The organism is Streptomyces varsoviensis, assembly GCF_000718635.1.
Lineage (GTDB): Bacteria > Actinomycetota > Actinomycetes > Streptomycetales > Streptomycetaceae > Streptomyces > Streptomyces varsoviensis.
In genome coordinates, this window is sequence record NZ_JOBF01000011.1 from 113731 (window position 1) to 170289 (window position 56559).

Sequence of the window (56559 nt, forward strand, 5' to 3'; positions counted from 1 at the left end):
CGAACGTCTTCGCCTCCACGTCGACGAGGCGGGTGCGGAGCCCGGCCAGCAGCGGGGCCGCGGCCGTCGAGTAGAAGGAGTTGGCGGGCACCAGCACCTCGCCGATGCCGCGCTCGGCCAGCGCCCGCAGCCCGCAGACGAGCGCGGCGGTGCCGGACGCGAGCGCCACGGCGTGCCGGGCCCCGGTGTACGCGGCCATCTCCCGCTCGAACGCCGCCACTTCCTCGCCCTGCGCGAGCTGCCCGGTCTCCAGGGCGGTGCGGATGGAGCCGAGGATGGTCCCGATGTCCGCCGCGGAGAAGTCCGGCCGTACGGGCACCACTTCGCGTTCCGTCATCGGGTCGCCGCCTTCGCGCCCGGGGCGGCGTGACCGGCCGCGGCGAGTTGCAGGGCCAGGCCCTCGTCGATGCCGATGCGCGGGGTCCAGCCCAGTTGGCGCCGGGCCTTCTCGGTGGAGACGAAGCGCTGCGCGTAGACGAGTTCGCCGCGCCGGGTCGGCTCCTCGCGGTGGGTGATGGGCACCCCGCCGAACAGGGCGGACACCTTCTGGGCCAGCTCCAGGGTGGTGATGATCTCCGGTCCCTCCAGGTTGTAGACCTGGCCCGCCGCCTCGGGCGCGGTCGCCCGGTAGAACGCGTCGGCGAGGTCGTGGGCGTGCAGGAAGGCGCGGCGCTCGGAGCCGTCGCCGAAGACGGTGAGCGGGCCGCCCTCGGCCGCGGCCCGCAGGAACGCGGAGACGACCAGACCGGGCCACATGCCGGGGCCGTAGACGGGGCTGTAGCGCAGCACCGTGGACTGGAGGCCGTGCAGCCGGGCGAAGTCCCGGGCCAGCAGCTCCTTGGCGATCATCGAGGTGGTGTAGAAGTGGCCGGCGCCGGTCGGCAGGAACGGCTCGTCCTCGTCGATGGCCTCGGTCCGCATCGCGTTGTAGACCCAGCAGCTCCCCGCGATCACGACGCGGGAGACGCCGGAGGCAGCCGAGGCGGCCAGGATGGCGGCGGTCCCGGTGACGTTGGCGTCCATGGCCGTCACGGGGTCGGCCAGCACGGCGCGCGCGTCGGCGACGCCCGCCAGGTGCATCACGGCGTCCGGCCGCCAGGAGGAGAACAGCTCGTGCAGTTCGTCCCTGGCCGTCACGTCGAGCGCCGTGCCGGGGAACGGGTCGTCGGGGGTCCACCGGTTGTCGAGGACCATCACGTCATGGCCGGACGACTCGAAGCGACGGGCGACGTGCCGGCCGATGAAGCCGGAACCGCCGGTTACCAGGCAACGCATCAGGACCTCTTCCGGGCGCGGGGGGCGTGCGGGGCGGGTACGGGCACGGCGGCTGCCGCGCGGTCGCGCAGCCGCTCCTGCCAGGCGTCGGCGCTCTCGACGGCGCAGCCGTCGTCGGCGTCCGGCCGCTCTTCCAGCAGGGTCAGGAAACGGTGGTCGGTCAGCTCCTCGGTGCTGTGCTTCTGGAGGTCGCGGAAGTCGCGGCGGGTGCGCTGCTGGTGCGGCATGCGCCGGCCGACGCTGCCCATGCAGTTGCGGCAGGCGGCCAGCGGCTCGGTGTCCTGGAGGTAGGCCAGCAGCCGTTCGGGGAAGTCCGGCTCGTCGGTGACGCGCAGGCCGTCCGTCCACAGCGGCTTGGCGCCGTCGAGGACCTGGGGCAGGAACACGGACTGCGGGCACTTGAAGAAGTGCCCCTCGTACAGCGTGTGGCAGCGCCAGACGTGCGCGATCTGGCAGGTCGCGAAGATCCGCCGGACCAGCGCCGCGTCGTCGGTGCCGTGCTCCGCGTACGAGTAGCGGAAGTGCGAGTAGTGCGAGATGTTCAGCAGCACGCCGTGCTCGTCCGCGTACGCCCGTACCCGCGCCATCTTCTCGTCGTCCAGCTCCCGGTCCGGGTAGACGGAGATCTCGATCTCGTCGACCGCGGCGTAGAAGTCCTCGCGCATCCGCGGCAGGAGGATGCCGTTGGTGCAGACCGTGATGTGCGGCGCGAGGCCGGAGGCGCGCACCTGGTGCAGGATCGGCACGAGTCGGGGGTGGAGCAGCGGTTCGCCGCCGAGCACCTTGACGAACTTCGCCGCGAACGACCGGGCCAGCAGGTGGAGGTCGCGGGCGGCGGTGTCGGGGTCGATGAAGGACCGGCGGAAGACCGGTGAGAGGTGGCTGCACGAGGCGCAGCCGAGGTTGCAGTGGTGCGCGACGTTCAGCTCGCAGCCTTCCGGACTTACGACCTTCCCGTTCGCGATGTGATAGGTCATCAGTTCCTCATTCTCGCCAGGAGAACGTCGAGTCGAAGGAGAGGGAGAAGTTGTTGGAGTAGCCGCCGAGGTAGTAGCGCAGCGTCGGCAGCCCCGTACAGGAGACGGGCTCGCGGCGGGCCCGCAGATCCATCGCCAGCTTGTCGTCCTCGCCGATCCGCTCGGCCTCGTCCCGCGCGTCGAAGGAGTCCCGGAACGGGACCTCCAGCAGCAGCTCCCGCGCGAGCAGCCACTCCCCGGTATCCACCTCGATCACCGGGTCGGGCACGCCCAGCGGGTCGAGCCGGTCGCGCCGTACACAGGAACCCGGCTCCACCACGCCCTTCGCCCGCAGCCGCGCGTACTCCGCGCGCCCCTCCGCCTCGTCCTCGGACCACGGCGAGCGCTCTTCGAGATACGGCGTGCCATCGGCGTTGACCATCTGGGACTGGGAGTGCACGGCCCGGTGGCCCGTACGGGCGGCACACTCCAGCAGCGACGCGAGATGGTCCGCCTCCCACTCGTTGTCGTCGTCGAGGAACGCGATCCAGGGGCTCCGGCAGATCCGCACGGCCATATTGCGCAGCCGCGAGGAGCGGCCGGGACCGGACACGTCGCGCGGCCCGCGGCCGGCCAGCAGCCAGCGCACATTGGCCGGCGGCTCGGGCAGCTCGCGCAGCGAGCGGTAGGTGTCCAGGCAGTCGTCGATCACGATCAGATGCTCGAAGCCGCCCGGCGGACGCTGCCCCTGCGCGCTGCGCACCGCGCGGGCCAGCAGCCCGGGCCGGGTGCGGGTGATCGTCACGACGGTGATCGGCACCGCCGCCGGCCGCTCGGGGGCTCCGGTGGCGCTCACAGCGGCAGCCGCCCGGTCCGGGAGCCCTCGTCGGTCAGCCGGAACGTCAGCTCCCGCAGCCCCGCCTCGCCCAGCGACCGGCGTACGTCACCGTGCCGGGCCGGCGGGCACACCAGCAGCAGGAAGCCGCCGCCGCCCGAACCGAGCAGCTTCGCGCCCCGCGCGCCCGCCTCCATCGCCCGGTCGTGCAGGGCCTGGAGGTGCGGGCTGCTGATCCGCGAGCCGAGCCGCGCCTTGAGCGACCAGTGCTCGTTGACCAGCCCCGCCACGGCGTCCATATCGCCCGCGACCAGCGCGTCGACCATGCCGTGGGTGAGGGAGCGGATGGCGTGCAGCCTGCGCAGGGACGCATCGTGACCGCTGAGCGTGCGCTGGTTCTGCTCGGCGAGGATGTCGCCCGCGTCCCGGCTGATCCCGGAGTGGAAGAGCATCAGATGCTCCTCCAGGGCGGACCGGGAGGCGGCCGGCAGGTCGAGCCGGTCCGGCGCCACCCGCCCCGACGGATGGAACCGCAGCAGCCGGACGCCGCCGAACGCGGCCATGTAGTGGTCCTGCTTGCCGACCGCGCGCCCGAGGTCGTCGATCTCCACCGCGCTCGCCGCCTCGGCGAGGGCCTGCCGCGACAGCGCGCCGGGCGCCGCCGCGTGCAGCAGCGAGACGGCGAACGCGGCGGACCCGCCGAGCCCGCTGCCGCTGGGCACGTCGCTGAACGAGGCGACCTGGTAGCCGCTGCGCAGCCCGGCGCGGAGCAGACACGCCCGCGTCATGGGGTTGGGGTGCTGGTGGGCGCCGTCGCACAGGTCGTAGCTGTCGGTCGCGGCCCGCACCCGGCCGTCGAACTCGCGCGGGAAGAGGGTCACGCCGACGTACCGGTCGATGGCGCAGCTCAGCACCAGCCCGCCGTGGCGCGAGGAGTAGCTGGGCAGATCGGTGCCGCCGCCGGCCAGCGAGACGCGCAGCGGGGAGCGGGCCGTGACGATGGCGGGCCCCGTCGGCGGAGCCGGGGAGGCGTCGCGGGTGTCGGGCGGGGGCGGGGTCAGGGGCGTGGGCAGCGGCCAGCGGATATCGGTCATGAGGCGGCGTGCCCCTCGGCTCCCCGCGCCGCCGCCGGGCACTGCGCGCCCCGCCGCAGCAGGTCGTGGACGGCGTCGGCGACATGGGCGTGCGGTACGGGCGTGAGGTAGTGCTCGTCCGCGCCCAGCGGCTTGCCGAGCGCCCCCAGCAGCACCATCGCCACCTCGTCGCCGCCGCACGAGCGGTAGCCGCGCTTGTTGTCGTACGCGACGTGGTGCAGCACCGTCGTCGGCGCGATGCCCGCCGCCAGGCACCGGCAGACGCCCGCCCGGTCGACCAGCTCCTCGTGGACGGCCACGTCCGCCGCGTCGAGCAGCCCCATCCGGTGCGCCACGTCGGCCGCCGCCACCATGCCCAGCGCCACCGCCTCGCCGTGCTTGAGCGCCGCCTCCTTGGCGCCGTGCGCCGTGCTGGCCAGCTCCAGCGCGTGGCCGATGGTGTGCCCGTACTCCAGGAGCAGCCCGGAGTACTTCTCGTACGGGTCCGCCAGCAGCAGCCGGCCCTTGACGGCGAGGCTGAGGTCGAAGATCTCGCCGAGGTCGGCCGGGGTGTAGTCCGCCCGGCGGCGCAGCAGCCGGCGCAGCCGGGGGATCTGCGCGGGGTCGATCGCCAGGGCGTTCTTGACGGTCTCGCAGGTACCGGAGCGCAGATCGCGCGGTGAGCCCAGGGCGACCACCGCGAGGTCCACGAGGATCAGTTCGGGCGGGTGGTAGAGGCCGACCATGTTCTTGGCGTGCGAGGTGTTGACGGCCTGCTTGACCGAGATGACCGAGTCGCAGGCGGCGATCACGGTCGTCGGCACGTGCACCAGCCGCACCCCGCGGAAGAGCAGCCCGGCCAGCAGCCCCGCGATATTGCCGGGGATGCCGCCGCCGGCCGCCACCACCACGGTCCGGCGCGTCGCCCCGAAGTCCAGCGCCAGGTCGACGAAGCGGGACAGCGTCGCCAGGTTCTTGTGCTCCTCGCCCGGCGGGTGGGACAGCAGCAGCGTGGGCGCCACGGCGTCGAGGGCGCCGGCCAGCTTCCCGGCGACGACGTCCGCCACGTTGTCGTCGGTGACCACGATGAAGCGGTCGGCCCGCAGCGAGCCGAGCGTCTCGGCCATCTCGTCCTGCACGTCCTCGCCGAGCAGGACGCGCACCCGTTTGTCCGCCACGTCGAAATGGCGCTCGCGCAATCGTCGCCCGCCCGCCGCGGTGGCGGTGTCCGCGGGGGAGGGGGCTGCCGGTGAAGGGGCCTGAAGATCCATCGTCATCACTTTCGGAGAGAGTCGATGCGCTGCTTCGCGATGTCGATCGCCTCGGCGGAGAAGTCGTTGCACGACCACTCGCGCCCGGCCGACTCGGCGGCCAGCGCCGTCGAGCCGATCCCGCAGAACGGGTCGACGACGCGCTCGCCCTCCTCGGTGAGCAGGCGGATGAAGTACAGCGGCGCCGCGACCGGGAACCGGTCCGCGTCGGCCCGGCTCAGCCGCTCGGGCACCCCGTCGAGATACGGGTAGTCGGCCGCGGAGTCCCCCATGGTGAGGAAGTTGCCGAACGGCTGTGTCAGATAGTTCTGGAACCCGCGCACCCGCCGGGTGTCCACCGGCACGTCCGGGGTCCGGGCCAGCCAGAACCACGTGGTGACGCAGTCGTGCAGACGGATGCGGCCCTCGGTGACCCACTCGTCCCGCGCGTCGAGGAGTTCGGGGTTGTACCAGTAGAACTCCTGGAGGAGGTGCCAGTCGCCGCGGGCGAGCAGCCGGCTGATCGCGGCGAGGTTCTGCACGGTGCGCACCGGCCGGTCCCGCGCCCAACTGCACCCGGTCTCGATCACCACGCTGCCGTCCGGCCGCAGCACCCGGGCGAACTCGGCCATGTAGCCGTCCAGCCAGTCGCCGAACGCCGGGTTGGTCGGGTCGTCCGACGACGGCTCGTAGGGGCCGGTGAACCAGGGGGACGTCACCACCAGCCGCGCGCCGGCGGCCGGCAGGGACCGCAGGAAGGCGGTCGCGTCCCCCTGGGTCAGGGTTCCGGCGGCGGTGGCCGCCACTGTACGGACGGTGGAGCCGGTCTCGGTACGAGCGCTCATCAAGGGCCTCTCGCTCGGCGGCGGGGGATCGGGGCGACGACGGACGGGGCGCCCGCGTCGGGACGGGGCGTCTGCGGGCAGGGCGCCCGCGTCGGGGCGGGGGCGTCGGAGGGCGGGGCGTGCGTCGGGACGGTGCGTCGGCGGGTGGGCCGCCCGCGTCAGGGCGGGGCGTCTGTGCGAGGACGCGCTGGTCAGGACAACGGCGACTGGGCGCGGGCCTTCTCCAGCGCGGTGACGACGAGCTCCATGCGCTCCGGCGGCGCGAGGAAGAGGCGGTGCGGCAGGACCACCGCGTTCTCCCCGGCGAACTCGGCCGCGGGCAGCTCGAACCGAGCGGGGTCCAGCGTGCGCGCACCGCCCGGCCGCTTCGCCCAGCCGGAACGCAGCGGCTGGTAGAGGACGTTGCGATGGAGCGCGGAGTCGATGGGCTCGACGTGCAGGCCGAGCGCCTGGGAGAGCGCGGCGGCCACCGCCTCCTTGGCGCCCGCGCCGAAGACCGCCGGATCGAGCCGGACGCAGAACTGGTAGGCGGCGTCCGCGGTGAGGGCGGCCGGCCGCGTCAGCGGACGCGCCCCGTCGAAGCCCCCGAGCAGCTCCTCCAGCCGCCGCATCGCGACGCGCCTGCGGTCGTTCTCCGCGTCCAGCCGGGCCAGCCCCTCCAACGCCACGGCGGCGTTGAACTCGCTCATGCAGTAGTTGTAGCCCTGCACCCCCGGCAGCTCCGCCAGCTCCAACTCGCCCACGGGGGCGTCCCGGTGGCCCCGCCCGTCCGCCCGCTTGCGGAACAGCCGGTCGTGGACCTCCGGGTCGGAGGTGACGGCGACGCCGCCCTCGCCGCAGGTCAGCAGCTTGGTCTGCTGGAGGCTGAAGGCGGCGGCGTCGCCGATCGCGCCGAGCCGGCGGTCCCGCCACATCGCGCCGTGGACGTGTGAGCAGTCCTCCAGCAGGGCGATCCGGTGCCGCCGCGCCAGGACGGTCATCGCGTCGAGGTCCACCGCGGACCCGTACAGATGCACCGCCATGATCGCCTTGGTGCGCGGGGTGACGGCCGCCGCGGCGGCCTCCACCGACATGCACAGGGTGTCCGGCTCGATGTCCACGAGGACGGGCACCGCGCCGACGCGCAGCACGGAGGACGCGCAGGCGACCCAGGTCAGACCGGGTACGAGCACCTCGTCGCCGGCCCCGACGCCCAGCGACTCCAGCGCGATGGTGAGCGCCGCCGAGCCGTTGCAGGTGGGAACCGCGTACGGCACCTTCATGAAGTCGGCGAACGCGGCGGCGAAGGCGGCCTCATACGATTCCTCGCCCGTATAGGCGCCGCTCACCGCCCAGCGGCCCGACCGGAGCGCGGCGAGCAGGTTCTGCTCGGTCTGCGGGGAGTGCGTCGGCCACTGGGGCCAGGGGAGAGCGTCGGTCATCGTGACCCTCCGATGAGGTGTCGGTCAGTCAGCGGATGGGCGGCATGGGGCAGTTGGGCTTGGGGGGGTGTGCGGCGCGTACGTGCTCGGGCAGGGTGGCGTGCCTGGTGCGCCGGTTCGCGGGGGAGCGGGCGCCGCGGCGATGGGGGTGGCGCGCGGGGCGTGCGGGGCCGGGCTGGGGGAGTGCGTCTGAGGGACGTACTGGCATCCATGAGAGCGGTTGATCCGCCGTGTGAGCGTACGCCGACTGCTGATGCCCCTGTCAACCATGGTGAACGGTGATGGCTCATTGCCGCCCCATGCCGTCCGCTGTAGTTGTGGCGCAGGGGGCGGAGGAGCCGTGGTGAGCGTGTGCACACGGGAAGGCGCCGACCCGGAACGTACCGGACGGGACGCTCCCGGTTGGCCGATTTCCCGCCAAGGCGGCTGCCGGGACGCCCTGTTGTCAGCTCTGACGGATGAGGGTTGACTGTAGAGCGGCGCCGCCTCCCGGCGGCGTCCGCGAACGGGGGCGCGCGGAACGGGCGGCCACGCCCGTGGGACCGCCGCAGTCAGGGGCGAGGACATGACCAGAGGCGAGTCGGCGGCACCGGGCCACTCCGGCAGGCCGATCCTGCGCAAACTCGACCAACGGCTGAACGAACTGATCGCCGCGGTCTACCCGGAGGAGCGCAAGCGGCCCGGCTACGCCCGGCTCGCCAAGGAGATCAGCGAGCGGACCGGCGGCGCGATCTCGGGCACCTACCTCTGGGAGCTCGCCACCGGTCGCAAGCGCAACGTCACCCTGGAACAGCTCGACGTCCTCGCCGAGTTCTTCGGCGTACCCCCCGGCTACTTCCTCGACGACGACGTCGCCGAGCGCGTCAACGCCCAGTTGGCCCTCGCCGCGGCGCTGCGCGACACCCGGGTGCGCAACCTGGCGCTGCGGGCCGAGGGGCTCTCGCCCGCCAGCCTCGACGCGCTGCTGACGATGGTGAACGAGGCGCGCAAATTCCAGAACCTGTCGACCGATGAGGACCCCGATCATCCCACCACCACCGAGCGCTGACCGGGGCCGGCCGCCGCCGGCCGCACGAGGTTCGCCGACGCCACCGAACCCGTCCGAGCCTCTGCCCGTCCCAGGGGGCCGTCCGCCGACAGGCGCGATCCACGCGCCTCGAACATGGTCGTAGGAGCACCGCATGCACCCTCGCGACATCCGGTTACGTCGCCGCTGCAACTCCGCGCTGGCCCGGCTCGACCCGCCGCGGCCGTTCTCCGTGACAGCGCTCTGTGACCAACTGGCCGAGCAGCGGCGACGCCCCATCCACCTGCACCCGCTGCCCGCCCACGCGGCCGCGGCGGGCACGTGCGGCATGTGGCTGGCGACCGAGACGGCGGACCACATCTTCTTCGAGCAGCGGACCGGACGGCTGCACCAGGAACACATCGTCCTGCACGAACTCGGCCACGTCCTGCTGGACCACTACGCGCTCGGCCCGGACGGCGACGCCGCGGCCGGCCTGCTGCCCGACCTCGACCCCCAGCTCGTCCACCGCCTCCTGCGCCGCACCAACTACACCACCCCCCAGGAGAAGGAGGCCGAAACGCTCGCCGGACTGATCCGGACCAGAGCGGAGGCCGCGGGCCGGCGGCTCGACGGGGTACTGGGCGACCTCCAGGCCGCCATGGGCGTACGCGGCTGATATGCAGCCGGGGCTGCCCACGTGCGTCGCCGGGTTCCAGGCCGTCTCGACCGCGCTGCTGATCGCCGCCGTCCTGTGGCGGCTGCCCTCGGTCCTGCGCCGCCCCCAGGAGCGCCTGCTCTGGGGCACGATGGCGCTCACCGCCGTGTCCATGGCCATGGACCTGCCGCCCATCGCCCGGCTGCTGAGCGACGGGCCCGCCTCGATGCGCACCCTGGCCGTCACCAAGAACGTGATCGGGGTGCTCTCCGCCTGCGGCGTGCTGTACTTCGTCGCCGCGTCCGGCGGAAACCGCCGGTTCAAGCGGGCCGTCCTGTTCGCCGTGCCGTTCGTCCTGGCCGCCATGGTCCTGATCGCGTACGGCGTGGACGCGCCCGACGCGGAGGCCGCCGTCCCCGCCCCCGCGGGCGCCCCGCGCACCGTCGGCTACTGGCTGCTCCTCGGTTCGACGCACCTGGCCGCCGACGCCTCCTGCGCCGTGATGTGCCGCCGCTACGCGGGCCGCAGCGTGGACCGCAGCCTGTCCGTGAGCCTGGCCCTGTTCGGCTGCGGAGCGGTCTGCGCCGGCCTCTACTGGGCGGGCCGGCTCCTCGGACTGCTCACACCGCTCGGCGAGGCCGGCCGGTATCTGCCCATCGCGTGGGGGCTGCACGCCGTGCTGCGCGCCGCCGCCCTGCTCGTACGCGATCTGGCCGCCGTCGGCCGCGCCGCCTCGGACGCCCGCGCCATCTGGCTGCTGTGGCCGCTGTGGCGGGCCCTGGTGGCGGCCGTGCCGCACGTCGCCCTCAAGAGGTACCGGCTCCGCGGCACCGAGCTGCTGTGCGCCCCCTCCCACTGGCGCTATCTCGTGTACCGCAAGGTGATCGAGACGCGCGACGCCATCCTCGTGCTCCAGGACTACGCGGGCCACGCCACCTTGGAGCGCGCCCGCGGCCATGTCGCCGCCGCCGGCCTCCCGGCCCGCGCCGCCCGCCCCGCCGTGCTCGCCTGCGTCATCCGGGAGGCCTGCGCGGCCAAGCGGGCCAACCTGCGCGAGGGCGGCCAGGAGAGCGCGGCCATCGAGGTGGACCGCGGCGAACTGGCCGCCGAGATCGACTTCCTGCTGGAGGTGGCCGAGGCGTACACCTCGGCCTGTGTGAAGTCCTTCGTGAAGACCTTCGGAACCTCCGTGGATGATCCGGCCGACGCCCCGGCCGGGCCCCCGTTCGGCCGTCAGCCCAGATCGAAGGCGTTGCGCAGCCCGAGCCGGTAGCGGATCTCGTCGTCCCGCTTGAACGGCGCGAGCTCCGGCGCCCGGTACAGCGGCGTGATGGCGCATCGCTCGGCCCCCGAACCGACGGCGTCCAGCAGGGCGTTGACGGCGGCCCGCGCGGACGCGTTCGCGCCCTCCATCGTCGCGAGATCGACGTCGGTCGCCACATAGTCCCCGGAGAGGAAGAGGTTGGGGATCGCGGTGTGCGCGGTGGGCCGGTTGTACCAGGTGCCGGTCGGGTGGATGAACAACTGCTCGTCGTTGGTCGGGCGCCCGTTGCCGATCACCACGGCCGGGCCCAGGAACCAGGAGTGCAGCGCCGCGTCCCGCAGCACCGTGCGGCCCGTGTCGTTGAGCCCGGCCTTCATCTGCGCCCACACCTCGCGCGCGACCTCCTCGCGGGTGCACTCCTTGGCCGTCTTGCCGTAGAGGATGCCGCGCCGGCCCCACTCGGAGACGTCCACCGACAGGCAGTCGGCGACAGTTCCGTCGCCGTAGTGGCGCGGGAAGTCGCGCCCGGTCCAGTACTGCGCCTGCCCGACCGCCGTGATCGACCACGGCGAGTCGATGTGGTTGATGTGCCCGCGCAGGATCGGCGTCGGCTCGGTCAGATAGAACTGAATCCCCGTCATCCAGTCCGTCTCCAGCTTGTCGCAGCGCGCCAACTGCGGGTCGGCCGCCCGTACCGCCTTGTTCCACGTCGTACGGGCGTGCTCCACCGGCATCGCGGAGACGAAGTGGTCCGCGGTGACCGACCGCCGCGCGCCCCGCTCGTCCGTCAGCACCGCCTCCGAGATCCGGCCCCCGGCGAGCGTGAGGTCCTGTACGGCCCAGCCGGTGCGGAACTCCACGCCCAGGGAGCGCAGATACGCCGCCCACGGGTCGATCCACGCCTCATTGGTGGGCGCGTTCAGCACCCGGTCCGGCTGCCCGTCCGCGCCCCGGCCCAGCAGGTTGTAGAAGAACGCCTCGAAGCAGTTGGCCACCGTCTTGGTGCTCGCGACCTCCGCCTTCGTCGCGACGATGTTGCGGGTGATGCCGATCGCCAGCAACTGCTGGTAGTTCTCCGACATCTTCGCGGCCTTCAGGAACTCCCACCACGGGGTGCGCTCCCAGGTGTCGAGGCGCCGCTTGTCGCAGCTCGTGAAGAAGACCAGGACGCGATTGGCGAAGTACGCGATCTCGTGGGCGGGCAGCTTCGAGAACGTCTCGAACAGCGCGGTCAGCGCCCGCAGTACCGCGTCCGGGGTGAGCACGGGCGGCGGGCTGCCGACGATCTGGAACGGCAGCCGGATGTCCTCCTTGCCGATCCGGGCGAGCATCACCTCGGAGGAGGAGACGAGGTTGTCGTGGCAGCCGTTCGCGTTGCCCGGGAAGGGGATGCGGCGCAGGGTGTCCGGGAGGTTGCGGTACCAGCCGGGGATGAAGCGGAACCCGTGCTCGCCCGGCAGCGGCTTGCGGCCGCCCCGCGCGCTGCCCGGCACGTCCATGCTGCGCGCCTTGCCGCCGAGCGCCTTCTTCTCGTACACCGTCACCTTGAAACCGCGCTCGGCGAGTTCGTGCGCCGCGGTGAGCCCGGCGACGCCGCCGCCGAGCACCGCGACGGTCCGCCCCGCGGACGGAGCGGCGCGGCGGCGCGGGGCCGCCGCCGTCGCGCGGCCGGTCAGCGCCGCCGTGCCCGCGACCGCCGCCGCCCCGCCGATGAAGCCTCTTCGGGTGCTGCCGGTACCGTCCATGCCCCTGATCCCCTACCGTCGGTAACCCTGTCACGTCCGGCGCAGGAGCATAGAAGCGGCGCGCCGCCCCCGGAAGGCAACCGCCGACACACCCGCACATTGGCGCGAAAGAGACCGCGGCACGGGGCAGGCTGGACACACCGCCGCTCATGAAGAAACCGTTCACCTGTGAAACGTCACCTATGAAGAAGGCGAAGGGGCAGCGTCATGGCAGACGTCCAACCGCTCTCACAGAAAGACGTCGAGGAGCGCCTCCAGGAGCTCCCCGGCTGGTCCACCGACGGCGACAGCATCAGCCGTGACTACACCTTCGACGGCCACTTCCAGGCGGCGGCGATGGTCGTCCACGTCGCGCAGATCCAGGAGGAGCTGGGCCACCACTCCGAGCTGACCCTCGGCTACAACAAGATCTCCATCACCGTGAACACGCACAGCGCGGGCGGCAAGGTCACGGGCCTCGACGTCGAACTCGCCCGCCGCGTCGAGCAGATCGCCCCAGGGCACGGGGCGCGCTGACGCGTACGGCCCGCGCCGACGCGTACGGCCCGCGCACCGACGACCGCACGGCCCTCCGGCATATGGGAGGGCCGTGCGGCCGCGGCCGGCGTCCGGGCTACTGCACCCGCGTCTCCGCCTCGTCCTCCGTCGTCTCGTCGGGCAGCCGCACGTCGATCACGGCGATGTTCACCTCCACGACCTCCAGCCCCGTCATCCGCTCCACCGCGGCGATCACGTTCTCCCGGATATCGCCCGCGACCTCGGTGATCGGCACCCCGTACTCGACCACGATGTCGAGGTCCACGGCCGTCTGCCGCTCGCCGACCTCCACCTTCACGCCGCGGGTGACGTGCGAACGGCCGCCGGGCACCCGGTCGCGCACCGCGCCGAGCGTACGGGCCAGCCCGCCGCCCAGCGCGGCCACGCCCGGCACCTCGCGTGCGGCCATTCCGGCGATCTTCTCGACCACGCCGTCCGCGATCGAGGTCTTCCCGCGGGTGGCGGGCGCGGTGTCGGCGCCGGCGGGACCGGCCTGCACGGTGGCGCCGCCGCCCTGCGGTGTCCCGCCGGTCCGTGGCTCGTTGACCGCGGCGGTGGCCGTCTTCGGGGACGTCGACATGGGCTCTCTCCTCGGTTCGTCGTCGGATAGCTCGTCCTGACACCTGTTCGGACACGGCCCGTCGCCTTGCGTCACGCGCCGCCGCGGATTTCCTATCCTTCGCTCACCGCGTGAGGAACGCGGTTCCCGTTACGTCGAACAGGATGGCCGCCGGAGAGGCGGAACGGAACCGGGCCGAACGGAACGGAAAGGAGCCGGCGAGTGCCCGAACGCAGCGACGCACTGCTGGCGGTGCGGGCCGGGGAAGGCGACGAGGGGGCGTTCGAGGTGCTGGTACGGCGGCACAGCGCCCCGCTGCTCAGCCTCGCCACCCGCCTCCTCGGCAGCCGCGCCGACGCGGAGGACGCCGTGCAGGACGCGTTCGTCAGCGCCTGGCGCAGGCTCCCGGAGTTCCGCGGCGACGCCGCCTTCTCGACCTGGATGTACCGCATCGTGACCAACCGCTGCCTCAACGTCCTGCGCGCCCGCCGCCCCACCCAGGACCTCGCCGCGATACCGGAACCGGCCGCCCCCGAGCACGCCGCGTCCCCGGTCCGCGCCGCGGAGGGCACGGCGGCGGTCGAGGCGCTCAGCGTCGCCCTGACCGGGCTCACCCCCGAACAGCGCGCCTGCTGGGTACTGAGAGAACTGCACGGACTCTCGTACGGCGAGATCGCGGAGGTGGTGCGGATCAGCGAGCAGTCCGTACGGGGCAGGATCTTCCGAGCACGGCGCTATCTGACGGAGGCGATGGGCGCATGGCGCTAGACGACGCGACCGACGACGCCACCCTGCCGTGCGGCCGGACGCTCAGCACGGTCTGGGACAGCGAGGGCGACGACCCGCACGTCGCGGGCTGCCCGCACTGCCAGGAGGCGCTGGCCGGGCTGGGCGTCCTGGACAGCTACGTACGCCAGGCGCGGGCCGCCGCGGACCCGCCCGCCGAGGAGATCACGGCGCGGGTCATGGATCTCGTACGGGCCGAACTGCGCCCCGGCCGGCCGCTGCCGCTCGGCGAGCCGGAGGAGGACGCCTGGATCGTGGAGACCGCGGCCGCCCGCACCTTCCGGGCCGCCGCCGAGAGCCTGTCCGGCGTCCTCGCGGGCAGTTGCCGCGTCGTGCCGCTGGACGCCGAGGCCGTCCGCGGCACGACGGAGCGGGGCCGGGCCCCGTACCGGGGGCCGCTGCGCGTGACCCTGGAGGTCGCGGCCACCGCGGACTGGACGGTTCCGGAACTGGCCGACCGGGTACGGGAGTTGGTCGCCGAGGCCGCCCGCCGCACGGTCGGCATGGACGTCGCCGAGATCGACGTCTCGGTGGTCGACATCCTCGACGAGGAACCGCCGACCACCCGGCGGAGCAGTCGGGACGGCGAAAGGAGACCCCGATGACCGGCACCGCACCGCAGCTCGCCCACGTGCTGACGGCGGCGGCCGACGCCGCCCGCGCCACGCCCGGCGTCGCCTTCCTGCGCCCCGGCCTCGCCGACGTGGTGCGCGGCGCCGCCGCCCGCCGGCTGCCCGCGGGCGCCGGGAGCGCGGTGACCGCCTGGGGCGCGGCCCGGACCCGGGTGGCGGGCGTCCGCGCGGAACGGACGCCCGGCACGGGCGGCTGGCAGCTCCGCGTCCACCTGGCCGTGCGCCGCGGCCACCAGGCCCTCGCCGTCACCCGCGCGGTACGGGCCGCCGTCACGTCGGCCGTCGCCGCGGCCGTGACCGAGGCGGGCGAGCCGGAGCCGCCCATCGCGGTGACGGTCACCGTCACCGACATCACCTGACGCCGGGGCGGCGCAACCCTGCCCGGCCTCCGCCGAAAGGGCGTTTGCGGGAACGGCAACAGGGTTTGGCGAAACGCGCGGCCCCATCGGACGCTCGTACCCGCGGACACGCACGTACGCACGAGGCCAGGCCGAACCGGAGGCAGCGATGACCGACCAGCAGCAGACCCACCAGCACGGGCACCGGCACGGGCACGGGCACGACGACGCGCACATGGACTGGGACGTGATGGCCCCGCTGCTCGAACTCGGCGCCGAAGTGACCTCGCCCATCGTCGACCAGGCCGCGGTCTGGCTCCGGGAGCGCACCGAGGCGGCCGGCCTCCCCAAGGTCCGGCGGCTGCTCGACATCGGCAGCGGGCCCGGCGTCGGCGCCTGCCAGCTCGCGCGGGCGTTCCCCGAGGCCGAGGTCGTCGCCGTGGACGGCACGCCGGCGCTGCTGGAGCGGACCCAGGCCCGCGCCGCCGGACTCGGCCTCGCCGAGCGCGTACGCACCCACCTCGCCGACCTCCCCGACGGGCTCGCCACGGTCGGCGACGCCGACCTCATCTGGTCCTCCATGGCCCTGCACCACATCGGCGACCAGGAGTCCGCCGTCGCCGGGCTCGGCCAGGCGCTGCGCCCCGGCGGCCTCCTCGCCATCGCCGAGGGCGGCCTGCCGATGCGCGTGCTCCCGCGCGACATCGGCTTCGGCCGCCCCGGCCTCCACAGCCGGCTGGACGCGCTCAACGAGGACTGGTTCAACGAGATGCGGGCCGGGCTGCCCGGCGCCAAGGAGGCCGTGGAGGACTGGCCCGGCTTCCTCGCCGCCGCCGGGCTCACCGACGTACGCAGCCGTACGTTCCTGGTCGACCTGCCCGCCCCGCTCGGCGCGGACGCCCGCGCGTACGTACAGGCCCAGCTCGCGCGCCAGCACGAGGCCGCCGAAGAGCGCCTCGACGCCGAGGACCGCGCCGCGCTCGGCCGCCTCCTCGACCCCGAGGACCCCCAGGGCCTGATGCGCCGCCCGGACGTCTTCCTGCTGAGCGCCCGCACGGTGCACACGGCGGTGAAGCCCGCCTGACGCGGCGGCCGGGGGCGGCCCGCTGAGGGGGCGGGCTGTCAGCCGTCGAAGCTCTCCGGGTCCGGGCCCAGCCGGGTCCCGGAGTCCAGCGTCGCGAACGACGCGATGTCGTCGTCGTCCAGCTCGAAGCCGAAGACGTCGATGTTCTCCTTGATCCGGGACGGGGTCGCGGACTTGGGGATGACGATGTTGCCGAGCTGGAGGTGCCAGCGCAGCACCGCCTGCGCCGGGGTGACGCCGTGCTTGCGCGCGATCTCCGCGATCTTCGGGTCGTCCAGCAGGCCCTTGCCCTGGCCCAGCGGGGACCACGCCTCGGTGGCGATGTTGTGCTGGGCGTGGTAGGCGCGTGCCTCGGTCTGGGCGGACTGCGGGTGCAGCTCGATCTGGTCCACCGCCGGGACGACGGACGTCTCGGCGGAGAGCTGTTCGAGGTGGTGCGGCTGGAAGTTGGAGACGCCGATCGCCTTGGCCCGGCCGTCGGAGAGGATCTTCTCGAAGGCCCGGTAGGTGTTCACGAACTCACCGCGCCACGCCATCGGCCAGTGGATGAGGTAAAGGTCGATGTAGTCCAGGCCCAGCCTGGTCAGGGAGGCGTCGAAGGCGCGCAGCGTCGAGTCGTAGCCGTGGTCGGCGTTCTGCAGCTTCGTCGTGACGAACAGCTCGCCCCGGTCGATGCCGGAGGCGGCCAGCGCCTTGCCGGTGCCCTGCTCGTTGCCGTACGCGGCGGCGGTGTCGATGCTGCGGTAACCGGCCTCCAGGGCCTGTCCCACCGCGGTGAACGCCTCGTCGTCGGCGATCTGCCACACGCCGAAGCCGAGCTGCGGCATTTCGACGCCGTTGTTGAGAGTGATGGAAGGAATCCTGCTCACGCTCGATCCGTCCTTAATCGTCGGAATGCTGATACTTCATGGTGGCTCACCGGCCACTTGGCCGCATGCGCGCGGGTGGGGCAGCGCGATCGCTGCGCACCCAGTGCAATGTCATGCGCACCGCAAACTACCCGGGCCGCGGCGCTGCCATGCCCGCCTGATGTGCGCGTGCCCGGTACGGCGTCGGTCACGTCCGGTACAGCGCGTCGACCTCCGCCGCGTACGCGCTCTCGATCGCCTTGCGCTTCAGCTTGAGCGAGGGGGTGAGCAGCCCGTCCTCCTCGCTGAACGGCGCGGCCAGTATCCGGAACGTACGGATCGACTCGGCGTGCGAGACGAGCGTGTTCGCGGCCACCACCGCCCGCCGGACCTCCGTTTCCAGGTCCGGGTCGCGTACGAGCGCGGCGGCGTCCGGCACCGGCTTGCCGCGCATCATCAGCCAGTGCGCGACGGCCTCCGCGTCCAGGGTGATCAGCGCGGCCACGTACGGACGGTCGTCGCCGACCACGATGCACTGGGCGACCAGCGGATGGGCCCGGACCCGCGCCTCCAGGGCCACCGGCGACACGCTCTTGCCGCCCGAGGTCACCAGGATCTCCTTCTTGCGGCCGGTGATGGTCAGATACCCGTCCTCGTCGAGGGCGCCGAGGTCCCCGGTGGCCAGCCAGCCGTCCCGGAGCACCGCGTCGGTCGCCCTGGCGTCGCCCAGATACCCCGCGAAGACCTGGCCGCCGCGCAGCCACACCTCCCCGTCGTCCGCGATGTGCACGGTGGTGCCGGGCACCGGCCGCCCCACCGTGCCGAAACGGGTCTGCTCGGGCGGGTTCGCGGTGGCGGCGGCCGTCGACTCGGTGAGCCCGTACCCCTCGAAGATGGTGACGCCCGCGCCCGCGAAGAACAGCCCGAGCCGCCGCTCCATCGCCGAGCCGCCCGACATCGCGTGCCGCATCCGGCCGCCCAGGGCCTCGCGCACCTTGGCGTAGACGACCTTGTCGAAGAACTGATGGCGCATCCGCAGCGTCGCGCTCGGGCCGTGCCCCGTGCCGAACGCCTTGGCCTCCACCGCCTCCGCGTACCGCACCGCCACGTCGACGGCCTTGTCGAAGGGGCCCGCCTTCCCCTCCGCCTCGGCCGCGCGCCGCGCGGCCGCGAAGACCTTCTCGAAGATGTACGGGACCGCCAGCACGAACGTCGGCCGGAAGGACTGGAGATCCGCGAGCAGCACCGGGGCCGCCAGCCGCGGCTGGTGGGCCAGCTTGACCCGGCCGCGCACCGCCGCGATCTGCACCATCCGCCCGAAGACGTGCGCGAGCGGCAGGAACAGCAGCGTCGACGCCTCGTCGTCGGGCCGGGAGTGGAAGACGCTCTCGTACCGCTGGACGATGTTGTCGGTCTCGGCCATGAAGTTGGCGTGCGTGATCACGCAGCCCTTGGGCCGGCCGGTGGTGCCCGAGGTGTAGATGACGGTCGCGGGGGAGTCGGGGGTGAGCGCCAGCCGGTGCCGGTGCACCACCTCGTCCTCGATGTGCGCCCCGGCCGCGTACAGCTCCGCCAGCGCGCCCGCGTCGAGCTGCCAGAGCCGGGCCAGCCGCGGCAGCCGGTCGATGACGGAACCGACGGTCATCGCGTGGTCCTCGTGCTCCACGACGCACGCGCACGCCCCCGAGTCGTAGAGCGTCCAGAAGACCTGCTCGGCGGAGGCCGTGGGGTACAGGGGCACCGGCTGGGCGCCGATGGACCACAGGGCGAAGTCGAAGAGCGTCCACTCGTAGCGGGTGCGGGACATGAGGGCCACCCGGTCGCCGAACCGCACGCCCTGGGCGAGCAGCCCCTTGGCGAGCGCGAGCACCTCGTCGCGGAAGAGCGCCGCGCTCACGTCCTCCCAGCGGCCGTCGGCGCCGCGGCTCAGCGCGGCCCGGTCCGGGTCCTTCTCGGCGTGCTCGAACACGGCGTCCGCCAGCCCCCCGACGGGGGGCGCCGTCGCCATCGGGGGGACGGTGAACTCGCGCAACTACCCGCTCCTCGTAACACTCCGTATCCGCATGATGTCGCGACCGTATCCGATCCGGCACGGCTCCAGAACACCTTCTCGGCGGCTCGAAGACGCGGCCCGGCGCGCATCTGCACGGAATCCCCCCGACGCGGGCACTGGGCCGTTACCCCAGGACCGGACCAAGCGGCGACGCCGGGGCCGGGCCGGGGCTTCTGCCTGAGGCTGGGTCGGACGGTCAGCCCAGGGCCGGGCCGGGGCGGGGCGCCCCCTGGAGCCGGTCGCCGCCGGCCAGGATCGCCTCCGCGAGCGCGTCGGCCGGCCCCCGCGCCGAGCCCGCCCGGGCGCCGTGCAGCAGCACGATGTCGATGCCGCCGAGGTCGGGCAGGCCGGCCCGGGCCGGAACGCCGAGCAGCCCCGGCGGGATCATGCCCCGCGTGTGCGCCATCACGCCCAGCCCGGCGCGCGCCGCCGCGATCAGCCCGTTCAGGCTGCGGCTCGTACACGCCACGCGCCAGGGGCGGCCGTGCCGCTCCAGCACCTCCAGGGCGCGTGCGCGGGTCACGCCGGGCGCGGGGAACAGGACCAGCGGCAGCGGCCGGTGCGGGTCGATCCGCAGCCGCGCGCTGCCGATCCAGACCAGCTTGTCCCGCCACACCAGTTCCTCCCGCAGCCCGCCGGGGCCGCGCGGCTCCTCCGGGTGGCGCTTGGCCAGCACGAGGTCGAGGCGGCCGGCGGCCAGCAGCTCGTGCAGCGTCTCGGACAGCTCCACCGTCAGCTCCACCTCGACGTCCGGGTGGTCGCGGCGGAAGGCGTCCAGGATCTCGGGCAGCCGGGTCAGTACGAAGTCCTCGGAGGCGCCGAACCGCAGCCGGCCGTGCAGCCGGGTGCCCGCGAACCAGGTGGCGGCCCGTTCGTTGGCCGCCAGGATCGTACGGGCGAAGCCCAGCATGGCCTCGCCGTCCTCGGTGAGCTGCACGCTGTGCGTGTCCCGGACGAAGAGCTGCCGCCCGGCCTGCCCCTCCAGCTTGCGCACCTGCTGGCTCACGGTCGACTGGCGCACCCCGAGGCGCTGCGCGGCCTGGGTGAAGCTGAGGGTCTGCGCGACCGTGAGGAAGGTACGGAGCTGCGCCGGATCGAACATACGACCAGGCTAGTCGCGTTCCGGCGGGTTATCGCGTTGTGTGATGACAGTCAGCACGGTCAGAGGGGTTCCCGATGTGATCGAACAGGGGCAGGCTGGAGCGGGCACCGTGCGGGCCGGCCGAGCCGGTCGGCGAAAGAGCGCGAAAAAACGTTACAGCGGACACCGTTTCGGCCGGTTCTCCCGAAGCGGGAGCAGCCGGCCGCCGATCGAAGAGAGACCATGCGTCGCCCAGCCTTCCTGTCCAGACTCCCCGTGGACCCCTACATCTGCGCACTGCTGGGCACGGTGGCCCTCGCCGCGGTCCTGCCCGCGCGCGGCGGGGCCGCGCCGGTCGCCGACGGCGCGTCCACGGGCGCGGTGGCGCTCCTCTTCTTCCTCTACGGAGCGCGGCTGTCCACCCGCGAGGCCATGGACGGCATGCGCCACTGGCGACTCCACCTGACCGTACTGGCCTGCACGTTCGCCATCTTCCCGCTGCTCGGGCTGGCCACCCGCGGCCTCGTCCCGTACGTACTGAGCCCCCAGCTCCAGACCGGACTGCTCTTCCTGTGCCTGGTGCCGTCCACGATCCAGTCCTCGATCGCCTTCACCTCCATCGCGCGCGGCAACGTGGCGGCGGCCGTCTGCGCGGGCTCCTTCTCCAGCATCATCGGCATCGTCCTCACCCCGCTGCTCGCCGCCCTGGTCCTGGGCAACAGCGGCGGCGGCTTCTCACCGGACTCGCTCGTCTCGATCCTCCTCCAGCTCCTCGTGCCGTTCGCCGCCGGGCAGTTGCTGCGCCGCTGGGTCGCCGGCTTCCTCGTACGGCACAAGAAGGTGCTCGGCTACGTCGACCGCGGCTCGATCCTCCTCGTCGTCTACGCGGCCTTCAGCGAAGGCATGGTGCGCGGCATCTGGCACCAGGTCACGGTGTGGCGCCTGCTCGGCCTGCTCGCCACCGAGGCCCTGGTACTGGCCGTGATGCTCACCCTCACCACCGTCGGAGCGCGCAAGCTCGGCTTCAACCGCGAGGACCGGATCGCGATCACCTTCTCCGGCTCCAAGAAGAGCCTCGCCGCCGGCCTCCCCATGGCCACCGTCCTCTTCGGAGCCGAGGCCGGCCTGGCCGTCCTCCCCCTCATGCTCTTCCACCAGATGCAACTGATGGTCTGCGCCGTCCTCGCCAAGCGCTACGCCCGCCAAGCCGCCACCCTCCCCGACCCCCCGGAAACACCCCCGGCCCCGGGGCGACCCGGCACGCAACCCTCCGGCGCACGGGCCGACGCGGCCGCGTAACCATCGGCGGCACCACTACGGGACGGCGCCCCGGGGGACGGGTCTGCGCTCTTGGCGGGGCTCTCCTGTAGTGCCCGGGTGCGCCGTGTGTCGGCCGGGGAGCCGTATGCGAGTGGTTGCGACGGTCCCCAGTTGCCGCCCGGCGTCAGGCGAGGCCGGCGGCGGGAAGGGCTCGGGCCGCGCGCCCTTGGCGCGCTGCGCCGTACCGCCCCGGTACAACGGTGGGGCCCTCGACGGCCCACTGTCCGTACTCGCCGCCGCTGCCCAGCGCCGGGGGCGGCGGCTGGGGCGGCGGCTGGGGCAAGGGGCCGTGCCGTATCGGCTCTCTGCTATGAGGGGCGCGGCTCCGGCTCGGTGCCGGCGCCTGGTTCCGGAGGCGGGGACCGGGTGTGGGCGGCAAGCGGTAAGGGCAAGCTGTGTGCTCTTTGCGGGACCCCACCGCGTTGCCGCGGTGAGGAGGGGCGGGGGAGAGCGTTCATAGGTGCCGTTGCCGCCCGGCGGGAGGCGTGGCGTCGGGGAGCAGGGGGCGTGGGCCTTCGGCGGGCTGCGCGGTCTTGCTCGCGCGGGCGGTGTGCCGGTGGTGAGGCGCGAGGAGCGCGGGCCGTACTCGCCGCTTTTGAACGGCCTCGACGACGGGCGGTGGCCCGGACGGCCCGGGCGTGTACCCATGGCGCGTCCGGCCCGTATCGGCCCTGGGAACGCGCGAGGGGTGGGCGCGGTCCCTATCGGGACCGGTGCCAGAGGCAGGGCCGGCCGTGGGTGGCGAGCGCTGCGGGCGCTGCCGTGCGGCCCCGGCGTCCTGGACGGTATCGCCTCCGTGGTGGCGCGTACGTGGGGGAGCTACGACGGGGTGCCGTTTGTACTCGGCGTTGCCGTCTGGTGGCGGGTGACGGGCGGGGCTGGGAGGCCGGCCGAACCGGGGCCTCGGCGGCCGGTGTGCCAGGCGAGGAGGGCGCCGAGCGCGAAGGCCGCGGAGGCGATGACCGCCGAGAGGTGGACGCCGGCGACGAGGCTGCCGCCGGTCGCGGCGAGAGTGCCGAAGAGGGCGACGCCGATGGCGTTGCCCACTTGGCGGGCCACGTTGAAGACGGCGGACGCCAGGCCCGCGGCGTCCGCCGGAGCCGATTCCATGATCGCGGCGGTGGCCGCGGGAACGGTCATCGGGACCCCGAGCCCCGTCACGACGAGCGGGAACAGCAGCCACCCGTAGGCGGTGCCCGGCCCCGCCGCCAGCCAGCCGAGAAAGCCGACCGCTCCCAGCAGCAGCCCCCAGGCCATGGGCCGGTACGGGCCGAAGCGCGCGGTGAGCCGCCCGGACAGCGGCGCGGCGACGAGCACCATCACTGCTGCGGGCAGCAGGGCGAGCCCGGTGGCGAGCGGCCCGTACGCGCGTTCCTGCTGGAAGTAGAGGGTGGCGAGGTAGAGCAGCCCGTAGAAACCGAGGTTCAGCAGCACCCCGATCACCGCGGTCGCCGCGACCCCGCTCCGCCGGAACAGCGACGGCGGCAGCAGCGGCAGCCGCGGCGGTCGAGCGGTGCGAGCGGGCGCACCCTGAGCGTCACCACCGGCCGGGAGGGCGGCGGCATCATCCAATCGCCGCTCGACGACGACGAACGCCCCCAGAGCCAGCGCCGCGACGCCGAACGCCCCCGCCACGAGCGGCGAACCCCACCCTCGCCGCTCGCCTCGTTGAGCGCCGTCGCCAGCGCCGCGAGCCCCGCCACCGCCAGCGCCTGCCCCACCGGATCGAGCCGCCCTCGGCGGCCGCGAGTCGCGGGAGCGGACGCCGGACCATTCCCCCGGCCGGGCGCGGGCGCGTGGCCGTCGGGTCCGCCCTGGCCGCCGTCGCCTCGGCCGCGAGGCGCGGTGGGTGACGGGTGGCCGTTCCGACCACCCCGGCCGCCCCGGCCGCCCCGGACGCGGCGCGCCGGCCCCGGTACGTACCGCAAGGTCAGCGCCACCGCGAGGGCGCCCACCGGCAGGTTGAGCCAGAACACCGCCCGCCAGTCCAGCCCCGCGAGCATCAGCCCGCCGAGCACCGGCCCGGACGCGAACCCCACCCCGGAGACCGTCGCCCAGATCCCGAACGCCCGCGCCCGCACCGCCCGTCGCGGATAGGACTCGCCCACGAGCGCCAACGAGGCCGGCACGAGGAACGCCGCGCCCACCCCTTGCAGCAGACGGGCCGCGATCAGCGCCCCCGTGGTGGGCGCGAGGCCGCAGCCGATCGAGGCGAACGTGAAGGCGACGAGTCCGGCCAGGAACACCCGGCGGTGCCCGAACCGGTCGCCCAGCCCGCCGCCGAGCAGCAGCAACGCCGCGAAAACGGCGCTGTAGCCGTCGACGATCCACTGCAACCCGGCGGCCCCCGCGTGCAGCGACGTACGGATGCCGGGAACGGCGACCGTCACCACGGTGACGTCCAGCATGACCATGAAGTAACCGAGGCTGACCGCCACGAGCGGCGGCAACGGCATCGAGGGACGGGCGACTGGGCCCGGCCCGGTTGAGGCGACGGCAGGCTTGGCGGTAGCAGACTTGGCGGTGGACATGCCCAAAGTCTCGGACAGGATTACTTCGCCGCCCGACGAAGTATGGCCGCCCTACCCTTGCATCATGACCACGCAGCAGAACTGGGACTCGGACATCGCGCGCGCCGCGGCCCTGTTCGCCGACCCGTCCCGCGCCCGCATCCTCAAGGCGCTCTCCGACATGCGGGCGCTGCCCGCGTCCCTGCTCGCGGCCGAGGCGGGCGTCTCCGCCCCCACGGTCAGCGCCCACCTGGCCAAGCTCGTGGACGCGGGCATGATCAACGTCGAGAAGAACGGCCGCCACCGCTACTACCGGCTCACCGGCCCCGAGGTCTGCGCCGCCATCGAAGCCCTCGCCCTCATCGCGCCGCCGCTCCCCGTCACCTCGCTCCGCGAGGGCAGCCGCGCCAACGCCCTCCGCCGCGCCCGCACGTGCTACGACCACCTGGCCGGACGGCTGGGCGTGGCGCTGATGGGCGCCCTCATCGACCGCTCCCTGCTCACCGGCCACGACGGCATCCACCGCCCCGAACAGGCCGTCCGCGACCGGCTCTCCGCCTACGGCCGCGATATCGACTACCGGCTCACCGAGGCCGGCCGGCGCGAACTCACCTCCTTCGGCGTCGACATGGACCAGCTCCCCTCCCGCCGCCCCGCCATCCGCTACTGCGTCGACTGGAGCGAACAGCGCCACCACCTCTCCGGTGCCCTGGGCGCCGCCCTCACCCAGCGACTGTTCGAACTGGACTGGATCCGCCACGGCCCGAGCCCCCGCGTCGTCCACCCCACCGAAGAGGGCACGGCCGGACTCCGCCACACCTTCGGCGTACACACCGAGGAACCCAGCCGAGTCTGACCCCGGCCGCCTCGCCCGGCGCTTCGGCCCCGCCGGGGGCGCGTGTGCCGGGGCGCGTGCCCCCGTACGCCCGTGCGAGACCCACGAGGTGAATGGGAGCATGAGGCCATGCCCTCGACTGCCGCGCCCACGGAACTGCCTGACGACATACGCCAGAGAACCGCCCCCGCCTGGCTCGTGACCCTGCTGGTCTGCGCCGGGCAGTTCCTCGTGGTGCTGGACGTCTCCGTCGTCAATGTGGCGCTGCCCGCCATGCGCGGCGGGCTCGGGCTGAGCGAGCTGGGGCTGCAGTGGGTGGTCAACGCGTATGTGATCACCTTCGCCGGGTTCATGCTGCTCGGCGGCCGGGCCGCCGACATATTCGGCCGCAAACGGATCTTCGTCGCCGGGCTCGTGCTCTTCACCATCGCGAGCCTGGCCGGGGGCCTCGCCCAGGAGGCGTGGCAATTGGTCGCCGCCCGCACGGTGCAGGGCGTCGGCGCGGCCGTGCTCTCCCCGGCCTCCCTCACCATCCTCACCACCTCCTTTCCCGTGGGCCACGCCCGGACCCGCGCGATAGCCACCTGGACCGCCGTCGGCGCGGGCGGCGGCGCGGTGGGCGGACTGGTCGGCGGCGTGCTCACGGAGTATCTGTCCTGGCGCTGGGTGCTGCTCATCAACGTGCCCGTCGGCGCCCTCGTACTGCTCGGGGCCGCGCTGTGGCTGACGGAGAGCCGCCGGGGCGCGGGACGGCGGCTGGACATCCCGGGCGCGCTCCTGGTGACGGGCGGCCTCGCCCTGGTGGCGTACGGCATCGTGCAGACCGAGTCGAAGGGCTGGACCGCCCCGGCCGCCCTGCTGCCGATGGCCGCCGGGCTGGTCGTCATCGCCGCCTTCGTGGCGGTCGAGGCCCGCACCAAGGCGCCCCTGATGCCGCTGAAGCTCTTCCGCATCCGGTCGGTGTCGTCGGCGAACGCGGCGATGGTCCTGGCCGGCGCCGCCATGTTCTCGATGTGGTACTTCCTCTCCCTCTACATGCAGAACGTCCTCGGCTACACGCCCCTGCAAGCGGGCCTCTCCTTCATCCCGCACTCCCTGAGCATCGTCCTCGGCTCGAAGATCGCCCCCCGTCTCATGCACCGCATCGGCGCCAAGAACCTCGCCATCACCGGAGCGCTGATATCCGCGGCCGGCATGGTCTGGCAGAGCCGTATGAGCGCCGACGGCGCCTACCTCACCGACATCCTCGGCCCCGGCGTCCTCATGGCCCTCGGCGCGGGCCTGATGGCAACGCCCGTAGCCTCCCTCGGCACCTCCGGCGCCGACCCCTCCGACCAGGGCCTCGTCTCCGGCCTGATCAACACCTCCCGCCAGATGGGCGGCGCCCTCGGCCTCTCGATCCTCTCCACCGTCGCCGCCTCCCGCATCGGCTCCGGCGGCGGCAAGACCGCCATGGCCGACGGCTACGGCCTGGCCTTCGGCGTCGGCTGCCTCGTCCTGCTCGGCAGCGTGCTCATGATGCTCCTCACCCTCCCCCGCCACCGCGACACCACCCACCCCTGACCCCCGCCCCGCCGGCGTCTCAGAACCGCCCCACGCGGTCCATCAGAATCGCCCCACGTGGTCCATCAGAATCGCTCCACGCGGTCCAGCGGCAGCCACAGCACCGGGGGCTCACCCCCGACCGGGGCGTTGTCGGTCCGTACGCGGTCCAGCTCCGCGTCGGTCAGCGCCCGGCCGTACACCCGCGCCTCGTCCAGACCCCCCGTCAGTTGCGCGCGGCTGTCGGTCCTCTGCCCCAGGTGCACCCCGAACGGCGAGGTGCGGCTCACCGTGCCCGGCACGTCGGGCGCGGTCGTGGCCGCGCCGTCGACGGTCAGGACGAGCCGTCCGTCACCGCGCCGCAGCGCCAGATGGTGCCACTGGCCGTCGTTGTACGCCCCCTGGCTGCTGACGACGGCGGTCCTGGCCGGCGCCGAGCCCGATAACACCGTGATCCGGCCGGATATTCGGCCCTCCGCCGGCTCCGCCCATAACGCCACCTGCGGGGACCTGTCGCCCACCCCGCCCATCCACAGGAACGGCTGCTCGCCGCCTGCCGCGTCGTAGCGGAACCAGAGCGCCGCCGTGAAGTCACGGGAACCCAGCGGCAGCGAGTCGCGGTACGGCAGCCGGACGGCGTCGTCCTTCCCGTCGAACGCGAGCCCCGACCCGAACCTGCCGTCCGTGGCGTGGGCGCCGCCGAGCACGGAAGCGGCTCGCGCGTGCGGCGCGTGATCCCGGGTTCTGGGGTCCGCGCCGCGGCGCGGACCGAGCCAGCGCTCCGTGAAGCGCGCGAACCGGATCTCCTCCCGCGCCTCGTGCACGCCCCCTTCGTAGAGCAGCCCGGTCCGCTCGCGGTCGATCGTCACCATGTCCGAGTAGCCCGCCCAGTCGCCCGAGACGACCTTGCCGCGGTCCGCGCTCTCCCAGGTGCGGCCCTCGTCGTAGGAGGAGCGGATCATCATCGTCCGGCGGCGGTCGGGGTCACCCGGCAGGGAGAGTAGCCAGCGCCCGGGGCGCCGCTGGATGACGGAGCCCTGGACCATGGGCGTATAGAGGTCCGGGATGGTGCGGAAGGGCGCGGCGAAGCTGTCGCCGCCGTCGCGGCTGACGGCGTAGTCGCGGTTGCCGAGGTCGACGCCGTCCTGCTCGCGCCCGTTCACATAGATCGCCCCGTCGCTCCGCTCGGCGATCGTCATCTCCGAGGGCTTCTGCCGGAAGGTGCCGCCGGGGGAGATGGGCCAACTGTCGACCGCGCCGATGTGCCAGTGCCGCCCGCCGTCGTCGCTGTGCATGAGGGCCGCGTGGTTGGCGGTCACCCGGTGGCCGTCCCAGCTCTCGGCGTTGACGGAGAAGACGAGCCGGCCGCGGTGCCGGCCGTGGGTGAGCTGGATGCCGTGCACCGGCCCGGTCGCGTACCAGGAGTTCCAGCCGCGCGGCCGCAGCTCGCGGCTGACGTCCCGCGACCGCGACCAGCTCGCGCCGTCGTCGTCGCTGTATTGCATGTGCGGCGTGCGGGCGCATGGCACGTCGCAGCTCTTCGCGTCCGATCGCCCCTTGTTATGGGTGGTGGCCAACACGATCCGGCCGCTGTCGCGGTCGACGATCGGCGCCGGGTTGCCGTGGGTGTCGCCGTTGCCCTTGTCGACCACCTGCAGGGGCCCCCAGGTGTGGCCGCCGTCGGTGGAGCGCTTGAGAACGAGGTCGATGTCGGTCGCGTCGCCGCAGTTGCGCTTCCTGCCCTCGGCGAAGGCGAGAAGGGTGTTATGGGTCGAGCGCACGATCGCGGGGATGCGGAAGCACGCGTAGCCGCCGCGGTCCTGCGACGCCTTGAACAGGACGCGCTGGTCGAAGTCCGCGGGCACCGCCGCAAGGGCGGCGCCCGCGGCCGGAGCGGGCAGGGGAAGGAGGGCGAGCAGCGCTCCCGAGGCCAGGGTCAAGGCCCGCCGCAGCCATCGCCTGACGGCACGCCCGCCAGTAGCGCGTCCGCTGGCACCGCGCCTGCTGCTACTGCATCCGCTGGCACCGCGCCCGCTGGCGTCGCCTCCGCTCGCACTATCTCCGCTGATAGCACGCCCACTGACAGCACTTCCGCTGACAGCACTTCCGTTGACGGCGCGTCCGCTGACGGCGCGTCGACCAGCAGCATGTCCGTCGACGGCAGGTCCGCCGCTGACCGGGCGTCCTCCGACGGCAGCCCCGCTGGTGACGGGACGCTCGCCGATGGCAGGCCCGCCGCTATCCGGGCGTCCTCCGACGGCAGGTCCGCCGCTGACCGGGCTTCTGCCGAGGGCGGGTCCGCTGCTGGTGGAGGGGCCGCTGACAGAGCGTCCGCTGACGGGGCGTCTCCTGATGGATAGTCCGCTGATGAGATGCCCGCTGGTGAGGCGTCTCTTGACGACATGTCGGTGCAGTGCACGAAGATTCGAATCCATGGTGCGCCCTTCACGACAACTGGAGGTCCAACGTCCTATGTCCCATGCGCGGCGCGGGGAACGCCATAGCCGCCCCTCCGCACCCACAAGAACCGCACGTCACCTGACTGGGGATCACCCTGGGCGGAGGATCACCTTGCCGAGGTTGGCGCGCTTCTCGATGATCGCGTGGGCGGCGGCAGCCTGCATCAGGGGCAGTTCGGCATGGATCGCCGGTCGCAGGGCCCCTTCGGCGAAGAGCCGCCACAGCTCCGCGCGCCACCGCTCGTACAGCAGCGGCCGCTGACGGGCTATCAGCCCGAGCTGGAAGCCGATGGCGGATTTCGCCCCCACGAGGAGGTCGTACGCCTGTATGGCCCCACCCCCCGAGCTGAACGCCACCAGCCGGCCGCCCGGCGCGAGGGCGGCCACGGCGCGGGGGAGCAGCTCCCCGCCGACCGCGTCCAGCACGATGTCGACCGGCTCGCCCCAGGACTCGTCCGCATACGCCACTACCTCGTCGGCTCCCAGCCCCTTCAGGAACACGGCCTTCTCCGGCGAACTCGCGGCGGCCACGACGCGGCGCGCGCCACGCGCCCTGGCGAGCTGCACGGCGAGGTGACCCACCCCGCTCGCCGCCCCGGTGACCAGCACGGACTCGCCCGTGTCGGGCCGAGCCGCCTCGTACGCGCCGAGGGCCACCAGCCCGGACCGTACGAGCGCGACGGCGTCCGCCGCGCTCGCGCCGTCCGGGACGCGCGAGGCCATGGCCGTATGCAGGAGGGCACGGTCCGCGTAGCCGTCGCCGAAGCAGAGGCCGGTGACGCGGTCGCCCACGGAGAAGTCCGTGACGTCCGGGCCGAGGGCGATGACCTCTCCGGCCACCTCGCCGCCGAGGCTCGCGGGCAGCGGCTGCCCTCCCTCGCGCACCTTCCGTACGACGGGCAGGGTGACGCCGATCGCCTCCGTGCGCAGCAACAGCTCGCCGGGGCCGGGGGCGGGCACCGGGGCGTCCTCGACGCGCAGGACCTCGGGGCCGCCGTTCTCGAAATACCGGACGCGTCGCACGCCCCCACCTCCCGTTGCCGTTGGGAGTCCCAACGATACACGTCTTCATTGGGAAACCCAATGTTTTTTCGATAGAGTTTTCCCATGGCCGAGAACACCGAGCACCCCGCCGCCCTCGCGCGGATCCAAGCCCTGCCGAGCTGGCTCCTCAACCGCGCGGCCGCCCGCGGCCGCAGACTGGTGAGCGAGGCCCTCGCGCAGGACGGCTTGCGCATGCCGCATCACGCCGTGCTCTCCGCCGTAGCGGATCTGGAGCCGGTGGCGCAGGCGGAGCTGGGGCGTTCGACGGGGTTCGACCCCAAGGACATGGTCGGTTTCCTCAACGACCTGGAGGCCGCGGGGCTCATCACCCGCGCCCCGGACCCGAAGGACCGCCGCAAGAACGCCATCGCCATCACCGCGACGGGCCGCCGCCGCCTGATCCGCCTCGCCAGACTGGGGGACGAGGCCAACGAGGCGCTCCTCGCCCCGCTCTCGGTCACCGAGCGCGAACTGCTCCTCGCCCTGCTCACGCGCGTGGCCGAGCCCGAAGCGGCGCCGGGCGGCGCCGACGAATAAGCCGACGAACAAGCCGACGAACCGAGAGCCGCGGGCGGGGCGCCGAGGGGCGCCGCGCCCTCTGCCCTCTACCGGATCAGCCGCTCCCGGATCAGCTCCCGCCCGACAGCTCCAGCCGATCGGCCCCGGCCCATCGGCCCGCCCCGTCAGCCGCGCCCGGCCTCCGCGTGCAGGGCGATCCGGTGCTCGCCCGCGTACACGTTCATCGAAGAGCCGCGGAGGAAGCCGACGAGGGTCAGCCCCGTCTCCGCGGCGAGGTCGACGGCGAGCGAGGAGGGGGCGGAGACGGCCGCGAGCGCGGGGATGCCGGCCATCACCGCCTTCTGCGCCAGCTCGAAGGACGCCCGGCCGGAGACCAGCAGGATCGCGTCGGAGAGCGGCAGTCGCCCCTGCTGGAGGGCGCGGCCGACGAGCTTGTCGACGGCGTTGTGGCGGCCCACGTCCTCGCGTACGTCGAGGAGTTCGCCGTCGGCGGTGAAGAGCGCCGCGGCGTGCAGCCCCCCGGTCCGGTCGAAGACCCGCTGCGACGCGCGCAGCCGGTCGGGGAGGGCGGCCAGCAGTTCGGGCTCGATGCGGACCGGCAGCGCGTCGGCGATGTCCCAGCGCGTCGTGGTCCGTACGGCGTCGAGGCTCGCCTTGCCGCACAGGCCGCACGACGAGGTGGTGTAGACGTTGCGTTCCAGGGTGATGTCGGGAACGGGGACGCCGGGCGCGAGCCGCACATCCACCACGTTGTAGGTGTTGGACCCGTCCTCGGTCGCCCCGGCGCAGTAGACGATGTTCGCCAGTTCGTCCGCGCCGCCGAGTACGCCCTCGCTCACCAGGAAGCCCGCCGCCAGCGCGAAGTCGTCGCCGGGCGTGCGCATCGTGATGGCCAGCGGCTTTCCGTTCAGCCGGATCTCCAGCGGCTCCTCCGTGACGAGCGTGTCCGGACGCGCGTTCACGGCTCCGTCGCGAATGCGGATGACGCGGCGTCGCGCGGTGACCCGTCCCATGTCGATCAGTCCCGTCCGTCCGATTCGGCGTGTACCGTCCGAGGTGCCCCCGGCGAACCCATTGTCCTGCACGTATATGGAGAGCCGGCGTCCGGCCCATGTCCCGGCGCACGACGAGCGCGCCGGGTGCGGATAACGCTCAAGGGCGCGAAATCGGCGCCGAAAGGGCGAATTCACTCTCCCCAGAGCGGAATATTGTCTACAGTATTTCATAGGGATGGGGTGGTGCGCGAAGGGTGCTCGAACTTTTTTACGAGGCGTGCCGCTCAGCCGTCTAAAGTTCGCCGTAGACCGTAGACAGAAACCAACGGAGGGGCCCGATGCTGTCCGCCGGACTGCCACAGGGATCGGTACCGAAACTCGAACGCCCCGGCCCACTGCGCGAGCGCGTGTACGAGGCGCTGCTCGACCTGATCACCACGCGCGCCCTACGGCCTGGTCAGCACCTCGTCGAGAGCGAGCTCGCCGGCCACCTCGGCGTCTCCCGGCAGCCCGTGCGCGAAGCGCTCCAGCGGCTCAACACCGAAGGCTGGATCGACCTGCGCCCCGCGCAGGGCGCCTTTGTCCACGAGCCCACGGAGGAGGAGGCGGACCAGCTCCTCTCCGTCCGTACGCTGCTGGAGGCCGAGGCCGCCAGGCTCGCCGCGGCGAACGCCACCTCGGCCGGCATCTCGGAGCTGGAGACGCTGTGCGCGCAGGGCGAGGGGGCCGTGCGCGAGGACGACGTGGAGGCGGCCGTCGCCGCCAACGCCGAGTTCCACGCCAAGGTCATGCAACTGGCGGGCAACGCCGTCCTGACCGAGCTGGCCGAGCAGGTCGGCCGCCGCGTCCGCTGGTACTACACGCCGATCGCCCGGCAGCGCGGCAAGCAGTCCTGGATCGAGCACCGCGAACTGATCGCCGCGATCGCCGCCCGCGACGAGCAGAAGGCGACCGACATCATGCGCACCCACACCGAGCACACGCGCCTCTCGTACCACGAGCGCGACACGTCGGCCTCTGTCTGAGCCGGTACGCGCGTACGTACGGCCCGACTCATACGTACGTACGGCCGGCCCTGCCCACACGTGTACGTACGGCCCGGCGGCATCCACACCGCCGGCCCGCACGCATACACGCCACCGGCCCGCACACATCCACGCTGTCGTCCGCCAGACGGCAAGATGCCCAGATGGTCGGACAGCCGCGCCCGTGGCGCCCGCCGCGCCCGCCGCGGAGCGGTCTATATCGCTTCGCGATGAACCGGCACGGGGGCCGTCCGGACCTTGACCCGCCGCGGCAGCCGGGGCTGTCCCGGCGGCCGGAGGAACATCGAGCACCCCGCCGCGACCAGCGACAGGACGCCGGCCAGGACGTACGCGCCGGAGAAGCCCCAGGCCGTGACCACCATCGCGCCCAGCCCGCCGCCGAACAGGCCGCTGACCAGTTTCGCGCTGTAGACCAGCCCGTAATTGGACGCGTTGTGGTTCTCGCCGAAGTAATCCGGGACCAGCGCGGCGAACAGCGGGAAGAAGGCCCCGCCGCCGAATCCGGAGACGACGGCGAAGAACAGGAAGAGGACCTGGTTGCGGGCATCGCCCGCCCATAGCACTCCGAATTGCGCGATGCCCTCGATCACCAGCACGCCCACCAGCGTCGGCTTTCGCCCCCACCGGTCGGAGAGCCAGCCGACGGCGCCCCGGCCCGTTCCGTTGATGACCGACATGATGCCCATGGACATGGCCGCCATGAGCGGACCGAAACCGACATCCTTGGCGAAAGGCACCTGGAAGGAAATACCGAAGATCGACACCCCCGCGATGATGACGAGGCAGAACCACATCAGCGGCAGCATTCCGGTCCGGGTGGCTTCCAGCGGTCCGTACTGGCGGGCCGCCGGGGGGTTCTTCGAGAGGCTGTCGGCGTGCTTGCCGGCCGTACGCGGGCTCAGCGGGTCGATGTGCGCGGGCCACCAGTTCTTGGGCGGGTCCTTGAAGAAGAACGCGCAGCACCCCACCACGAGCAGGACATAGAGCCCGACCAGGTCCAGTACCTCCCGGTAGTCCCCGGCGTCGAAGGTGTAGTTGAAGATGAAGATGAACGGCAGCGCGCCGTACGCGAATCCGCCGTTGACGAATCCGGTCTTTCCGCCGCGCCGCTCGGGGTACCACTTGCCGACCATGTTGATGCAGGTCGCGTAGACCATGCCGGCCCCGATGCCGCCGATGACCCCGAAGCCGATGATCGCCTCGACGACGTTGTGCAGATGCGAGATCGACAGGAATCCGACGCAGGCGAGCCCGGCCCCCAGGAACATGGCCGCGCGTGCCGAGAGCAGGCCCTTCTCCCGCAGCCGGCCGGCGGGGAAGGCGATGCCGGCCTGGAAGAAGACCCAGACGCTGAGAATCCAGAAGGTGTTGGTGTTCGTCCAGCCGTGTGCCTTGTGCAGCGTGCTCTCGGCGGACCCGTAGGCGTACTCGAAGACGCTGATGCCCATCATGGCGACCCACGGCAGGATCACCATCAGGCGGCGTTTGTGGCCGAGTATGTCGATGTCGCTCTCGCCGACGCGATAAACGCGCCCTTTGCTGTCCGTGATCTCGCGATAGGCGGGCGACTCGGCGCCCTTCCGCGCCGTGCCCGTGCGTTCCGTGCCCGTGTGCTCCGAAGCCGTACGTTCCGTGCCCGTGCGTTCCGAGGCCGTACGTTCCGGGTCCGGCCGATTTGTGGAGAGCCGTTCCGCGTCTGGTCGTTCAGGGCCCTGTTGCCCGTAGCTCTGTCGTTCGTCTGTGCTCATGGTGTCGTCCCCTTGGCTGCGAAAGAACCTGATCAGTGGTCTCTGTTCCGGTCTTTTCGTGAGCTCGGGGCCGCGCTAGGTCACCAAGTGGCCCATCACATCACTCCATCCGTTGTGAGCCGCCGGATCTCGTCCTCGTCGAGGCCCAGTTCTCCGGCGTATATCTGCGAGTTGTGCTCGCCGAGCAGCGGCGAGCGGTCGATGGTGGTGGGGGAGTCGGAGAGTTTGATGGGCGAGCCGACGGTGGTGAATGTGCCGCGCTCGGGGTGCTCGACCTCGACGACCATTCCGTCGGCGGCGAGTGAGGCGTCCGCGAGGATCTCCTTGGTGGAGAGGATCGGGCCGCAGGGAATGTCGCGCGCGGTGAGCCGGTCCAGCACGTCCCATTTGGGCAGCGTGCTCGTCCATTCCTCGATGAGCTGGAACATCTTCCCGAGCTTGGGCAGCCGGGCCTCCGGCGTCGCCCACTCCGGGTCCGCCGCCAGCTCCGGGCGGCCCAGCAACTCGGTAATGGGGCCCCAGCCGGCGGGCTGGACGATGACGTACACGTAGTCGTTGGGGCCGCCCGGCGCGCACTTGACGGCCCAGCCGGGCTGGCCGCCGCCGCTCGCGTTGCCCGAGCGCGGCACCTCGTCGCCGAAGGCGTCGTTCGGGTACTCGGCCAACGGGCCCTTGGCGAGCCGCTGTTGGTCGCGTATCTTCACGCGGCACAGGTTGAGCACGGCGTGCTGCATGGCGACGTTCACGCGCTGCCCGCGCCCGGTGTGTTCGCGCTGGTAGAGGGCGGCGAGGATGCCGGCCACCGCGTGCACGCCGGTGCCCGAGTCGCCGATCTGCGCGCCGGTCGCCATCGGCGGCCCGTCCTCGAAGCCGGTCGTGGCCATCGACCCGCCCATGGCCTGCGCGACCACCTCGTACGCCTTGAACCCGGTGTACGGACCGTCCCCGAAACCCTTGATGGAGGCGTAGACGATACGGGGGTTGATCTCCCGTATTCGCTCCCAGGGGAAGCCCATCCGGTCCACCGCGCCCGGCCCGAAGTTCTCCACCAACACGTCGGAACGGCGGATCAGTTCGGTGAGTATTTCCTTGCCGCGAGCGGTCTTGGTGTTGAGGGTGATGCTGCGTTTGTTGCAGTTGAGCATGGTGAAGTAGAGCGAGTCCACGTCCGGCAGGTCGCGGAGCTGGCCGCGGGTGATGTCCCCGGTCGGGGCTTCGAGCTTGACCACGTCCGCGCCCAGCCAGGCGAGGAGCTGGGTGGCGGACGGGCCGGACTGCACATGTGTCATGTCGAGCACACGCACACCTTCAAGCGCCCTGGCTGTGCCGTGAGTTGCCACAGCGGGCCTCCTTACTTTTCGCACCTGTGCTTCGTGGGGGGAGAGCTGGGTCCGCAATGGCGGTAAATTGCATACAGTCGACGAATACTGTATGGACACCTTGGTACTCCCCTCCGCTGGGCGCTGTCCAGAGGCCCGGGAAAGGAGCTACGGGATTGAGACACCGGCTACCGCACGGAGCCGGGCAGCCGTGCCTGGCCGATCGTGTGGAGCCCGGCAGTCACGCCTGGCCGATCGCGGGGGGTCCGGCAATCGTGCCTAGCCGATGCCCTGCCGGTCGGGGCGGAGTGCGAACGCCCGGTCGGCGGGCTCCGCCGCCGTACGCTCCACGGCCTGCGTCAGGAGCGTACGGTGCCGGGCCAGGGGCACCCGCCGTTCGTCGTCGGCCAGCCACCACAGATCATCGAGCGCGGCCAGCATTCGCCGGCTGACCTGCGGGTTTCCGACCGCACAGCCCCGGATCTCGCTGAAGCCCAGATCCACCAGATCGCTCCACCCCGGCAACTCCTGCACCAGCCGTACCGCCCCCTTCGCATCGCGGTGGTGCAGGACGCCGAACGGCCGATCCACGACGGCGGCCAGGAACTGGGTGATCCGGTCCAGGCACTGCACGGCGGTCGTCGGGTCGTTCACGGCGGGGGACAGGGCGCGCAGCGCGATGTCCGAGAGCTGGCGCAACCCGAACGCGGGGTCCTGGTGGTACGTCCGCTCGACGCCGACGGTCATGGTGTGCCGCAGGGCGCGCGGCGACGGCCTGGTCCCGCCGTGCACGGCGAGTACGGGCGTCCCCGGCACCACGAAATCGCCGATCCGCGGTACGAGCCGCAGCACCGTGCCATTGCGCCGCGCGATCCGTACGAGCCGCGCGATGTGTACGTCCCGCAGCACCCCGGCAGCCCCCTGGTGCTCGGCCTCCGCCACCGCCTCGGGCAGCGCGGGCGCCTCCCCGCTCCCGCGCTCGTACCGGTCGAGGACCCGGAACGCCTCACGCGTGATCCGGTCGATGACATGGCTGACCCGCATCAGCCGGAGCGTCGAGTTCACATAAGCGACGAACAGCACCAGGCTCACCAGCACCAGCACCACACAGGTGAGCCCGGAGATGACCGGAACCGTTGTCACGGTGCGCGGGTCCGCGTCCCCCTCATACGACGCCTGCACCAGCAGGGCGAAGAGAAAGGTGGCGAGGAACACCGCGAAGGTGCACTTGGTGATCCGGCTGCGCACATAGAGCCGCACGACCCGCGGGGTGAACTGCCCGCTGGCCATCTGGAGCGCCACCAGGCTGATCGAGAAGACCACGCCGATGAACGTCAGCATCGCGGACCCGACGGTCGTGATGATCGACTTGGCGTCCTCGGAGAGCTTGATCAGCGACGAGACCGTCCCGTACTCGCCGTCCTCCTGCAACGCCTCGATCAGCAGACTGTCCAGCGCCAGCACCAGCGTGGCCAGCGCCATCGCCCCGACGAGCCCCGCCGCCGGCGTGAACCAGAACGTATCCCGCAGATGCTCCCGCAACGGCGACAGCGGCCGTGGCCTGCGCATCCCGCCAACCTGCACCGTTTGCCCGCTATTGCCCATAAATAGAGCTTATGCCCTAGGCGAATAGCCAGGTGAAAGGCACTCCGAATCCTTGGTATTGTTGTCCATGTCGCCGCGGGCAGCGCCCCGCACCGACAACACCTGGTCCGGGTGGCGGAATGGCAGACGCGCTAGCTTGAGGTGCTAGTGCCCTTTATCGGGCGTGGGGGTTCAAGTCCCCCCTCGGACACCAACCAACCAGCAGCACAGTAAAAACGGTCAACCGACCTGTTGAAGCCGGTCAGAGCGATGATTCGTCGCTTTGGTCGGCTTTTTGTTGTGCGCAGCGTCCGGGGTCGGCTCGCGCTGCCCTAGCCTCCTCGGCCCCGTTCATCCATGCCTCTGGGCTATCGGCGTATGAGTAACCGATCTTGGACTTGTGTGGTGGGGCGGGGGCAGTATCGAGGCATGATCAACCACACGATGATTGTTTCGTTCGATGGCGAGATTCCCGACAGCGAGCTGGATCAGTACCTGAGGGATATTGAACAGGTCATGAGGGACTCCGGGGCCATCCAGACCTTCGCGGCGAAGCGGCACATTCGGGTGCCGGCCGATGATCACAGTCCGGTGTTCGTGGCCAGTGCTGTGGTGCGGCTCGGGCTCGCCGATGTGGCGGCGCTGAACGCCTCGTTCGCCGCGCCGGGGGCGGGGGAGCTCATCAAGCGCTGGCAGGCCAAGTACCCGTACCGGGTGGTGTGGGTCAATCACGAGGAGCTGGTGTGAGCGGCTTCGAGGGCAAGGCCGGGCTGGTCACCGGGGCCGGGAGCGGGATCGGCCGGGCGAGTGCGATCGCGTTCGCCCGGCGGGGCGCCGCCGTCGGGGTGCTCGACCTCGATGTGGGCGCCGCCGAGGAGACCGTGGCGCTGATCGAGGCGGCGGGCGGCACGGCGCGGGCGATCGCCGCGGACATCGGCGACGAGGAGTCCGTGCGCGCGGGCGTCGCCGCCGTGGTGGCGGCCTTCGGCGGCCTCGATTTCGCGGTGAACAACGCGGGCCTGCAATCCACCGGCCGGGAACTGACCGACATGGCGCTGGAGGAATGGGAGCACGTGCTGCGGACCAACCTGACCGGCACCTTCCTGTGCCTGCGGGCCGAACTGCCCGAGCTGCGCGGCCGGGGCGGCGGGGCGATCGTCAACATCGCCTCCAACGGGGGCCTGTACGCCATTCCCCACGCGCCCGCCTACGTGGCCGGCAAGCACGGCGTCGTCGGCCTGACCAAGGTGGCCGCCGTCGACTACGCGCCCGACAACATCCGGGTGAACGCCGTCTGCCCGGCGCTGACCCGGACCGCCATGTACGAGAGCGTCGCCGCGGGCACCGATCTGACCGCCCGGCAGGAGGCGGTGACCCCGCTGGGCCGGCTGGCCGACCCCGAGGAGGTAGCGGCCGCCGCGGTCTGGCTCTGCTCGCCGGAAGCCTCCTACGTGACCGGAACGGCCCTGTCCGTCGACGGCGGCCGACGAGCCTGAGGAGAACCATGGACCGCGTCATCGCCGTGGAGGAACACATCGCAACCGAGGCGTTCCTGCGCACCGCGCACCGGCTCGGCGTCCTGGCGGGCGACGAGGCCGAGACCGGCCTGATGCGCACGGTCGAAGGCTCCGATCCCCTGCGCGCCCGACTGACCGATCTGGACGCACGGATCGCGGTGATGGACGCGCTCGGGCAGGACCTCGCGGTGCTGAGCCTGAACCCGCCCGGAGTGCAGTCCTACCCGCCGGCGGACGCCGTGCCGCTGGCGCGGGAGTTCAACGACGCGCTCGCCGGGATCGTACGGCGGTACGCGGGACGGTTCGCCGGACTCGGCACGCTCGCTCCGCAGGACCCCGCCGCCGCAGCCGAGGAGATCCGGCGCGTCATGGGACCGCTCGGCCTCAACGGCGTCATGATCAATTCGCACACCGGCGGCAGATACCTCGACGCGCCGGAGTTCGCCCCGCTGCTCGAAGCCGCCGAGGCCGCCCGGGCGCCGATCTATCTGCACCCGCGCATCCCCGCGGCGCGCGGCGGCTACCTCGACTACGGGCTCTCCGGAGCCATCTGGGGGTACCAGGCCGAGGCCGGGCTGCACGCCATGCGGCTCATCCTCAGCGGCACCCTCGACCGGTTTCCGGGGCTGACGGTCGTCCTCGGCCACCTCGGCGAGGGAATCCCCTTCTGGCTGCGACGGATCGACAACCGGCACGCCTTCGCCCAGCGGGTCGCGGGGGCAGCCACACCCATGCCGACGCTGGAACTCACCCCCAGCGAATACTTCCGCCGCAACTTCGCCGTGACCACCAGCGGTATCGATGATCCGGACGTGCTCGGCCTCGTACTGCGCGCCGTCGGCGAGGACAACATCATGTTCGCCATCGACACACCGTACGAGGACCCGGCCGACGCGGTCGCCTTCCTCCGCGAGGCCCCGCTCACCGAGCCGCAGCGCGCCGCCATCAGCCACCGCACCGCGGAACGGGTGTTCGCGCTCCGGTGACGATCACCTGGGCGGCGGCCGGCGGCCGGTGGGCGGACGGTCGCTCCGGGCGATCGCAGGGGCGGGCGGCGTGGGCCCCAGCCCCACTCGGCAGGGCGGTCAGGCGTCGGGCAGGTCGAGTACGCGTTGGCGGAGTTTTCTGGCGCCGGCGAGGTCTTCGGAGACCGCGCAGAAGCAGAGGTCCTTGTAGGCCGCGTCGAAGGCGGTGCTGATGACGACGCCGGTACGGGTGTCCTGACTGTAGGCGAGACCGGCGTCCGACAGGGCGGCGACCGCTCGGTCGAACGAGGTGACGGGCCAGGCGACGTGTTCCAGCAGCACGCGGCGGGCCGGGTAGTCGGGGCCGACGATCCGCGCGCCGATCTCCGCGTAGATGTGGGAGGAGCCGGTGGTACGGCCGTTGAACTCGGTGAAGTACAACTGCCCCGCCGGGGTGACGATCGCGTCGGTGCTGAGCGTGCCGCGGTAGCCCATCGCGTGCAGGGGCTCGCACAAGGCGCGCCCCCGCGCGAGGAGTTCGGCGGTCAGCTCCGGGTCGACGGTGCGTACCGGCATGATCTGGGCGCTGGGCTTCGGGTCGTAGACCATCTCGCCCTGACCGGCCGGTTCGATGCCCGTGCCCGTACCTCTGCCCGTACCACTGCCCCCGCCCGTACCCGGCCCCGTACCCGCGTCCGTGAGGGTGAACTCGGCGAAGAGGGCCGTGGAGCCGGGGAAGTACCGCTCCACCACCAGGCGGTGACCCTGGCCCCCGTCGCCGGCCAGCTCTCCCCAGTGGTCCCGCAGGTATCCGGCGACGGCGCCGCTGTCGCCGAGGACGGTCAGCCGCCGCGCGCCCCATGCCGTGATGCCGCCGACCGGGCTGAGGATTTCGTTGCCCCTGGTGGCCTGGCGGTACTCGTGTTTGACGATCACGGGATGGCCCTGCTCGAACAGGGGGCACACCGCCCGCGCCGCCGCCTCCGGGTCGGCGCACACCGCCCCCTCGGGGATCGGCGCGCCCGTACCGGCCGCCAAGGCCCGGAAAACGGCCTTGCTGTTGGCCAACGAGCCCCCGCCCTGGGCGATGAACGCGTGCCCGGCCACCGCGTCCAGCAGTCCGAGGCCACGGGCCAGGTCCACCGCCGCCGGGTCGGGGTGGAGGGGGATCACCGCGTCGATTCGCCGCCCGGCCAGCGTGGCTCGTACGCGCTCGCGGAGGGAGGGGTCGGCGAGCGTCGCCGGGGTCAGCATGGCGGGTTCGGGCGGGGTGACGACGGCGAGGGAGGCGGGGTCGGTGCCGGTGAGGGCGGTCACGTAACGGACGAAGGAGTCGTCCGGGGCCTCCGGGAGGACCAGTACATCGTGGTCCCGGGCGAAGAAGACGGCGCGCTTGGCGTGCCAGCGCGCGGTGGCCAGCCGTTGTTCACCGGCGTTCTCCAGATCCTCGGTGAAGTCGTTGCCGATGAGCAGGCGGGGCATCGTGGCTTCCCTTCTCGGGGTGGGGGCGCGGGTGATTCGGCTGATTTGGGCCGTTCGGGGCGCTGGACCTCTGAGGGTGGCGGCGGGCGCTGGGCCAGGAGACGTACGGACTCGCGATCGACCACCGCGCCGAAGACGGGCTTCACAGCGGCTGCCCGGACTCCCTCTCGCGATCGGACTCCTTTCCGGGGCCGGACGCTTTCTCGCGCCCGGACTCCCTCCCTCGGCCGGGCGGCGGAGGCGGCGGACACTCCTCCGCCACGGTCGCCGCCACGGCGTCGGCGTCAGCGGTCGGCGAGGCGATCGACCGGGAACAGCAGACGGCGATCAGGAAGGCGAGGGCCGCCGCGGCGGCGGGCAGGGCGAGGGCGCGGGCGGCGCCCAGGGCCTCGACCACGGTTCCGGAGAGCCAGCCGCCGACCGCCGCGCCGAGCGCCATGGCCGCGGTTTCCGCCGCCATGCCCTCGGTGAGCAGGTGCGGGGGCAGCAGCCGTTCCATCAGTACGAGGCCGGAGACGCCGATCGGGGCCACGGTCAGGCCGGCGACGAGCATCGCGACGACCAGCGCGGGCAGGCCGGGGGAGAGGGCGAGGGGGACCAGACCGACGACTTGGACGCCCAGACAGCGCAGCCACAGTACGCGCGGGGCGGCGCGCCAGGCGCGGCTGCCGTACCAGAGCCCGCCCAGCATGCTCCCGACGGCGAGCATCGCCAGCAGGGGGCCGGACAGGGCGCGCGAGCCCAGGCTGTCGGCGCGGGCGACGATGGCGAGGTCGAGGACGCCGACGCCGAGGAGGTTGGAGAAGGCCACGGCGGTGATGACGGGCATGCCGGGCACGGTGAGCGCGGAACCCCGGTGCTCGTGGCTCCGCAACGGCGGGGGTTCGGTGGCGCGTTGCAGCGCCAGCGCCGTGGCGCCGCCGACGGTCAGCACCAGACAGCACAGCAGCCCGGCCCAAGGGCTCAGGCGCGTGGCCAACGCGGTGACGAGGACGGGACCCGCGATGAAGGTCACCTCGTCCAGCACCGCCTCGAAGGAGAACGCGGTCTCCAGCGTGACGGCTGGGGGCGCCCCCCGCCGGGCTGCTCTCTCCCAGGAGGCCGCTCTCTCCCCGGAGTCCGTCCGGTGGTTGTCGTGCCCCGGGGGGGTGCTGGGTTCTCCTACGGGCGGGGCCGCGGGCGGCTCGGGGGCGGCCGTCGGGAGTACGTACGCCCATCGCGTACGTACCATCGTGCCCGTCGATGGCCGGGACGCACCCGTCACGATCCCCGCCAGGCACAGCAGCCACACCGTGGCGGTCGTGGCGGACATGAGCGTCACCAGCCCCGCGCCGTGGACGGCGGCGGAGACGAGCAGCACCCGGCGTTGCCCGAAACGGTCCACGAACCGGCCGGCCAGCGGCGCCGTCAGCGCGTAACCGAGCATGGTCACGGCCGCGACGACACCGGCCGTCCCGTACGAGCCCGACCGCGCGGAGACCAGCAGGACGACGCCGAGCCCGAGCATGGGTACGGGCAGCCGGCCGACGAACGCGGCGGCGCTGAAGCGGGCGGCGCCGGGGACTTGGAGGAGTGACCGGTAGGTACGGATCAAGAACGGGCCCTTTCGAAGCGGCCCGGCGGCGTGTGCGTGACCGTGTCGGAATCCGTGGCCGTGGCCCTGCCGCTGTCCGGAGTCTTCTCCGGGGCCTTTGTGATCGTAGGCTCCGGCGGCGCGGGGGCCCCCGCCGCCGCGATGTGGTCGCGGAGGGTGCCAAGGAGCGCGAGGGCGTCCTCCGCCTTGGTGTCGGGCGCGCGGTCGGCGAAGTAGGCGGCGATCCTGTCCCTTTCCGCCGCCGTCTCCGCCACTGTCCCCGTCTCTGCCGCCAAGCCTTCGGCCGCCAGCCCGCGGAGGACGTTCGCCACCGTCCGATCGGGAAAGTGCAGCGACTTGGCGACGGCCAGGAACCGCTCGCCGACGGCGGCGCCGAACTCGCCCTCGGCGACTCCGTCCTCGATGGCGAACCGGAGGTTGATCAGCGGTTCGGAGGTGGCGCACAGGGTGTCGGGGTCGTAGACGATGGCCACTTCGTCGTCGGCGTCGACGGCCCCGGAGGCGTAGGCGTCGTAGATGCGGCCGACGCCCGTCACCCCGAACGGGGCGCATTCGGCGGCGCGGAGCGCCCCCATGCTGGACGAGCCGTAGACCGGGATGCCCGCGTCGACGGCTCGCAGCACCTCCTTGGGGGAGACGGCCAGGCTGTCCAGGAACCGGCCGTCCACGATGCCGATCACGCAGGGCGGATGGGGCCGGGCGAGCAGCGCGTCGATGTCGCCACGGACGATGGGCGGCAGGAATTCGGCGTCGAGCGTCCGGGCCGCGACGGCGCGGTCGAGGCTCGGGCCGAGGAAGACCACCGGGTCCATGGAGAACGCTCCCAGATGCTAGGCAGGCCCGGAGGCCGGGCCGAAAGAGGACGGTGAGGCGAGGGGACTGAGAGAGACGGGGCTGAGGGGGACTGGGCTGAGGCGAGAGACGCGTGTCAGGTCGTGCGGGTGGCGGAGACGTCGGGCGGGGGCGCGAGCAGTTCCTGTACGGCCGTCCGCCACGCGTGCGCGGCGCGCGGCCCGATCCGGCAGTAGTCGGTCGCCCAGGATTCGAGCCCGGGTGCGATCACCCGTACCACGTTGACCGGTATCTGAGGGGGCGACAGGTCGACCATGACCGCCCGGGGGATGCCCGCTTCGCGCAATCGGCCGAGCATGAGGTCGATGTCCGCCCGGACGTCGTCGGAGGGGAAGGCGGGGAGGTCCGCCATGCCGACCGTACGGCTCGCCGGCTGCCAGGCCCACGTGCTCTTGTCCACGGCGGCCGAACGCCGTACGTGCAGCTCGTACTTGGTGACCTCCGCGCCGGGCAGGCTGATGTCCTCGCGCATGGCCTGGATGTCGACGGCCCTGGCCTGCGCGCATTCGCTGAGCGCGCGCGTCAGCGCCACCTCTGGGTCGGGGTGGGCCCCGTAACCGCAGTGCCCCTGCGAGGTGGCGGGCCCGATGTCCTCGCTCGTCGCCGCGAAGACGGTGGGGATGCCCAGGGGAGAGGTGACGTCGATGGCGCGGACGTCGATACCGGCCGCGTGGAAGCGGGCGAGCATGGCCTGCGCGGCGGGCGGCGCGGTCTCCAGCCGCAGGTGCGGATGGCGGCCGCGGAGCCGGTCGATGGTGGCGGGCAGGGTGCGCGGGTCCCGCTCCTCGCCGGCCAGCACCTGCGGGAGGTAGTTGCTCACCAGCTCGGCCAGCGTCATCGAGTCCCGCTCGATCAGCTCGCACAGGGCGTGGCAGATCGCCTCCTCGACGCTGTTGCCCGAGGCCAGGCCCGTGGTGGTGGCGATGCGGTAGCACGGCTCCTCGTGCAGCCGGGCCTGGTAGACCGCGCCGTCCTGCGGAACCAGTACGGGCTCTTCGGAGAGCAGGTCCCAGCCGCGGAGCCACGAGATGGGGTTGTCGTCGCGGTAGCCGGGGGCGAGTTCGAGGGTGTATTCGGCGGGGTGCATGACCGTCTCGCCTGCCGCGGCCAGCTCGTCGTACGAGGCGACGAGGTCGGGGCGTACGGGCAGCCAGGCCGAGAAGCGCTCGATCGCCTCCATCGCGGCGCTGACCTTCGCGTCGATGGGGGTGGCCCCTTTGCCGCTGTAGACCGAGATGCTGTCGTTGGATCTCGGGATGACGGCGCTGTATACGGGGATGCCGAGGTAGTCGAGGCCGGTGATGTCGGCGAGCCGCGTGATGCCGGCCCGGCGCAGGTGGGGCGCGATGCGCTCCCAGGTCTCCTGGGTGGTGACCTCGCGGTGGACGCCGGGGCCGGCGGCCTTGGGGGCGTGAGCCCGCATCTTCACGCTGTCTCCGTCTCCATCTCCGTGTCTGTGCCTGTGCCTGTCTGTCTTCGTATTTCTCTGTATGTCTCCGTATGTGCGGACGATCGCGAGCCCCTGCCCGTCTTCCGGCGGACAGGGACTCGACTTGGCCGCGGTCACGACCTTCCGCGGCTCTCTGCGGCTTTCCGTGACCTTCCGCGGTCTTCCGCGGTCTTCCGCGGTCTTTCCGTGGTCTTTCCGTGGTCTTTCCGTGGTCTTCCGTGGTCTTCGGGGGCTCAGCGGACGTTCTGGGCCCGCGGTGCGGAGAAGTAGGAGTCCGTGGCGCCGCGTACGGTCTGGGCGCGCGGTGCCGAGAAGTGGGCGTCCGTGGCGCCGCGTACGGTCTGGGCCCGCGGTGCCGAGAAGTGGGCGTCCGTGGCGCCGCGTACGGTCTGGGCGCGCGGCGCGGAGAAGTGGGCGTCCGTCGCGCCGCGCACCGTCTGGGCCCGCGGGCCCGAGAAGTACGCGTCCGTCGCGCCGTGGACGGCGGCGGTGGAGCGCTCCTCCAGGAAGCCTTGCAACTGCTCCGGGTTCACGTGCGCGAGATCGTCGAGCCTGAGATCCGAGTCTTTCCTCATGAGGGCCTTTTCCTTTCCTTACGGGTTTGGAGGCCGGGCACGGTCGACAGCGTCGGCAACCGGTAACCAGTAACCGGTAACCAGTGACCGGTAATACGCACTGTCCCGCACAGGAACGTCGTTCCGACTCCGCCTCTGCCGAGTTGTGCGCGAGTTCTCACGCCGCTGTTTGTCCTATTGTCGGCCGGGCGCACATGGAGACCGAACGGAACGCGCAATTACTCGGTCGCCCCGGATGACGGAAGGGGAGATATTCCCTCCGGTCATTCCCCCCGACAGGAGGCCATTTCGCCACGATGGCACAGCGGGCAAGACTAGTCAACAGTCGGGCAGCATGGTGTAGTTGGCGCCCGGGGTGTCGTCTCAAGGGTCGCCTAAGGGGTCACGCAAGGACCCTCCAAGGGGTGTCGATCCCGGGGCGCAATATTTCAGCCATGTTGCACGGTCGGCGGTTTCCGCCGTGTGCCGTCCTTTGGCGGAGGAATCCGAACGGCCGACGGTCGAAGATCAAAAGGAGGCGGCGGGATGACAGGGGGGGCGTACCGGGGAGTTGTGATCTTCGGATCGGGCATTGCCGAACGTCCCACGCGTTCTGTATAAAGAAAAATCCGCCATTCTTCGGCGCGTCATCGGCCCATCATTCGCCCGGCCCTCACCCCCCGTCCCGTCCCCGATGCTGCTGCCCCGGTCCTTTCGAAGCCCCAGAGGAGAGCCCATCGATGCGGCTGAACAGCTACGACGAATGGTCGCCACTGCGCGAGGTCGTGGTCGGATCGGCGTCGAACTACACCTCCCACGAGCGCGAGCTGTCGTTCGAGCTGTTCTTCCACGAGAACTTCGCCGAATCCACCTGGTATTACCCCCGGCTCACCACGGGCGGCGGATCGCCCGCCGCGCCCGGCCGCTCACTGATCAAGCAGCGGTACGTCGACGAGCTGAACGAGGACATCGAAGGGATCGTCAAGGCCCTTGAGGACCTGGCGGTGACGGTGCTCCGGCCGATGGAACTGGACGCCCGCACCACCGAAGTACGGACCCCCGCCTGGTCGGCGGCGGTCGTGCCGCCCCTGAACCTGCGGGACAACACGCTCATAGTCGGCGACGAAATCATCGAGACGCCCCCGATGATCCGGTCCCGCTATTTCGAAACCCAGTTCCTCACCCCGGTCTTCGCCGACTATTTCCGCCAGGGCGCCCGGTGGACCGTGATGCCCCGGCCGCTGATGACCGACGCCTCTTTCGACCGTTCCTACGCCGAGCGCACCGCCACGGCCGAACCGGTCGACGAAGCGCGGCCGTCCCCGTACGACGTCGGCCACGAGATGATGTTCGACGCCGCGCAGTGCCTGCGCCTCGGCCGGGACATCGTCGCCAACATCTCGACCGCCAACCACGCCCTGGGCGTCGACTGGCTGGAACGCCATTTGCACGGCCGGTTCCGTATCCACCGGGTGTACGGAATCAGCGACAGCCATATCGACAGCATGGTCCTCGCCCTGCGCCCGGGGACCCTGCTGGTGCGCTCCCCGGAGGTCGCCGACGTGCTGCCCGAGTGGCTGCGCTCCTGGGACCTCATCGTCGCCCCGCCGCCCCAGTCGGACAGCTTCCCCGCGTACGACGATGACGACCTCATCCTGACCAGCCCGTTCATCGACCTGAACGTCCTGTCCGTGAGCCCCGACACCGTGCTGGTCAACGACGCGTGCCCGGATCTCGTACGGACGCTGGAGCGGCACGGCTTCACCGCCGTGCCCGTACGCCACCGGCACCGGCGGCTGTTCGGCGGGGGCTTCCACTGCTTCACCCTCGACACCGTCCGGGACGGCGGGGCGGAGGACTACTTCCACGGCTGACCGCCGGGCGCGGGCCACGGGCGCGGCCGCCATAGGGAAAGCGACGAACAACGACGGAAAGCGAGTGGTGGGCGAGCGATGACGGAGAGTCTGGACCGGGCGAAGCTGGAGAACCTCGCCCTTGAACTCACGGAGCGTCAGTTCGAGGCCGTACCGAGGCTCCGCGAGTGGCACGAGGGGACGTGGACCGACCGCGAGTTCTACAAGCGGTACATGATCGAGGTCGTTCTGCAGATCCGGCTCAACAACGTGGCCGACGCCTACGCCCTCTACAAGGCGAGCTACGGCGACTACCGGCTCGCGGGGAAACTCGCGCGGTACCTCGCGGACGAAATCGGTCACGAGGGCATGTTCGTCAAGGACTTGGCGGGGCTCGGCGTGACCCTGGAGCAGATCGACGCGACCAAGGTCCTCCCGGCGACGGCGAAGACCATGGGCTATCTGCGCCTGGCCACCGACGAGCGCGGGCCCGCGCCGGTCGCCCTGTGGGACTGGTACCTGGAGTGGTGGTCGGACCGCTATATGCAGGCCATCACCGACGCCGCGGCGAAGGAGTTCGGCATCGCCTGCACCAGAGGCGCCCAGGCCCACCTCGACCTCGACGACTCCCACGGCCACGACGACATGATGTTCCAGACGACGGCACAGGCCGTCGAGACCTATGGTTCGGCGGCGGACGCGTACGCGGACCTGGAGATCTACGTCGACCTGGGGACCGAGCAGTACCGCCAGCTCTTCGCCGCCGCGGTCGACAGCCACGGCGCGTGAACATGTCCTTGTCCTTGTTCATGTTCATGTCCGTGGCCATGTCCATGTTCATGTCCATGGGGCAGGGTGGCACGGTCGCGACTGCCGGCGGCCGGCCCCGACGCGGCCTCGGCGGGCCGCGGTGACCGCCGTTCGCCCGCTGCTGACCGACCTCACGGAAGCGGCGGGACTGACGGCCGCCCCCGGGACGGCCACCGTGGTGTGTCTGCCGTACGCCGGCGGCGGGGCGTTCGGCTACCTCCCCCTCGCCCGCGCCCTGCACGAGGACGGCAAGCCGCTCCGGGTGCTCGCGGCCGACCTGCCGGGGCGCGACCGCGACGACGACCGGCCGGCCGTACCGGCGGACCGGCTCACCGCGGCCCTGGCCCAGGAGATCGCCGGGGCGGTTCCGGGCGACGTGGTGCTGCTGGGGCACAGCTCGGGCACCGGGCCGGCCCTCACCGCCGGCATGGCCCTGTGCGCCATGGGCCGTCCCGCCGCCCGCCTCGTGGCCGTGGCCGGCCTGCCGCCCTCCCCGGAGGACCTGGACGACCACCCGGCCCGCGCGGCCGCCGCCCTGCCGGACGCGGAGCTGTTCGCCGGGTTCGCCGAGTCCGCTGTCGCTCCCGCCGACACCGACACCGACCCCGACTCGTCGGAGCCGGGGACGGACCACATACCGCGTACGGACCACATACCGCGTACGGATCAACTGCCGCCCACGATCCCACTGCCACCGGCGGACCAACTGTCGCCCGAAGAACGCGCCGACATCGCGCGGGCCTTCCGCTACGACGTCCGCACCGCGCTCGACTGCTTCGCCACGGCCCACCGCGAAGCCGGACGGAACGGGACCGCCGCCCTCGGCTGCCCGGTCACGGCGCTCGTGGCCGAAGACGACCCGTCCCTCGCGGGCCGCCGGAACGACGTGCGGGGGTGGGCCCTGTTCGGTACGGCCCTGCGCGTCGCATGGACCGAGGAGGGCGGCCACTACCTCAACACGAGCCGCCCGCGTTTCCTCGCGAGCGGCATCCCGTACGAGAGCCCCGTCGCCCCAACCCCTCCCGAGGAGCCGGACCATGCCCCGTACGACGCGCCGTACGACAGACCCTGAATACGACGTGATCGTCGTCGGCGGCGGCCCCGGCGGCTCCACCGTCGCGACGCTCACCGCCATGCGGGGCGCCCGGGTGCTGCTCCTGGAGAAGGAGCGATTTCCCCGCTATCAGATCGGCGAGTCCCTGCTGCCCGCCACCGTCCACGGCATCGGCAAGCTCCTGGGCGTCCTGCCCGAACTGGAGGCGGCGCGGTTCACGACCAAGCGCGGCGGCACCTTCCGCTGGGGCAAGAGCCCGGAGCCGTGGACGTTCGCCTTCGCCGTCTCGTCGCGGTTCCCCGGCCCCACCTCCACGGCCTACCAGGTCGAGCGGATGCGGTTCGACCAGATCCTGCTGGACAACGCCCGCCGCAAGGGCGTCGAGGTCCGCGAGCGGTGCCCGGTCGTGGACGTCCTGGAAGCGGACGGACGGGTGGGCGGGGTGCGCTTCGCCGACCCCGACGGCGTCCGCCGCGAGGCCCGCGCCCGGTTCGTCGTCGACGCCTCCGGCAACGGCAGCCGCATCCACGGCCGTACGGGCGGCCGGCGCGTGTACTCCGAGTTCTTCAAGAACATCGCGCTCTTCGGCTACTTCGAAGGCGGCAGACGGCTCCCGGAACCCAACAGCGGGAACATCCTGTGCGCGGCCTTCGAGTCCGGCTGGTTCTGGTACATCCCCCTCACCGACCAGCTCACCAGCGTCGGCGCCGTACTGCACCGCGACGCACTGGAGCGTGTCCAGGGCGACCGCGAGCAGGCGCTGGCCCGGCTGATCGAGGAATGCCCGCTCATCGCCGAGTACCTGGCCGACGCCCGGCGCGTCACCACCGGGCCGTACGGCGAGATCCGCGTCCGCAAGGACTACTCCTACTGCCAGGAGAGGTTCTGGCGACCGGGCATGGTCCTCGTCGGCGACGCGGCCTGCTTCATCGACCCGGTCTTCTCCTCGGGCGTGCACCTGTCCACCTACAGCGCGCTGCTGGCGGCCCGGTCCATCAACACCGTCCTCAGCGGCGGTCCCGGAAGCCCCGACGAGACGCGGTGCTTCGAGGAGTTCGAGGCGCGCTACCGCGACGAGTTCGGCCGGTTCCATGACTTCCTGATGTCGTTCTACGACATGCGCCAGGACTCGGACTCCTACTTCTGGACCGCCCGGCGGATCACCCACGCCACCGGGTCGCCCCTTGAGGCATTCGTCGAACTCGTCGGCGGCGGCGCCTCCGACGAAGGCGCCCTGTTCGACTCGCCGTTCGTCGACGCGACCCTCGAAGCCGGCGCGAAGGTCCAGGTTCAGGCCGCTCTGGGGGAGAGCTTCGACGACGAGCCCATACGCGAGAACGGCCTCGTCCCCTCCCTCGACGGCATGCGCTGGACCGACCCCGGGTCCTGACCCGCCGCTCCCGGGCGCGCCTCCCGCCACGGCGGCGCGGCTCGGGGCTCTGAGCCCCGGGTTCCGGGCTCTGGGTTCCCGGTTCCGGGTTCCGGGCTTCGCGGCCCCGGCTTCCGGCTCTCGACCCCGGCTTCCGGCTCTCGACCCCGGTCGTCGATTCCCGGTCTCGGGGTCGGGCCCCCGGCCCCTGCCGCCCGGCCCCGTCGCCAGGAGCAGCGCCCCACTCCCCACAGGAAGGCGAACCGTCCCGTGACAACGCCGAGCGCGAGTCCGAGTCCGAACCTGGGTCCGAACCCGAACCCGAACCCGAGTCCGAGGCCGAGTGCCAGTCCGGGCGCGCCCCTGGGTCCGAGTCCGGGCCCGGATTGTTCAACGATTCATGGTCTCTTCGCGGCCCAGGCCGCGCGCCACCCCGAGGCCATCGCTGTCGAGGACGGCGAGCACGCGCTCACCTACGCGGAGCTCGACGCCCGCGCGGACCGGCTCGCCCAACGACTGGTGCGCCTGGGCGTGGGAACGGAGGCACGCGTCGCCGTCCTCCAACGGCGCTCTTCCGCCCTCGTCGTCTCGCTCCTGGCGGTCCTCAAGGCGGGCGCCGCCTACGTGCCCCTGCACACCGGCTACCCGCCCGCCCGGCACGCCCTGGTGACGGCCGACTCCGGGGCCGGCGTCCTGCTCGTCGACAAGAGCTTCGCCCCCGTCGGCTTCGACCACGCCGCGCGCACCGTCGTCGTGGACGAGGACCCGGCGTCGGCCCCCGTGCCGCACCCGGCCATGGCCCCGGCTCCGGCTCCGGCCGAGCGGGGGAATGGGCGCGGCGGCCTGTCCCTGGCGTACGTGATGCACACCTCCGGTACGACGGACGCGCCCAAGTGCGTGGCCGTGACGCACGAGGCGGTCCTCGGCCTCGTAACGGACGCCAGTTGGGCGGACGGCGCGCACCGGGCCGTGCTCTTCCACGCGCCCTACGCCTTCGACGTCTCCACCTACGAGGTGTGGGTGCCGCTGCTGACCGGCGGACGGATCGTGGTGGCCCCCGACGAACCCCTCGACGGAGCGCTGCTGCACACTCTGCTGACCCGGCACGGCGTGACCGCGGTGCACGTCACCGCCGGCCTGTTCGCCGCGCTCGCCAACGACACCCCGCAGGCGTTCGCGTCCGTACGGGAAGTGCTCACCGGCGGGGACGTGGTCCCGACGCAAGCGGTGAACCGGGTCCTCGCGGCCTGCCCCGGAGTCCGCATCCGGCATCTGTACGGGCCCACCGAGACCACGCTGTTCGCCACGCACCTGGTCGTGGAGAAGCCCCTGGACGACGGCCGTCCCCTGCCGCTGGGCCGGCCGCGCGGCGGCACCAGGGCGTACGTGCTCGATGGGAGGCTCGCTCCGGTGGCGGAGGGCGAGACCGGCGAGCTGTACGTCGCGGGCCATGGCGTCGCGCGCGGCTACCTGGACCGCCCGGGGCCGACCGCGGAGCGATTTCTGGCCGACCCCTACGGCCCGCCGGGCGAGCGCATGTACCGGACGGGCGACCTGGTGCGCCTCGGCGCGGGCAGCGCGCTGGAGTTCCTGGGGCGCGGGGACGGCCAGGTGAAGATCCGGGGCTTCCGCGTCGAACTGGGCGAGGTCGAGGCGGCTCTCGGCCGGCAGCCGGGCATCGGCCGCGCCGTCGTGACGGCGTCCCGCGAGCAGGACGGAACGGTCCGGCTCGTCGCCTACGTCGTACCGGAGCCGGAGCGCGGCCCCGGCGAACCGGCTACCGTCCGCGAACCGGCTGCCCTCCGCGAGCCCGCCAGCCCGCCTGGACCCGGCGTCCCCTCCGAACCCGTCATCCTCGAACGCCTCGGGGGCGTCCTCCCGGCGTACATGGTGCCCGCGGCGGTGGTCGTGCTGGCGGCCCTGCCCCTCACCCCCAACGGCAAGGTGGACCGCGACGCGCTGCCCGCGCCCCGGCGAGCGCCTGCCGGCGGCCGGGGCCGCCCGCCGCGCACCGAGCGGGAGAAGAAGCTGTGCGCGCTGTTCGCCACCGTGCTCGACGTCCCCGAGGTGAGCGTCGACGACAGCTTCCTGGACCTGGGCGGCGACTCCCTGCGCGCCTTCCGGCTCGTCCGGCTCATCACCTCCCACTTCGGCGTCCGCCCGAGCCTGCGCCAGGTCCTGCGTACGCCCACGGTGGCGGGCCTCGACGCGTGGCTGGAGGGGCGGGGCTGAGGAGCACCGCACGCGGGCGGTCCCGTTCGGCGTCTAGTAGGGGTGCTTCTCGGGCCTCTTCTTCCATGCCTTGTACGCGGGTTTGCCGAGTTCGGGACAGAAGTGCTCCATGCGGATGCTCCGTTCATGGATCGGCTTCTTGAAGTCCTCGTACTGGAACTCGTCGCTGAACCCGATCTCCTGGGTGGCCTTCAGGTCCCGGCTGAAGTAGACGGCGTCGAACCGGGACCAGTAGATGGCGCTCATGCACATCGGGCACGGCTGACCGCTGGTGTAGATCTCGCAGCCCTTGAGCATCCTGGCCCGCCACGGCTCCGGGTCCTGGGAGTTGGGGTCGCGCCGGACGAGCTTCAGCGTGCTCTTGTTCCGGTGCTCCACCGCGATCGACGGCGCCTTCGGGTTCAGGACCTGAATCGCCTTGCGGATGGCTTCCACCTCGCCGTGTGCCGTGGGGTCGCCGGTCAGCAGGACCCGGTTCTGACCGCGGGCGATGATCTCGTCGTCACGGGTGATCACCGCGCCGAACGGCCCGCCCCAGCCGTTCACCACCGACTCCATCGCGAGGCGCACCGCCTCTTTCATGAACAATTCCTCGGCCATGACGCGCCTCTCCGGCAGCCGTCTCCCGTCGCTCCGGCGACCCCGGCAGTCTCACGGCGGACTCACGTCGGACGTCGGATTCAAGACGAGAACGGGCAAATAGGAACATCTGCTCCTCTCCGAAGATAGTCGCCGCCCCGGGCCGGGCAACTCGGGCCACCCGCACGCGCCGGACCTCGGCCCAGGGACTGGGCTACGGGCCCAGGTCACCGCGGCGTACGAGCTCGGCGGGCCGGTCGGTGGTGATGGTGCTCGCTCCCGAGGGGGTCATGGTCAGGGTGTGATGGCCGATCGTGGGACGATCGAGCCGGTCCCAGGCCCCGTAGGCGGCCTCGATCTCGTGCCACAGGCGGCGCGGGCCGTGCTGACGGACCCGGAAGGACGCGGCGTCGCGCCCGTCGTAGTCGACGCTCGCCCAGGACGTCGACTCGGTGTCGGCGACCCACAGCCGGGTGTGCACCGCGTCCGCCGCAGGTGCGCTGTCCCAGGAGAACCAGGCGCCGGGAACGGTGACGCCGAGGTGGAACTCGGCGTCGAGGTCTCCGCCGGCCACCGCCCACGGCGAGAGCGCCGTACGCGTCTCCTCCGGAACCTCTCCCGCGCGCGGGAGGCCGCGGTCGAGGGCGGCGTCGGTGTGCTGGCCGCGCAGGACCATGTACGAGCCGAAGGCGGTGAACGGCCCGGAGGCGGTGCCGTCCGGGCGCCGGGTCAGGGTCAGGGTGCCGTAGCAGCACCAAGGGCTGTCCCACGGAGTGACGATGCGGCCGTACGGGGCGGTCTGAGCCGGCCACGCGGGCGGCACGGCCCGCACCGAGCAGGTCGCCAGAACCCGCTCGTACGGACCGCCGCCCGGCTCGCCCTCGGCCCCGTCCCCCAGGACGCGGCGGGGCGCGAACCCGGCGGCCGCCAGGTTGCGCCCGGCCTCGGCGTACAGGCCGGGATCGATCTCGACGGTCGTCACCCGATCCGCGCCCAATCGCGCGCACAGCAGCGCCGTGTTGAACCCGGTGCCCGTACCGATCTCCAGAACTCGCATCCCGTCGTCGAGAGCGGCCAGTTCGAGAGCCCGGACGACCATCGACGGCATGGACGCCGACGACGACGGGATACGGGCCCCGTCGTCGGTGGTCCGGAACTGGGTGACCAGTGGCGCGTCGTCATAGGCCGCCGCCAGCCACCCCTCCGCGTCCACCCGCCGGTCGACCGACCGGTAGCCGCCGCTCCCGTCCCGCACCCACACCCGCTCCGGGAGGAAGAGGTGGCGCGGCACGGCCCGCAGAACGTCCGCATACGGCTCGGGCACCGGCCGTCGCAGCCGCTCGCCGATCCGCCTGAGCAGCCCTTCCGCCAGCCGCGCCGGCGCGTCATCGGTCACGGTCACTGCCACCGCTACTCCCTCGCTCCACCTGGTACCTCCTGCCGTTCGCCGTCACGGTAGGGGCCGCGGTCTCGTACGGGCAGGGCGTACGCGGGCGGGCGGGGGCTGATGCGGCGCGCGCCCCCTGGCCACCGGCGCTCAGGCTGTCCGAGCCCGACCGCCTGACCGCCCGGCCGCCCGACTGGCCTACGCGCTTTCCGCCGCCGTCTGTGGGGCGCGGGGAGACCTGACGCGTAGGACGATCAGCAAGGCGGAGGCGAGCAGTATGGCGCCGGAAATGGTGAAGACGGTGACGGTGCCGCCGAGGCCGAACATCACGCCGCCCGCGGCGGCTCCGCCGGCGATGGCGGACTGGACGCCGACGACCACGAGGCCGCCGGCGCTCTCCGCCTGGTCGGGGACCATGCGGGTCGCCCAGTTCGACCACGCCACGGACACGCCGCCGAAGGCCAGGCCCCAGAGGATCACGAGGGCCACGTAGCCGACCTGCCCGGCGGGGAGCAGAGCCAGGCCCAGGGCCGCGGCGCCCATCAGCACCGGCGTCAGGGTCAGCGTCAGGCGCAGGCTGATCTGCAGCAGCCAGCCGGCCGCCAGCGTGCCGACGAAATTGGCGACGCCGAAGACGAAAAGCAGCAGCGCCAGTTTGTCGGCGTCGACCGACATGATGTTTTCCAGGGCGGGCCGGATATAGGTGAACAGTGCGTAGTGCCCGATGTGCACCAGCAGCATCCCGACAATTCCCACCCCGAAACCGGGGCGCCGCAATACCTCCCACAAAGTGCCCAGCCGCGCCGTTCCATGGGGCGCCATGCGGGGCAGCGTGAACCATTGGAACAACAGCGTCACCACGCCGAGCCCGGCGGCTGCCAGGAACGTGTTGCGCCAGCCGGAGAGGTCGCCGAGGTAGCTGCCGAGCGGCACCGCCACGATGGTCGCCACCGCGATCCCGCTGAAGATGATCGACACGGCCCGCGGCACCAGGGCCGCGGGCACCAGGCGCATCGCCACGGCCGCCGCCATGCTCCAGAAACCGCCGAGCGCGACGCCCAGCAGAATCCGCATCACCATCAACATGGCCATATTGGAGGCCACGGCGACCAGCAGATTGGAGACGATCAACAAGACGGTGAAGCCGAGCAGTACGTATCGGCGGTCGATCCGCCGGGTCAGGCTCGCCGTCAGCAGTCCGGACAGCATCGCGGCCACCGCCGTGACCGTCACCGCCTGTCCCGCGAGGGCTTCCGATATTCCCAGATCGGCGGCCATCGGGGTCAGCAGGCTGGCCGGCAGGTATTCCGCCGTCAGCAATGCGAAAACCCCCACCGCCAGCGAGAACACCGCCGCCCATGCCGATGACGCGGGTTCCGGCGGTATCTGTTCCGCGTCGGCCGCCGTTCCGGAGTCGGTATCGGGTGCGGTGTCGCACACATCGCTGCTCAACGGTTTACTTCCCTCGAATCGCATGAAAAGTTCAGGTCAAGCCTGCACGCGAACTTCAGGATGAGCTATGACAGAAAGTCTGCAATCTTTGATCGAGGCTCCGGGGGAGGGGGGCGGCGGAACCGAGAAAGCCGGAGGAGCCGACGAACCCGGGGCGCCCGGAGAGGTCTGCGGGCTCGATGAGTCCGGGGGGCGGTTCGCCCTGTCGTCCGACCTCATCAGCGAGTTGCTGACCAGCATGC

Annotated in this window: 51 protein-coding genes and 1 tRNA gene (2 of these 52 cut by a window edge); 23 read left to right on the top strand and 29 right to left on the bottom strand. The window is 72.2% G+C overall.

What is annotated here, in order from left to right:
* From IF55_RS16845 to IF55_RS16880, 8 genes are all read right to left on the bottom strand, one after another.
* Positions 1–337, bottom strand: partial view of a DegT/DnrJ/EryC1/StrS family aminotransferase gene (locus IF55_RS16845; protein ID WP_078644530.1) — the 5' portion only. 788 nt of this gene lie to the left of the window's left edge; the window shows 337 of its 1125 coding nt (coding positions 1–337); its start codon is at positions 335–337; its stop codon lies off the left edge, out of view.
* On the bottom strand, positions 334–1275 hold the full coding sequence (locus tag IF55_RS16850) for an NAD-dependent epimerase/dehydratase family protein (protein WP_048832076.1): 942 nt from the start codon (positions 1273–1275) through the stop codon (positions 334–336). Before IF55_RS16850 ends, IF55_RS16845 begins: the two co-directional genes overlap by 4 nt.
* Positions 1275–2252: a radical SAM protein gene (locus IF55_RS16855; RefSeq protein ID WP_030877218.1), complete on the bottom strand. Its 978-nt coding sequence runs from the start codon at positions 2250–2252 to the stop codon at positions 1275–1277. Before IF55_RS16855 ends, IF55_RS16850 begins: the two co-directional genes overlap by 1 nt.
* A 7-nt stretch (positions 2253–2259) precedes the next feature.
* Complete coding sequence (locus IF55_RS16860) at positions 2260–3087, bottom strand: glycosyltransferase family 2 protein (protein WP_048832077.1); 828 nt, start codon at positions 3085–3087, stop codon at positions 2260–2262.
* Positions 3084–4160 carry a GHMP family kinase ATP-binding protein gene (locus tag IF55_RS16865; RefSeq protein WP_157854278.1) on the bottom strand — a complete coding sequence of 359 codons (1077 nt, stop codon included), beginning with the start codon at positions 4158–4160 and terminating at the stop codon, positions 3084–3086. The genes IF55_RS16860 and IF55_RS16865 overlap by 4 nt, the downstream gene beginning before the upstream one ends.
* Positions 4157–5410: a 2-deoxy-scyllo-inosose synthase gene (locus IF55_RS16870; RefSeq protein ID WP_157854277.1), complete on the bottom strand. Its 1254-nt coding sequence runs from the start codon at positions 5408–5410 to the stop codon at positions 4157–4159. The genes IF55_RS16865 and IF55_RS16870 overlap by 4 nt, the downstream gene beginning before the upstream one ends.
* A gap of 5 nt (positions 5411–5415) precedes the next feature.
* Positions 5416–6234 carry a DNA-methyltransferase gene (locus IF55_RS16875; protein WP_048832079.1) on the bottom strand — a complete coding sequence of 273 codons (819 nt, stop codon included), beginning with the start codon at positions 6232–6234 and terminating at the stop codon, positions 5416–5418.
* Positions 6235–6425: 191 nt separating this feature from the next.
* On the bottom strand, positions 6426–7655 hold the full coding sequence (locus tag IF55_RS16880; protein WP_030877203.1) for a DegT/DnrJ/EryC1/StrS family aminotransferase: 1230 nt from the start codon (positions 7653–7655) through the stop codon (positions 6426–6428).
* 565 nt (positions 7656–8220) lie between these two features.
* On the opposite strand from IF55_RS16880, the gene IF55_RS16885 reads away from it, so the two are divergent.
* From IF55_RS16885 to IF55_RS16895, 3 genes are all read left to right on the top strand, one after another.
* Entirely contained in the window at positions 8221–8703 is a 483-nt protein-coding gene (locus tag IF55_RS16885; protein ID WP_030877201.1) for a helix-turn-helix domain-containing protein, read from the top strand.
* A gap of 133 nt (positions 8704–8836) precedes the next feature.
* On the top strand, positions 8837–9340 hold the full coding sequence (locus IF55_RS16890; protein ID WP_030877198.1) for a hypothetical protein: 504 nt from the start codon (positions 8837–8839) through the stop codon (positions 9338–9340).
* Between the two features lies 1 nt (position 9341).
* Entirely contained in the window at positions 9342–10592 is a 1251-nt protein-coding gene (locus IF55_RS16895; protein ID WP_030877197.1) for an MAB_1171c family putative transporter, read from the top strand.
* Here IF55_RS16895 and IF55_RS16900 read toward each other — a convergent pair.
* Positions 10553–12328 (bottom strand): hydroxysqualene dehydroxylase, encoded by a 1776-nt coding sequence (locus IF55_RS16900; RefSeq protein ID WP_030877195.1) that lies wholly within the window; start codon positions 12326–12328, stop codon positions 10553–10555. The genes IF55_RS16895 and IF55_RS16900 overlap by 40 nt on opposite strands.
* 207 nt (positions 12329–12535) lie before the next feature.
* On the opposite strand from IF55_RS16900, the gene IF55_RS16905 reads away from it, so the two are divergent.
* Entirely contained in the window at positions 12536–12844 is a 309-nt protein-coding gene (locus IF55_RS16905) for a 4a-hydroxytetrahydrobiopterin dehydratase (protein WP_030877194.1), read from the top strand.
* A 97-nt stretch (positions 12845–12941) separates the two neighbouring features.
* Here IF55_RS16905 and IF55_RS16910 read toward each other — a convergent pair whose 3' ends face one another.
* On the bottom strand, positions 12942–13445 hold the full coding sequence (locus IF55_RS16910) for an Asp23/Gls24 family envelope stress response protein (RefSeq protein ID WP_030877193.1): 504 nt from the start codon (positions 13443–13445) through the stop codon (positions 12942–12944).
* Between the two features lie 201 nt (positions 13446–13646).
* On the opposite strand from IF55_RS16910, the gene IF55_RS16915 reads away from it, so the two are divergent.
* From IF55_RS16915 to IF55_RS16930, 4 genes are all read left to right on the top strand, one after another.
* On the top strand, positions 13647–14192 hold the full coding sequence (locus IF55_RS16915; RefSeq protein ID WP_030877191.1) for an RNA polymerase sigma factor: 546 nt from the start codon (positions 13647–13649) through the stop codon (positions 14190–14192).
* Positions 14183–14815: an Asp23/Gls24 family envelope stress response protein gene (locus tag IF55_RS16920; protein WP_048832080.1), complete on the top strand. Its 633-nt coding sequence runs from the start codon at positions 14183–14185 to the stop codon at positions 14813–14815. The genes IF55_RS16915 and IF55_RS16920 overlap by 10 nt, the downstream gene beginning before the upstream one ends.
* Entirely contained in the window at positions 14812–15201 is a 390-nt protein-coding gene (locus IF55_RS16925; RefSeq protein ID WP_030877185.1) for a hypothetical protein, read from the top strand. Before IF55_RS16920 ends, IF55_RS16925 begins: the two co-directional genes overlap by 4 nt.
* Positions 15202–15349: 148 nt before the next feature.
* On the top strand, positions 15350–16264 hold the full coding sequence (locus IF55_RS16930; RefSeq protein ID WP_030877183.1) for a class I SAM-dependent methyltransferase: 915 nt from the start codon (positions 15350–15352) through the stop codon (positions 16262–16264).
* 38 nt (positions 16265–16302) lie between these two features.
* Here the strand turns inward: IF55_RS16930 and IF55_RS16935 are convergent, their stop codons facing one another.
* The 3 genes from IF55_RS16935 to IF55_RS16945 form a co-directional block, all read right to left on the bottom strand.
* The gene (locus tag IF55_RS16935; protein WP_030877179.1) at positions 16303–17133 is read right to left on the bottom strand and encodes an aldo/keto reductase; all 831 of its coding nucleotides are present in this window, start codon (positions 17131–17133) and stop codon (positions 16303–16305) included.
* A gap of 187 nt (positions 17134–17320) precedes the next feature.
* Complete coding sequence (locus tag IF55_RS16940; protein WP_030877177.1) at positions 17321–19120, bottom strand: AMP-dependent synthetase/ligase; 1800 nt, start codon at positions 19118–19120, stop codon at positions 17321–17323.
* A 241-nt stretch (positions 19121–19361) separates the two neighbouring features.
* Complete coding sequence (locus IF55_RS16945; RefSeq protein ID WP_030877175.1) at positions 19362–20267, bottom strand: LysR substrate-binding domain-containing protein; 906 nt, start codon at positions 20265–20267, stop codon at positions 19362–19364.
* A 222-nt stretch (positions 20268–20489) separates the two neighbouring features.
* On the opposite strand from IF55_RS16945, the gene IF55_RS16950 reads away from it, so the two are divergent.
* On the top strand, positions 20490–21545 hold the full coding sequence (locus tag IF55_RS16950) for a bile acid:sodium symporter family protein (RefSeq protein WP_030877172.1): 1056 nt from the start codon (positions 20490–20492) through the stop codon (positions 21543–21545).
* 840 nt (positions 21546–22385) lie between these two features.
* Here IF55_RS16950 and IF55_RS39760 read toward each other — a convergent pair.
* Both IF55_RS39760 and IF55_RS41460 read right to left on the bottom strand, forming a co-directional pair.
* Positions 22386–23063 (bottom strand): MFS transporter, encoded by a 678-nt coding sequence (locus IF55_RS39760; RefSeq protein ID WP_398244714.1) that lies wholly within the window; start codon positions 23061–23063, stop codon positions 22386–22388.
* A complete protein-coding gene (locus IF55_RS41460; protein WP_398244653.1) occupies positions 23006–24097 on the bottom strand; it encodes an MFS transporter in 1092 nt (363 codons plus the stop codon). The genes IF55_RS39760 and IF55_RS41460 overlap by 58 nt, the downstream gene beginning before the upstream one ends.
* A 64-nt stretch (positions 24098–24161) precedes the next feature.
* On the opposite strand from IF55_RS41460, the gene IF55_RS16965 reads away from it, so the two are divergent.
* Both IF55_RS16965 and IF55_RS16970 read left to right on the top strand, forming a co-directional pair.
* Entirely contained in the window at positions 24162–24932 is a 771-nt protein-coding gene (locus tag IF55_RS16965; RefSeq protein WP_030877169.1) for an ArsR/SmtB family transcription factor, read from the top strand.
* A 108-nt stretch (positions 24933–25040) separates the two neighbouring features.
* A complete protein-coding gene (locus IF55_RS16970; RefSeq protein WP_030877159.1) occupies positions 25041–26474 on the top strand; it encodes an MFS transporter in 1434 nt (477 codons plus the stop codon).
* A 65-nt stretch (positions 26475–26539) separates the two neighbouring features.
* Here the strand turns inward: IF55_RS16970 and IF55_RS16975 are convergent, their stop codons facing one another.
* Entirely contained in the window at positions 26540–28393 is a 1854-nt protein-coding gene (locus IF55_RS16975; RefSeq protein WP_245661228.1) for a sialidase family protein, read from the bottom strand.
* A gap of 609 nt (positions 28394–29002) precedes the next feature.
* Positions 29003–29935: a quinone oxidoreductase family protein gene (locus tag IF55_RS16980; RefSeq protein ID WP_030877155.1), complete on the bottom strand. Its 933-nt coding sequence runs from the start codon at positions 29933–29935 to the stop codon at positions 29003–29005.
* A gap of 84 nt (positions 29936–30019) precedes the next feature.
* On the opposite strand from IF55_RS16980, the gene IF55_RS16985 reads away from it, so the two are divergent.
* Positions 30020–30493, top strand: coding sequence for a MarR family winged helix-turn-helix transcriptional regulator (locus IF55_RS16985; RefSeq protein WP_030877153.1), 474 nt, complete (start codon positions 30020–30022; stop codon positions 30491–30493).
* A gap of 146 nt (positions 30494–30639) precedes the next feature.
* Here IF55_RS16985 and fdhD read toward each other — a convergent pair whose 3' ends face one another.
* Positions 30640–31488 carry a formate dehydrogenase accessory sulfurtransferase FdhD gene (gene fdhD / locus IF55_RS16990; RefSeq protein WP_030877152.1) on the bottom strand — a complete coding sequence of 283 codons (849 nt, stop codon included), beginning with the start codon at positions 31486–31488 and terminating at the stop codon, positions 30640–30642.
* 320 nt (positions 31489–31808) lie between these two features.
* On the opposite strand from fdhD, the gene IF55_RS16995 reads away from it, so the two are divergent.
* Entirely contained in the window at positions 31809–32495 is a 687-nt protein-coding gene (locus IF55_RS16995) for a GntR family transcriptional regulator (RefSeq protein WP_030877149.1), read from the top strand.
* Positions 32496–32710: 215 nt separating this feature from the next.
* On the opposite strand, the gene IF55_RS17000 is transcribed toward IF55_RS16995, so the two are convergent.
* From IF55_RS17000 to IF55_RS17010, 3 genes are all read right to left on the bottom strand, one after another.
* The gene (locus IF55_RS17000) at positions 32711–34264 is read right to left on the bottom strand and encodes an OFA family MFS transporter (RefSeq protein WP_078644541.1); all 1554 of its coding nucleotides are present in this window, start codon (positions 34262–34264) and stop codon (positions 32711–32713) included.
* 95 nt (positions 34265–34359) lie between these two features.
* The gene (frc, locus tag IF55_RS17005; protein ID WP_030877145.1) at positions 34360–35604 is read right to left on the bottom strand and encodes a formyl-CoA transferase; all 1245 of its coding nucleotides are present in this window, start codon (positions 35602–35604) and stop codon (positions 34360–34362) included.
* Between the two features lie 258 nt (positions 35605–35862).
* A complete protein-coding gene (locus tag IF55_RS17010) occupies positions 35863–37152 on the bottom strand; it encodes a DUF2254 domain-containing protein (protein ID WP_398244659.1) in 1290 nt (429 codons plus the stop codon).
* Between the two features lie 141 nt (positions 37153–37293).
* Here IF55_RS17010 and IF55_RS17015 point away from each other — a divergent pair.
* From IF55_RS17015 to IF55_RS17030, 4 genes are all read left to right on the top strand, one after another.
* Positions 37294–37381 (top strand) — tRNA-Leu (locus IF55_RS17015).
* A 215-nt stretch (positions 37382–37596) separates the two neighbouring features.
* Positions 37597–37914 carry a hypothetical protein gene (locus tag IF55_RS17020; protein WP_030877141.1) on the top strand — a complete coding sequence of 106 codons (318 nt, stop codon included), beginning with the start codon at positions 37597–37599 and terminating at the stop codon, positions 37912–37914.
* On the top strand, positions 37911–38663 hold the full coding sequence (locus IF55_RS17025; protein WP_030877139.1) for an SDR family NAD(P)-dependent oxidoreductase: 753 nt from the start codon (positions 37911–37913) through the stop codon (positions 38661–38663). The genes IF55_RS17020 and IF55_RS17025 overlap by 4 nt, the downstream gene beginning before the upstream one ends.
* Before the next feature lie 8 nt (positions 38664–38671).
* Entirely contained in the window at positions 38672–39670 is a 999-nt protein-coding gene (locus tag IF55_RS17030; RefSeq protein ID WP_030877138.1) for an amidohydrolase family protein, read from the top strand.
* Positions 39671–39769: 99 nt separating this feature from the next.
* Here the strand turns inward: IF55_RS17030 and IF55_RS17035 are convergent, their stop codons facing one another.
* From IF55_RS17035 to IF55_RS17055, 5 genes are all read right to left on the bottom strand, one after another.
* Entirely contained in the window at positions 39770–41131 is a 1362-nt protein-coding gene (locus IF55_RS17035; RefSeq protein WP_030877136.1) for a preATP grasp domain-containing protein, read from the bottom strand.
* A 142-nt stretch (positions 41132–41273) separates the two neighbouring features.
* Entirely contained in the window at positions 41274–42725 is a 1452-nt protein-coding gene (locus IF55_RS17040; RefSeq protein ID WP_063763980.1) for an MFS transporter, read from the bottom strand.
* Complete coding sequence (locus IF55_RS17045) at positions 42722–43537, bottom strand: TfuA-like protein (RefSeq protein ID WP_063763981.1); 816 nt, start codon at positions 43535–43537, stop codon at positions 42722–42724. Before IF55_RS17045 ends, IF55_RS17040 begins: the two co-directional genes overlap by 4 nt.
* A gap of 116 nt (positions 43538–43653) precedes the next feature.
* Positions 43654–45000 carry a YcaO-like family protein gene (locus IF55_RS17050; RefSeq protein ID WP_245661236.1) on the bottom strand — a complete coding sequence of 449 codons (1347 nt, stop codon included), beginning with the start codon at positions 44998–45000 and terminating at the stop codon, positions 43654–43656.
* 260 nt (positions 45001–45260) lie between these two features.
* On the bottom strand, positions 45261–45602 hold the full coding sequence (locus IF55_RS17055; protein ID WP_030877127.1) for a thiovarsolin family RiPP: 342 nt from the start codon (positions 45600–45602) through the stop codon (positions 45261–45263).
* 719 nt (positions 45603–46321) lie between these two features.
* On the opposite strand from IF55_RS17055, the gene IF55_RS17060 reads away from it, so the two are divergent.
* The 5 genes from IF55_RS17060 (at position 46322) to IF55_RS17080 (ending at position 52899) form a co-directional block, all read left to right on the top strand.
* On the top strand, positions 46322–47455 hold the full coding sequence (locus IF55_RS17060) for a glycine amidinotransferase (protein ID WP_030877126.1): 1134 nt from the start codon (positions 46322–46324) through the stop codon (positions 47453–47455).
* Between the two features lie 78 nt (positions 47456–47533).
* Positions 47534–48223 carry an iron-containing redox enzyme family protein gene (locus IF55_RS17065; protein WP_030877123.1) on the top strand — a complete coding sequence of 230 codons (690 nt, stop codon included), beginning with the start codon at positions 47534–47536 and terminating at the stop codon, positions 48221–48223.
* A gap of 121 nt (positions 48224–48344) precedes the next feature.
* Entirely contained in the window at positions 48345–49316 is a 972-nt protein-coding gene (locus IF55_RS17070) for a thioesterase II family protein (protein WP_030877120.1), read from the top strand.
* Positions 49282–50688 carry a tryptophan 7-halogenase gene (locus IF55_RS17075; protein ID WP_030877117.1) on the top strand — a complete coding sequence of 469 codons (1407 nt, stop codon included), beginning with the start codon at positions 49282–49284 and terminating at the stop codon, positions 50686–50688. Before IF55_RS17070 ends, IF55_RS17075 begins: the two co-directional genes overlap by 35 nt.
* Before the next feature lie 375 nt (positions 50689–51063).
* Positions 51064–52899 (top strand): non-ribosomal peptide synthetase, encoded by a 1836-nt coding sequence (locus IF55_RS17080; RefSeq protein ID WP_281180983.1) that lies wholly within the window; start codon positions 51064–51066, stop codon positions 52897–52899.
* A 33-nt stretch (positions 52900–52932) separates the two neighbouring features.
* On the opposite strand, the gene IF55_RS17085 is transcribed toward IF55_RS17080, so the two are convergent.
* From IF55_RS17085 to IF55_RS17095, 3 genes are all read right to left on the bottom strand, one after another.
* Positions 52933–53499, bottom strand: a complete 567-nt coding sequence (locus IF55_RS17085) for a nucleoside deaminase (RefSeq protein ID WP_030877113.1) — start codon at positions 53497–53499, stop codon at positions 52933–52935.
* Positions 53500–53692: 193 nt separating this feature from the next.
* Positions 53693–54886 (bottom strand): methyltransferase domain-containing protein, encoded by a 1194-nt coding sequence (locus IF55_RS17090; protein ID WP_245661229.1) that lies wholly within the window; start codon positions 54884–54886, stop codon positions 53693–53695.
* Between the two features lie 177 nt (positions 54887–55063).
* Positions 55064–56317, bottom strand: a complete 1254-nt coding sequence (locus tag IF55_RS17095) for an MFS transporter (RefSeq protein WP_030877107.1) — start codon at positions 56315–56317, stop codon at positions 55064–55066.
* Positions 56318–56384: 67 nt separating this feature from the next.
* Between IF55_RS17095 and IF55_RS17100 the strand changes: the two genes are divergently transcribed.
* On the top strand, positions 56385–56559 hold the beginning of the coding sequence (locus tag IF55_RS17100) for an AraC family transcriptional regulator (protein WP_030877105.1). It continues 926 nt past the right edge of the window; only the first 175 of its 1101 coding nucleotides appear in the window; it begins with the start codon at positions 56385–56387; its stop codon lies off the right edge, out of view.

Coding starts and splice junctions, on each gene's coding strand:
- IF55_RS16850 (WP_048832076.1), bottom strand. CDS start 1,275: ATGCGTTGCCTGGTAACCGGCGGTTCCGGCTTCATCGGCCGGCACGTC.
- IF55_RS16855 (WP_030877218.1), bottom strand. CDS start 2,252: ATGACCTATCACATCGCGAACGGGAAGGTCGTAAGTCCGGAAGGCTGC.
- IF55_RS16865 (WP_157854278.1), bottom strand. CDS start 4,160: ATGACCGATATCCGCTGGCCGCTGCCCACGCCCCTGACCCCGCCCCCG.
- IF55_RS16870 (WP_157854277.1), bottom strand. CDS start 5,410: ATGGATCTTCAGGCCCCTTCACCGGCAGCCCCCTCCCCCGCGGACACC.
- IF55_RS16875 (WP_048832079.1), bottom strand. CDS start 6,234: ATGAGCGCTCGTACCGAGACCGGCTCCACCGTCCGTACAGTGGCGGCC.
- IF55_RS16880 (WP_030877203.1), bottom strand. CDS start 7,655: ATGACCGACGCTCTCCCCTGGCCCCAGTGGCCGACGCACTCCCCGCAG.
- IF55_RS16885 (WP_030877201.1), top strand. CDS start 8,221: ATGACCAGAGGCGAGTCGGCGGCACCGGGCCACTCCGGCAGGCCGATC.
- IF55_RS16890 (WP_030877198.1), top strand. CDS start 8,837: ATGCACCCTCGCGACATCCGGTTACGTCGCCGCTGCAACTCCGCGCTG.
- IF55_RS16895 (WP_030877197.1), top strand. CDS start 9,342: ATGCAGCCGGGGCTGCCCACGTGCGTCGCCGGGTTCCAGGCCGTCTCG.
- IF55_RS16900 (WP_030877195.1), bottom strand. CDS start 12,328: ATGGACGGTACCGGCAGCACCCGAAGAGGCTTCATCGGCGGGGCGGCG.
- IF55_RS16905 (WP_030877194.1), top strand. CDS start 12,536: ATGGCAGACGTCCAACCGCTCTCACAGAAAGACGTCGAGGAGCGCCTC.
- IF55_RS16910 (WP_030877193.1), bottom strand. CDS start 13,445: ATGTCGACGTCCCCGAAGACGGCCACCGCCGCGGTCAACGAGCCACGG.
- IF55_RS16920 (WP_048832080.1), top strand. CDS start 14,183: ATGGCGCTAGACGACGCGACCGACGACGCCACCCTGCCGTGCGGCCGG.
- IF55_RS16925 (WP_030877185.1), top strand. CDS start 14,812: ATGACCGGCACCGCACCGCAGCTCGCCCACGTGCTGACGGCGGCGGCC.
- IF55_RS16930 (WP_030877183.1), top strand. CDS start 15,350: ATGACCGACCAGCAGCAGACCCACCAGCACGGGCACCGGCACGGGCAC.
- IF55_RS16940 (WP_030877177.1), bottom strand. CDS start 19,120: ATGGCGACGGCGCCCCCCGTCGGGGGGCTGGCGGACGCCGTGTTCGAG.
- IF55_RS16945 (WP_030877175.1), bottom strand. CDS start 20,267: ATGTTCGATCCGGCGCAGCTCCGTACCTTCCTCACGGTCGCGCAGACC.
- IF55_RS16950 (WP_030877172.1), top strand. CDS start 20,490: ATGCGTCGCCCAGCCTTCCTGTCCAGACTCCCCGTGGACCCCTACATC.
- IF55_RS41460 (WP_398244653.1), bottom strand. CDS start 24,097: ATGTCCACCGCCAAGTCTGCTACCGCCAAGCCTGCCGTCGCCTCAACC.
- IF55_RS16965 (WP_030877169.1), top strand. CDS start 24,162: ATGACCACGCAGCAGAACTGGGACTCGGACATCGCGCGCGCCGCGGCC.
- IF55_RS16970 (WP_030877159.1), top strand. CDS start 25,041: ATGCCCTCGACTGCCGCGCCCACGGAACTGCCTGACGACATACGCCAG.
- IF55_RS16985 (WP_030877153.1), top strand. CDS start 30,020: ATGGCCGAGAACACCGAGCACCCCGCCGCCCTCGCGCGGATCCAAGCC.
- fdhD (WP_030877152.1), bottom strand. CDS start 31,488: ATGGGACGGGTCACCGCGCGACGCCGCGTCATCCGCATTCGCGACGGA.
- IF55_RS16995 (WP_030877149.1), top strand. CDS start 31,809: ATGCTGTCCGCCGGACTGCCACAGGGATCGGTACCGAAACTCGAACGC.
- IF55_RS17000 (WP_078644541.1), bottom strand. CDS start 34,264: ATGAGCACAGACGAACGACAGAGCTACGGGCAACAGGGCCCTGAACGA.
- IF55_RS17010 (WP_398244659.1), bottom strand. CDS start 37,152: ATGCGCAGGCCACGGCCGCTGTCGCCGTTGCGGGAGCATCTGCGGGAT.
- IF55_RS17020 (WP_030877141.1), top strand. CDS start 37,597: ATGATCAACCACACGATGATTGTTTCGTTCGATGGCGAGATTCCCGAC.
- IF55_RS17030 (WP_030877138.1), top strand. CDS start 38,672: ATGGACCGCGTCATCGCCGTGGAGGAACACATCGCAACCGAGGCGTTC.
- IF55_RS17035 (WP_030877136.1), bottom strand. CDS start 41,131: ATGCCCCGCCTGCTCATCGGCAACGACTTCACCGAGGATCTGGAGAAC.
- IF55_RS17045 (WP_063763981.1), bottom strand. CDS start 43,537: ATGGACCCGGTGGTCTTCCTCGGCCCGAGCCTCGACCGCGCCGTCGCG.
- IF55_RS17050 (WP_245661236.1), bottom strand. CDS start 45,000: ATGCGGGCTCACGCCCCCAAGGCCGCCGGCCCCGGCGTCCACCGCGAG.
- IF55_RS17055 (WP_030877127.1), bottom strand. CDS start 45,602: ATGAGGAAAGACTCGGATCTCAGGCTCGACGATCTCGCGCACGTGAAC.
- IF55_RS17060 (WP_030877126.1), top strand. CDS start 46,322: ATGCGGCTGAACAGCTACGACGAATGGTCGCCACTGCGCGAGGTCGTG.
- IF55_RS17065 (WP_030877123.1), top strand. CDS start 47,534: ATGACGGAGAGTCTGGACCGGGCGAAGCTGGAGAACCTCGCCCTTGAA.
- IF55_RS17075 (WP_030877117.1), top strand. CDS start 49,282: ATGCCCCGTACGACGCGCCGTACGACAGACCCTGAATACGACGTGATC.
- IF55_RS17085 (WP_030877113.1), bottom strand. CDS start 53,499: ATGGCCGAGGAATTGTTCATGAAAGAGGCGGTGCGCCTCGCGATGGAG.